This window comes from Pseudomonas sp. LAM2023, from assembly GCF_016620375.1.
Taxonomy (GTDB): Bacteria; Pseudomonadota; Gammaproteobacteria; order Pseudomonadales; family Pseudomonadaceae; genus Aquipseudomonas; species Aquipseudomonas anuradhapurensis.
Map to the genome: position 1 here is coordinate 112077 of NZ_JAENHV010000009.1, position 55598 is coordinate 167674.

At 64.9% G+C, this 55598-nt stretch carries 50 protein-coding genes and 1 pseudogene (2 of these 51 cut by a window edge); 20 read left to right on the forward strand and 31 right to left on the reverse strand.

Features of this window, described 5'->3' with window-relative positions; genetic code table 11:
• Positions 1-270 carry the 5' portion of a RidA family protein gene (locus JKP78_RS00625; protein ID WP_170030230.1) on the reverse strand. It extends 147 nt beyond the left edge of the window, so the window shows 270 of its 417 coding nt (coding positions 1-270); it begins with the start codon at positions 268-270; the stop codon falls past the left edge of the window.
• A complete protein-coding gene (locus tag JKP78_RS00630; RefSeq protein WP_200625839.1) occupies positions 270-1589 on the reverse strand; it encodes a flavin-containing monooxygenase in 1320 nt (439 codons plus the stop codon). The genes JKP78_RS00625 and JKP78_RS00630 overlap by 1 nt, the downstream gene beginning before the upstream one ends.
• Before the next feature lie 303 nt (positions 1590-1892).
• Here JKP78_RS00630 and JKP78_RS00635 point away from each other — a divergent pair, with 303 nt between their 5' ends.
• Together JKP78_RS00635 and argE are read left to right on the forward strand one after the other, a co-directional pair.
• Entirely contained in the window at positions 1893-2570 is a 678-nt protein-coding gene (locus JKP78_RS00635; protein WP_186685651.1) for a DUF1028 domain-containing protein, read from the forward strand.
• A complete protein-coding gene (gene argE, locus JKP78_RS00640; RefSeq protein ID WP_186685654.1) occupies positions 2563-3723 on the forward strand; it encodes an acetylornithine deacetylase in 1161 nt (386 codons plus the stop codon). Before JKP78_RS00635 ends, argE begins: the two co-directional genes overlap by 8 nt.
• Before the next feature lie 40 nt (positions 3724-3763).
• Here the strand turns inward: argE and JKP78_RS00645 are convergent, their stop codons facing one another.
• The 3 genes from JKP78_RS00645 to JKP78_RS00655 all read right to left on the reverse strand — a co-directional run bounded on the left by JKP78_RS00645 (position 3764) and on the right by JKP78_RS00655 (position 8106).
• Positions 3764-5032 (reverse strand): carbohydrate porin, encoded by a 1269-nt coding sequence (locus JKP78_RS00645; RefSeq protein WP_186685655.1) that lies wholly within the window; start codon positions 5030-5032, stop codon positions 3764-3766.
• 111 nt (positions 5033-5143) lie between these two features.
• The gene (locus tag JKP78_RS00650) at positions 5144-7561 is read right to left on the reverse strand and encodes a glucose/quinate/shikimate family membrane-bound PQQ-dependent dehydrogenase (RefSeq protein ID WP_186685656.1); all 2418 of its coding nucleotides are present in this window, start codon (positions 7559-7561) and stop codon (positions 5144-5146) included.
• A gap of 194 nt (positions 7562-7755) precedes the next feature.
• On the reverse strand, positions 7756-8106 hold the full coding sequence (locus tag JKP78_RS00655) for a cupin (RefSeq protein WP_186685657.1): 351 nt from the start codon (positions 8104-8106) through the stop codon (positions 7756-7758).
• Positions 8107-8223: 117 nt separating this feature from the next.
• On the opposite strand from JKP78_RS00655, the gene JKP78_RS00660 reads away from it, so the two are divergent.
• Positions 8224-9129: a LysR family transcriptional regulator gene (locus tag JKP78_RS00660; protein ID WP_200625840.1), complete on the forward strand. Its 906-nt coding sequence runs from the start codon at positions 8224-8226 to the stop codon at positions 9127-9129.
• 105 nt (positions 9130-9234) lie between these two features.
• Entirely contained in the window at positions 9235-10434 is a 1200-nt protein-coding gene (locus tag JKP78_RS00665; protein ID WP_200625841.1) for an MFS transporter, read from the forward strand.
• Positions 10435-10468: 34 nt separating this feature from the next.
• Here the strand turns inward: JKP78_RS00665 and JKP78_RS00670 are convergent, their stop codons facing one another.
• From JKP78_RS00670 to JKP78_RS00705, 9 genes and pseudogenes are all read right to left on the reverse strand, one after another.
• On the reverse strand, positions 10469-11080 hold the full coding sequence (locus JKP78_RS00670; RefSeq protein WP_200625842.1) for a LysE family translocator: 612 nt from the start codon (positions 11078-11080) through the stop codon (positions 10469-10471).
• Positions 11081-11259: 179 nt separating this feature from the next.
• Positions 11260-12111 (reverse strand): CAP domain-containing protein, encoded by an 852-nt coding sequence (locus tag JKP78_RS00675; RefSeq protein WP_186685661.1) that lies wholly within the window; start codon positions 12109-12111, stop codon positions 11260-11262.
• A gap of 195 nt (positions 12112-12306) precedes the next feature.
• Positions 12307-12912 carry a cell wall hydrolase gene (locus tag JKP78_RS00680; protein WP_186685663.1) on the reverse strand — a complete coding sequence of 202 codons (606 nt, stop codon included), beginning with the start codon at positions 12910-12912 and terminating at the stop codon, positions 12307-12309.
• 33 nt (positions 12913-12945) lie between these two features.
• Positions 12946-13863, reverse strand: coding sequence for an AEC family transporter (locus JKP78_RS00685; RefSeq protein WP_186685666.1), 918 nt, complete (start codon positions 13861-13863; stop codon positions 12946-12948).
• Between the two features lie 240 nt (positions 13864-14103).
• Complete coding sequence (locus tag JKP78_RS00690) at positions 14104-14967, reverse strand: LysR family transcriptional regulator (RefSeq protein WP_200625844.1); 864 nt, start codon at positions 14965-14967, stop codon at positions 14104-14106.
• 100 nt (positions 14968-15067) lie between these two features.
• Complete coding sequence (locus tag JKP78_RS00695; protein ID WP_200625845.1) at positions 15068-16084, reverse strand: ABC transporter substrate-binding protein; 1017 nt, start codon at positions 16082-16084, stop codon at positions 15068-15070.
• Between the two features lie 109 nt (positions 16085-16193).
• Entirely contained in the window at positions 16194-16949 is a 756-nt protein-coding gene (locus JKP78_RS25320; RefSeq protein ID WP_414707184.1) for a methyl-accepting chemotaxis protein, read from the reverse strand.
• A 102-nt stretch (positions 16950-17051) separates the two neighbouring features.
• Positions 17052-18338 (reverse strand): annotated as a pseudogene (locus tag JKP78_RS25325) (PDC sensor domain-containing protein); the annotation flags it as partial.
• 66 nt (positions 18339-18404) lie between these two features.
• Entirely contained in the window at positions 18405-18701 is a 297-nt protein-coding gene (locus JKP78_RS00705) for a hypothetical protein (protein WP_186685671.1), read from the reverse strand.
• Here JKP78_RS00705 and JKP78_RS00710 point away from each other — a divergent pair.
• A complete protein-coding gene (locus JKP78_RS00710) occupies positions 18670-19989 on the forward strand; it encodes a Na+/H+ antiporter family protein (protein WP_170030213.1) in 1320 nt (439 codons plus the stop codon). The two genes, JKP78_RS00705 and JKP78_RS00710, sit on opposite strands and share 32 nt — an antisense overlap.
• Positions 19990-19997: 8 nt before the next feature.
• Here the strand turns inward: JKP78_RS00710 and JKP78_RS00715 are convergent, their stop codons facing one another.
• The 3 genes from JKP78_RS00715 to JKP78_RS00725 all read right to left on the reverse strand — a co-directional run bounded on the left by JKP78_RS00715 (position 19998) and on the right by JKP78_RS00725 (position 24766).
• Complete coding sequence (locus JKP78_RS00715; protein ID WP_200625846.1) at positions 19998-21005, reverse strand: FecR family protein; 1008 nt, start codon at positions 21003-21005, stop codon at positions 19998-20000.
• Between the two features lie 235 nt (positions 21006-21240).
• Positions 21241-23010 (reverse strand): acyl-CoA dehydrogenase C-terminal domain-containing protein, encoded by a 1770-nt coding sequence (locus tag JKP78_RS00720; protein ID WP_186685673.1) that lies wholly within the window; start codon positions 23008-23010, stop codon positions 21241-21243.
• Positions 23011-23143: 133 nt separating this feature from the next.
• Positions 23144-24766 carry an acyl-CoA synthetase gene (locus JKP78_RS00725; RefSeq protein ID WP_170030210.1) on the reverse strand — a complete coding sequence of 541 codons (1623 nt, stop codon included), beginning with the start codon at positions 24764-24766 and terminating at the stop codon, positions 23144-23146.
• A gap of 194 nt (positions 24767-24960) precedes the next feature.
• Here JKP78_RS00725 and JKP78_RS00730 point away from each other — a divergent pair, with 194 nt between their 5' ends.
• From JKP78_RS00730 to JKP78_RS00755, 6 genes are all read left to right on the forward strand, one after another.
• Positions 24961-26367, forward strand: a complete 1407-nt coding sequence (locus JKP78_RS00730; RefSeq protein WP_170030209.1) for a sensor histidine kinase — start codon at positions 24961-24963, stop codon at positions 26365-26367.
• Between the two features lie 8 nt (positions 26368-26375).
• A complete protein-coding gene (locus JKP78_RS00735) occupies positions 26376-27008 on the forward strand; it encodes a response regulator transcription factor (RefSeq protein ID WP_325166761.1) in 633 nt (210 codons plus the stop codon).
• Between the two features lie 219 nt (positions 27009-27227).
• Positions 27228-27701 carry a MarR family winged helix-turn-helix transcriptional regulator gene (locus JKP78_RS00740; RefSeq protein ID WP_170030207.1) on the forward strand — a complete coding sequence of 158 codons (474 nt, stop codon included), beginning with the start codon at positions 27228-27230 and terminating at the stop codon, positions 27699-27701.
• Between the two features lie 30 nt (positions 27702-27731).
• Positions 27732-28925: an HlyD family secretion protein gene (locus JKP78_RS00745; protein ID WP_170030206.1), complete on the forward strand. Its 1194-nt coding sequence runs from the start codon at positions 27732-27734 to the stop codon at positions 28923-28925.
• Positions 28922-30457 carry a DHA2 family efflux MFS transporter permease subunit gene (locus JKP78_RS00750; protein WP_186685675.1) on the forward strand — a complete coding sequence of 512 codons (1536 nt, stop codon included), beginning with the start codon at positions 28922-28924 and terminating at the stop codon, positions 30455-30457. Before JKP78_RS00745 ends, JKP78_RS00750 begins: the two co-directional genes overlap by 4 nt.
• 153 nt (positions 30458-30610) lie before the next feature.
• Entirely contained in the window at positions 30611-31357 is a 747-nt protein-coding gene (locus JKP78_RS00755) for an SDR family oxidoreductase (protein WP_186685677.1), read from the forward strand.
• A gap of 7 nt (positions 31358-31364) precedes the next feature.
• Here JKP78_RS00755 and JKP78_RS00760 read toward each other — a convergent pair whose 3' ends face one another.
• The 5 genes from JKP78_RS00760 to JKP78_RS00780 all read right to left on the reverse strand — a co-directional run bounded on the left by JKP78_RS00760 (position 31365) and on the right by JKP78_RS00780 (position 38431).
• Positions 31365-33431, reverse strand: a complete 2067-nt coding sequence (locus tag JKP78_RS00760; RefSeq protein WP_186685679.1) for a PAS domain-containing protein — start codon at positions 33429-33431, stop codon at positions 31365-31367.
• Between the two features lie 62 nt (positions 33432-33493).
• The gene (locus tag JKP78_RS00765) at positions 33494-35149 is read right to left on the reverse strand and encodes a PAS domain-containing sensor histidine kinase (RefSeq protein ID WP_200625848.1); all 1656 of its coding nucleotides are present in this window, start codon (positions 35147-35149) and stop codon (positions 33494-33496) included.
• Between the two features lie 57 nt (positions 35150-35206).
• The gene (gene mapR / locus JKP78_RS00770) at positions 35207-36616 is read right to left on the reverse strand and encodes a GntR family transcriptional regulator MpaR (RefSeq protein WP_186685683.1); all 1410 of its coding nucleotides are present in this window, start codon (positions 36614-36616) and stop codon (positions 35207-35209) included.
• Between the two features lie 50 nt (positions 36617-36666).
• Complete coding sequence (ccoG, locus tag JKP78_RS00775; RefSeq protein WP_186685685.1) at positions 36667-38070, reverse strand: cytochrome c oxidase accessory protein CcoG; 1404 nt, start codon at positions 38068-38070, stop codon at positions 36667-36669.
• A 121-nt stretch (positions 38071-38191) separates the two neighbouring features.
• Entirely contained in the window at positions 38192-38431 is a 240-nt protein-coding gene (locus JKP78_RS00780) for a DUF3203 family protein (RefSeq protein ID WP_186685686.1), read from the reverse strand.
• A 183-nt stretch (positions 38432-38614) separates the two neighbouring features.
• Here JKP78_RS00780 and JKP78_RS00785 point away from each other — a divergent pair, with 183 nt between their 5' ends.
• Positions 38615-39133, forward strand: a complete 519-nt coding sequence (locus tag JKP78_RS00785) for an MgtC/SapB family protein (RefSeq protein ID WP_186685687.1) — start codon at positions 38615-38617, stop codon at positions 39131-39133.
• Positions 39134-39664: 531 nt separating this feature from the next.
• Here JKP78_RS00785 and JKP78_RS00790 read toward each other — a convergent pair.
• The 3 genes from JKP78_RS00790 to JKP78_RS00800 form a co-directional block, all read right to left on the reverse strand.
• Complete coding sequence (locus JKP78_RS00790) at positions 39665-40564, reverse strand: hydroxymethylglutaryl-CoA lyase (RefSeq protein ID WP_170030197.1); 900 nt, start codon at positions 40562-40564, stop codon at positions 39665-39667.
• Positions 40565-40583: 19 nt separating this feature from the next.
• A complete protein-coding gene (locus JKP78_RS00795; protein WP_186685688.1) occupies positions 40584-40982 on the reverse strand; it encodes a MerR family transcriptional regulator in 399 nt (132 codons plus the stop codon).
• A gap of 100 nt (positions 40983-41082) precedes the next feature.
• Positions 41083-41961: a helix-turn-helix domain-containing protein gene (locus JKP78_RS00800; protein ID WP_186685689.1), complete on the reverse strand. Its 879-nt coding sequence runs from the start codon at positions 41959-41961 to the stop codon at positions 41083-41085.
• 172 nt (positions 41962-42133) lie between these two features.
• On the opposite strand from JKP78_RS00800, the gene pobA reads away from it, so the two are divergent.
• The 3 genes from pobA to JKP78_RS00815 all read left to right on the forward strand — a co-directional run bounded on the left by pobA (position 42134) and on the right by JKP78_RS00815 (position 46171).
• On the forward strand, positions 42134-43321 hold the full coding sequence (gene pobA / locus JKP78_RS00805; RefSeq protein ID WP_200625849.1) for a 4-hydroxybenzoate 3-monooxygenase: 1188 nt from the start codon (positions 42134-42136) through the stop codon (positions 43319-43321).
• Between the two features lie 107 nt (positions 43322-43428).
• A complete protein-coding gene (gene ggt, locus JKP78_RS00810; RefSeq protein WP_186685691.1) occupies positions 43429-45219 on the forward strand; it encodes a gamma-glutamyltransferase in 1791 nt (596 codons plus the stop codon).
• Positions 45220-45289: 70 nt separating this feature from the next.
• Entirely contained in the window at positions 45290-46171 is an 882-nt protein-coding gene (locus JKP78_RS00815) for a LysR substrate-binding domain-containing protein (protein ID WP_170030193.1), read from the forward strand.
• A 418-nt stretch (positions 46172-46589) separates the two neighbouring features.
• Here the strand turns inward: JKP78_RS00815 and JKP78_RS00820 are convergent, their stop codons facing one another.
• The 4 genes from JKP78_RS00820 to JKP78_RS00835 form a co-directional block, all read right to left on the reverse strand.
• Positions 46590-47189, reverse strand: coding sequence for an START domain-containing protein (locus JKP78_RS00820; RefSeq protein ID WP_186685692.1), 600 nt, complete (start codon positions 47187-47189; stop codon positions 46590-46592).
• Positions 47190-47277: 88 nt separating this feature from the next.
• On the reverse strand, positions 47278-48114 hold the full coding sequence (locus JKP78_RS00825) for a bifunctional allantoicase/(S)-ureidoglycine aminohydrolase (RefSeq protein ID WP_170030190.1): 837 nt from the start codon (positions 48112-48114) through the stop codon (positions 47278-47280).
• Positions 48115-48250: 136 nt separating this feature from the next.
• Complete coding sequence (locus JKP78_RS00830) at positions 48251-49612, reverse strand: LLM class flavin-dependent oxidoreductase (RefSeq protein ID WP_186685694.1); 1362 nt, start codon at positions 49610-49612, stop codon at positions 48251-48253.
• Positions 49613-49626: 14 nt separating this feature from the next.
• Positions 49627-50607, reverse strand: coding sequence for an aliphatic sulfonate ABC transporter substrate-binding protein (locus tag JKP78_RS00835; RefSeq protein ID WP_186685695.1), 981 nt, complete (start codon positions 50605-50607; stop codon positions 49627-49629).
• Positions 50608-50855: 248 nt separating this feature from the next.
• Here JKP78_RS00835 and JKP78_RS00840 point away from each other — a divergent pair, with 248 nt between their 5' ends.
• On the forward strand, positions 50856-51527 hold the full coding sequence (locus tag JKP78_RS00840) for a TetR/AcrR family transcriptional regulator (RefSeq protein WP_200625850.1): 672 nt from the start codon (positions 50856-50858) through the stop codon (positions 51525-51527).
• A gap of 30 nt (positions 51528-51557) precedes the next feature.
• On the opposite strand, the gene JKP78_RS00845 is transcribed toward JKP78_RS00840, so the two are convergent.
• Positions 51558-52565 (reverse strand): GlxA family transcriptional regulator, encoded by a 1008-nt coding sequence (locus JKP78_RS00845; RefSeq protein ID WP_186686033.1) that lies wholly within the window; start codon positions 52563-52565, stop codon positions 51558-51560.
• Between the two features lie 160 nt (positions 52566-52725).
• On the opposite strand from JKP78_RS00845, the gene JKP78_RS00850 reads away from it, so the two are divergent.
• From JKP78_RS00850 to JKP78_RS00865, 4 genes are all read left to right on the forward strand, one after another.
• Entirely contained in the window at positions 52726-53196 is a 471-nt protein-coding gene (locus tag JKP78_RS00850; protein ID WP_186685697.1) for an FAD/FMN-containing dehydrogenase, read from the forward strand.
• Between the two features lie 105 nt (positions 53197-53301).
• Positions 53302-53514, forward strand: a complete 213-nt coding sequence (locus tag JKP78_RS00855; protein WP_186685698.1) for a PLD nuclease N-terminal domain-containing protein — start codon at positions 53302-53304, stop codon at positions 53512-53514.
• 100 nt (positions 53515-53614) lie between these two features.
• Positions 53615-54025, forward strand: a complete 411-nt coding sequence (locus tag JKP78_RS00860) for a RidA family protein (protein ID WP_186685699.1) — start codon at positions 53615-53617, stop codon at positions 54023-54025.
• A 108-nt stretch (positions 54026-54133) separates the two neighbouring features.
• Positions 54134-55006: a DMT family transporter gene (locus tag JKP78_RS00865; RefSeq protein ID WP_186685701.1), complete on the forward strand. Its 873-nt coding sequence runs from the start codon at positions 54134-54136 to the stop codon at positions 55004-55006.
• On the opposite strand, the gene JKP78_RS00870 is transcribed toward JKP78_RS00865, so the two are convergent.
• Positions 55003-55598, reverse strand: the 3' portion of a protein-coding gene (locus JKP78_RS00870) for a TorF family putative porin (protein ID WP_186685704.1). Its footprint extends 124 nt past the window's final position; 596 of the gene's 720 nt are visible here — the last part of the coding sequence; its start codon lies off the right edge, out of view; its stop codon occupies positions 55003-55005. The two genes, JKP78_RS00865 and JKP78_RS00870, sit on opposite strands and share 4 nt — an antisense overlap.

The following is a 55598-nucleotide window of genomic DNA, read 5'->3' on the forward strand; positions in this document are numbered from 1 at the left end:
CGGGTCGGTGATGTAGGTGGTGGTCTTGACGATGTGCGACAGCTCCGAGCCGGCCTCTTCAAGCAGTTGCTTGACGTTTTTCATCGCCTGCTCGGCCTGCGCCCGTGGGTCCCCCAGGCCAACCAGGTTGCCATCGAAGTCGGTGCCCACCTGCCCGCGCACATAGATGGTATTACCGGCGCGCACCGCCTGGCACAGGTCGTTGTCCAGGGTCTGGTTGGGGTAGGTGGCCTTGGTGTTGAACATGCGAATGCGGGTATGGGTAGGCATCAGTGGGCTCCGAAAGTGCTGACGTTGCTGAGCGGTGGGTGTTGCTGCTCATCCGCGGCGCGTTGCTGGCGGTCGCGGTAGGCGCTATAGGTGCGTTGCGTGGCGATGTGGCCGGCGACGTGCTTGGCGTCGTGCCAAACGCCCCAGATGAACGATGAGCCACGCCGCGACAGCCACGGCAGGCCAAGGAAGTAGATGCCCGGCTCGCGAGCCACACCGCGCTGGTGTTGGGGCTTGCCGTTGGCGTCGAAGGTGTCGACCTGCAGCCAGCTGAAATCCACGCTGTAACCGGTTGCCCAGATGATGCTGGTGACACCGGCCTCGGCCAGGTCCAGTTGCAGCAGCGGGTTGCGCATGCATTCCGGGTCGGCCAGGCGTTGGCGGGCTTCGGGCTCTTCCGGCAGGTCAAGGCCGTTGCGCTGGATGTAGGCATCGGCGGCATCCAGCAGGGCCAGGTAATTTTCGTCGCCGCGGTTGATGTTCTCGACCAAGTTGTCCTGGAAGCGTGCCACACCGTTTTCGAACGACTGGGTCAGGCCGACCAAGGTCATGCCCTGGTGGGCGAGGGCGCGGAAGTCCACGGTATGGCCGCCACGGGCACCGCTGACGGCAATGGTCACATGCTCGCGGCCGGGCTTGGCGACTTCCGCATCCCACTCACCCAGCACACCCAGCCACCAGCAGAAGTCACGGTTGCGGTAGGCGCGTGGCGGGCGGTCGTGGGCACCGACCGACAGGTACACCCGGCGCCCGGCACGCATCAGCTCCTCGGCGATCTGGACACCCGAGGAGCCGGCGCCCACGACCAGCACAGCCCCTGCTGGCAGTTGAGCGGGGTTGTAATAGGCCGCCGAGTGGATCTGGTGCAGGTTGCTGTCTTGCGGCGCGATGGCCGGGATCACCGGTTTCTGGAACGGGCCGGTGGCAGCGACGACGCGGTTGGCGCGGATCACGCCTTCATTGGTTGCGATGGTGAAGCCGGGGCGGTCGCTGTTGCGCACTACCTTGGTCACTTCGATGCCGGTGCGTACCGGCAGGTTGTACTTGCGTACGTACTGCTCGAAGTAGTCGGCCACCTGCTCCTTGCCGGCGAAGGCATCGGCGTCGAGGTCGAATTCCAGCCCCGGGAAGCGGTCGTGCCAGGCCGGGCCGTTGGCCACCAGCGAGTCCCAGCGGCCGCTGCGCCAGGCCTCGGCGATTCGCTTGCGCTCCAGCACCAGGTGCGGCACGCCAAGCTTGCTCAGGTGTTCGCTCATGGCCACGCCGGCCTGGCCGGCGCCGACCACGAGGGTGTCGATTTCGAGATTGTTCAGTGTCATGTCCGAGCCCTTGTTCAGGCGGTTTTTGTCAGGTCGGTTTGGAGGACCGCCGTTACCTGGGGCCAGACTAGGGATGCCGTGGAAACGGCGAAAATAGTATTTAGCTTGGGCTTGCCCATAAAACGGCGAAGGCCCCGTTTTCTGAGGCCCGCAGGGCTGAGTACAGCAGCATTTGCGAGGATTCCGGGGGCTTGTCCTGGCCTTAGTTTTTTCCTCTGCAAGGCCTCGGAAAAAGGTGGTTTCGCCTCCTGGAAGGTTCCACCCAGAATGCCCTGTATCGCACAGCACAACAGGAACCATGACATGACTTTTTCCATCATCGGCCGCTGTCAGGAAACCGGGCAGGTCGGTATCGCCATCAGCTCGTCGAGCATCGCGGTGGGCGCCCGCTGCCCGTGGGTGCGGGCCGGCGTCGGCGCAGTGGCCACGCAGAACATCACCTTGCCGGCGCTCGGGCCGCAGATTCTCGATGCCCTGGAACAGGGCCAGTTGCCGCCCGCCGCGGCGCTGGACAGGGTGCTGAGCGCTAATGGCTGGAGCGAATACCGCCAGGTCACGGTGATCGACAGCCATGGCCAGGTCGCCCTGTTCACCGGCAAGGAGGCCCTGGGCACGCACCATGCCGTGGCCGGTGAGCAATGCGCGGCAGCCGGCAACCTGCTGGCCTCGCCCCAGGTGATCGAGTCGATGGTGCAGGCTTTCGAACAGGCTGCGGGGCATTTGGCCGATCGCTTGCTGGCGGCCATGCAGGCGGCGATGGCCGCTGGTGGCGAGGCCGGGCCGGTGCATTCGGCGGCGTTGAAGATTGCCGGCGAACTGACCTGGCCGCTGGTGGACCTGCGGGTGGATTGGGCCGACGCCGACCCGATCGGCGTGCTCGACGGCCTGTGGCAGGCGTACCGGCCGCAGATGCAGGACTACGTCACCCGTGCGCTCAACCCGACTGCGGCGCCAAGCTACGGGGTACCGGGCGATGAGTGAAGATGCCAGCCGCACGCTGCTGGCCCGGCTGATCGGCTTTGCCACGGTCAGCCGGGACTCCAACCTGGCGCTGATCGGTTTCATCCGCGATTACCTGGCCGGGCTGGGAGTTGAAAGCGAGCTGTTCCATAACCCGGAGGGCACCAAGGCCAACCTGTTCGCTACCATCGGGCCGAGGGACGTTGGCGGCATCGTGCTGTCCGGGCATACCGATGTGGTACCGGTCGACGGCCAGGCCTGGACCGTCGAACCGTTTGCCCTGAGCGAACGCGACGGTCGCCTGTATGGCCGCGGCACGGCCGACATGAAGGGCTTCATCGCCTCGGTCCTGGCGGCTGTGCCGGCGTTGGTCGCGCAGCCGTTGCGCCTGCCGGTGCACCTGGCGTTTTCCTATGACGAGGAAGTTGGCTGCCTGGGTGTGCGCTCGCTGTTGGCTGCACTCGAACAGCGCCCGCACAAGCCTCGGCTGTGCCTGATTGGCGAGCCCACCGAACTCAAGCCGGTACTCGGGCACAAGGGCAAGCTGGCGATGCGTTGCCAGGTGCAGGGTGCGGCCTGTCATTCGGCCTATGCGCCGTACGGGGTGAACGCCATCGAGTATGCGGCGAAGCTGATCGGCAAGCTTGGTGATATCGGTGAGGCCCTGGCCTTGCCGGAACATCACGACGCGCGCTTCGATCCGCCGTTCTCCACGGTGCAGACCGGTGTGATCAAGGGCGGCAGGGCGCTGAACATCGTGCCGGCAGAGTGCGAGTTCGATTTCGAAGTACGCGCATTGCCAGGCTTTGCCGCGCAGGCAGTGGCCGACCAGTTGCAGACCTATGCCGAGGCCGAGCTGCTACCACGCATGCGCAAGGTCAATGCGGCCAGCGCGATACGCCTGCAACCGTTGAGTGCCTACCCGGGGCTGGCGACCCCGGCAGACAGCGAGGCAGCACAGTTGGTGGCGTTGCTGAGCGGCTCGGAGGCGTTCGGTACGGTGGCGTTTGGCACCGAAGGCGGGTTGTTCGACCAGGCGGGGATCCCGACCGTGGTATGCGGCCCCGGGAGCATGGAGCAGGGGCACAAACCGGACGAGTTTGTCAGTGTCGAACAGTTGCAGGGCTGTGATGCCATGCTGTCAAGGCTGGTGGATTACCTCAGGCAGCACTGATGGGCTGGCCGTGAATGGGCCGCGCAGCGGCCCATGCGCCTCAGAAGGTCGCCTTGACCTGCAGGCCAAGCACCAGCGCGTTGTCGATGGCTTTCCCGGAGAATGCCCCTGGCTCGATGATGTACTGCATGTCCGGGCGCAGGTTCAGCCACGGTGTCGCCTGGTAGCCATAGCTCAGCTCGATCAGCTGCTCGGCGCTGTCGATATCGGGGAACGGCTGGCCAGCGTTGTAGGCGGCATCCTCCAGTACGTCGCGGCTACGCGGGTTGGGCACGGCGCGGCCATAACCCAGCGCCACGGTATCCTTCGGGCGCCCCTTGAACGGCTTGTACAGCACCACGCCGGCACCATACCAGCGGGTGAACGGCGAGGCGGCCTTGCTCGATGCCGAGTACTGGGCGAAGGCATGCAGGCTGCGGCCCGGCGAGCGTTGGTCATTCCACAGCGCTTGGTCGACCAGCAAGTAGTGGCCGCCACGGCCCGACACTTGCTCATTGCTGTCGATGCGCTTCACATCGGAGCTGTCGTAGTAGTAGCCCAGTTTGTACTCGCCAGGCAGCTCGGCCTGCAGCTTGTACACCAGCTCGACCGGTACCACGGTGCCGGTGGTGTGCTTGGGGCCCAGGTGCCAGGCTCGGCTGGAGTTGCCGTTGCTCTGCGGGTCGACATTGAACGCGGCCACGCGCAGTTGCCAGGCTGGCGACAGGTCGTATTTCACCCGCACACCCAAGTGCGCATTGGGGTAATTGGTCCAGCCACTGCCGCCGGACATGTTCAGCGGGTGGCCGCAGAAGCCGGCGTTCATGAAATTGCACAGGATGCCGCTGTCCAGGCCGCCCAGGTCGTTGCCCATGGCCATGTAGCCGGCCTTGACGTTCAGCGCCGGGGTGAACAGGGTACGCTCGTAACTCAGTTCGGTCAGCCGGGTGTAGAGGCCACCGTAGTTTTCCTGGATCGGCAGGCGGTTGCCCACCAAGTCTTCCGAGGCGCTGTTGCCGCGGCGATCGTTGACGGTCAGCTGGACTTTGCCGCCGTTGTCCAGGCCATACAGCTTCGACAAGTCGAACTGCACGCCCAGTTTCAGGTTTTGCGAGTAGCGTGCCGAGCGGTGCAGGCCGCCATGGGCGTTGTAGGCGGTTTCGCCACTGTAGTCGCCTGTGAACTTGACGCCGTCTGCTTCCAGCTGATGGCGCAGGCCGCCCCAGTCGCCGGTAAGCGTGCTGCGGGTAGTCAGGTCGGCGTCGGCCAGGGCGGTGGTGCTGGCCAGGGCCAGCAGCAGGGTGGGGGTGATGCGGGTTACGCAGGGCATTACTGAATCTCGGTGTGTGTTCCAGGGGTATTCGCAAGCAAGCCCGCTTCCCACGAGGGCAGCTGGTGACCCTGTGGGAGCGGGCGTGCCCGCGAAGCAGGCGACGCGGTGTTACGGCAGCGCGTAAGCCATCACGTAGTCGCCACGGTCAGTCGACTGGCGCGCGCCGCCAGCAGTGACCACCACGTACTGCTTGCCGGTTTTCGGCGAGACATAGGTCATCGGGCCGCCCTGGCTGCCCACGGGCAGGCGGGCTTTCCAGATCTCGTCGCCGTTGCTGCTGTCGTAGGCACGCAGGTAGAAGTCCTGGGTGCCGGCGATGAACACCAGGCCGCCTTGGGTCGACAGGGTGCCGCCGAGGGTCGGCAGGCCGATCTTGATCGGCAGGTGCATGCGGATGCCGAGCGGGCCGGTGTCTTCGACGGTACCGACCGGCACCTGCCAGGCCACCTGGCGGGTTTTCATGTCGATGGCGGTCAGGGTGCCGAATGGTGGCGCCTGGCACGGAATACCGGCTACCGAGAGGAAGCGGTTCTTGTTCACCGCATACGGGGTGCCCTTGAGTGGTACGGCGCCCATGCCGGTGTTCAGGGCCTCACCGCCGGAGGCCGCACCGCCCTTGTTCTGCGACGGAATCATCTGGATCCACAGGCCCAGGCGCATGTCATTGACGAAGATGAAACCATGCACCGGGTCGGTGGAAATGCTGCCCCAGTTCATGCCGCCCAGCGATCCCGGGAAGCTCAGCGCCAGGTCGGTGCCTGGTGCGGTGTACAGGCCGTCATAACGCATCTTCTTGAAGTCGATACGGCACAGCAGCTGGTCATACGGGGTGGCGCCCCACATGTCGGATTCGGTCAGTGTCTGTGCGCCGATCTGCGGCATGCCCACCGACTTCGGCTGGGTCGGGGAATAGGGTTCGTTGGGAATGTTGCCGGGCTTGACCGGCACTTCGTCGACCTGGGTCAGCGGCTTGCCGGTGGCGCGGTCGAGCACGTAGATCTGCCCGGCCTTGGTGCCGATGACTACCGCCGGTACCGACTGGCCGTCATCCTTGGTGAAGTCGATCAGGCTCGGCTGCATCGGCAGGTCGAAGTCCCACAGGTCGTTGTGCACGGTCTGGAACACCCACTTCTGGTTGCCGGTGGTGGCGTCCAGGGCCAGCACCGAAGCGCCGTAGGTGTGGTCCAGGCGGGTGCGTTCGACGCCGTAGATATCGGTGGACGACGAGCCCATCGGCAGGAATACGGTGTTCATCGCCGGGTCGTAGGACATCGGTGCCCAGCTGTTCGGGGTGCTGCGCACGTACGTCTTGTCGCCCTGTGGCGCGCGTCGGTCTTCCGGGTTGCCCGGGTCGAAGGCCCAGCGCATTTCACCGCTGAACACGTCGAAACCACGGATCACGCCGCCAGGCATGTCGGTCTGCACGTTATCGGCGATACGTCCGCCGACCACCACCGTGGTGCCGGCCATCAGCGGTGCAGAGGACAGCTGGTAGTAGGAGTCCGGTACGTTGCCCAGGCCGGCCATCAGGTTGACCTGGCCGTTGTTGCCGAAGCCCCGGCAGAACTCGCCGGTGTCGGCGTCTACGGCGATCAGGCGGCCATCGATGGTGTTGGTCAGCAGGCGACGCTGGCAGTTGGCACCGGCCGGCACGCTACCGACGGTGACCGGCGTGCTGTTCGGCTGGGTTGGCTGGGTGATCGGCGCGCTGGCGTCGAAATAGGCCATGCCACGGCAGCGTTGCCAGACCTTGGACTGGGCGTTGATCTGGTTCTTCCACAGTTCCTTGCCGGAGTCGGCGTCAAGCGCGATCAGGTTGTTGTGCGGGGTGCAGATGAACACCTTGTTGCCAACCTGCAGCGGGGTGAGCTGGTCCTCGGCACCGTTGCCGTCGCTGATGGCCACGTCACCGGTGTGGTAGGTCCAGGCCACCTGGAGCTTGCTGACGTTGTCGCGATTGATCTGGTCCAGCGCGGCGAAGCGGCTGCCGCCTTCGGTGTTGCCGTAGTGAGCCCAGTCCTTCTGCTGCTTGCCGGCTTCGACCGGGGTCATGCCCGGGCCCTTGCCGGCAGGTGCGACAGTGGGGTGGGCAACGAACATGTTGCCAACGGCGATGACCAGCGCAACGGCCATGACAGCGGCCACGCCATAGGCACCACGGCCGCTGCTGGCGCCGCTGGTACGTGCCAGCAGCGGGTAGACCAGCGCCACCACCAGGCCGATGGCGCCGAACATGAACAGGCGCGAGAACAGCGGCCAGAATACCAGGCCGGCGTCGGCCAGGGCCCAGATCGCGGTACCCACCAGGAACGCCGCGTACAGCCAGGCCCCCGCCGGCTTGCGACATGCGATGAGAACACCGGCAATGGCCATGGCCAGGCCGCCGATCAGGAAGTACCAGGAACCGCCCAGGCCGGCCAGCTTGACGCCGCCCGCCGCCAGGAGGAGGCCAAGCAGGGCGATGATCACGCCCAGGCCGACCAGGATGATGTGTGTGGCGCCGGAAGCGCGCGGTATTGCTTTCATGCCAGGGATCTCAGCAGGTGGAATACGCGCAGTCTAAACGCTTAGCTTGCTAATTAACAAGTTGGTACATAATTTTGTGAGGCTGATTGTCGCAGGGTTGAACTGGCCTGGGTGCTGCTAAAAGCATGGATAAGGTGGCGAACATGACGAGAGAAAAGCTGTACATACAGCACAGACATCGGCAAGTCGTCTGGTTACGTCGGCCACGGACTGCCACTGCCGTAGAAAACCGCAAGCCAGATCGTCGCTGTGCCGGGGGCAGTCCATTCCACGCGATGGCGGTAATGTGGCGGGATGTCCAGGCAATCGCCCGCTGCCAGCAGGCGGGTGTGCTGTTCATGCTCGAAGCGCAGGCCCGCGGCACCGCTGAGCAGGATTACCCATTCGCCTTCGGCCTGGTCGTACCAGAACCCGGGTGGGCTGGCCTGGCCAGTGGAGACGATGCGTTCCACGCGTACGCCCGGGCGGCTGAGCAGCTCGTCGACACGTTCAGCGCTGGTGGCGGCGCAAGGGGGCAGGTCGGTCAGGAGGTTGTGCAATGTCATGGAATGCCTCGCTCGAAGGGGACTGCTTCCACTATGGACGCGATTTCCAATTGCCGCGCTTCTTGACCCGCCCGGTCGTTTGTAAGAACTTTCCGAGATTTGGAAGGCGGGCAGCAAATGGACAAACTCCTGGCGATGAAAATGTTCGTGGCCACCGTCGATGCCCAGGGCTTTTCGGCTGCCGCGCGCAGGCTTGGGCTGGCGACCTCGTCGGTGACGCGCCTGGTCGATGCCCTGGAAGCCGCGTTGGGCGCCACCTTGCTCAACCGCTCGACCCGCCAGGTCAGCCTGACCGAGGCCGGCGCGCGTTATTACGAGCGCGCCCGGGGTATTTTCGAAGCGTTGGACGAGGCCGATGCCAGCGTCGCCGACCGTGGCGAGGAGCCGGTCGGCGTGCTGCGCCTGTGCTTGCCGGTGGAGTTCGGCAGGCGCGTCATCGCCCCGCACCTGGGGCCGTTCCTGGCGCAGCACCCGGCACTGGAACTGGACATCGACCTCAGCGACCGCCTCGATGACCTGCTCGATGGCCGCTACGACCTGTCGATCCGCCTGGGTGACCCTTCGCCCAACGATGAGCTGGTGTGTCGCCAGCTGGGCCGCTTCGAGCGCTGGCTGGTGGCCAGCCCGGCCTACCTGGCCGGGCGTGATGCGCTGCAGCATCCCCGGCAGTTGCTCGAGCACGCCTGCCTGCGCTTTCGCTATGGCCAGAAAGGCCGCCCCTGGCGCCTGACCCGGGCGCAGGAGAGCCTGGAGCTGGAAGTGAGCGGGCCGTTGCGCAGCGCCAATGCCGACCTGCTGCGCGAGACCGCATTGGCCGGCAGCGGCATTGCACTGCTGGCCGACTGGTTGGTGCGCGAGGACGTGGCAGCCGGGCGCCTGCAGCGGCTGTTCCCTGATTGGCGGGCCAGCCCTGGGGCGGCCAACGACAGCATCAATGCCCTGTACCTGCCCAACCACCGTGGCTCCAGGCGGGTGAACGCGTTCATTCACTTTTGCGAAGCGGTACTGGCACAGCGCGCCTAGCGTTGCGCAACACGCAAAAGCCCATTGCGCCAGCGCCGGATTCCCGCTGCCGACGCCGCTGGGTAAGGTGATCGGCATATTCCATCCGTTGCCGAGGAACCTCGCATGAATCCCTCCCTTGCCGCCGCGCAGCCGGCAGCCACCGGCCTGAGCCGAGCCCTGGTCGCACTGCTGGCGTTCTGCTGTGGCGCGATTGTCGCCAACATCTACTATGCCCAGCCCATCGTCGGGCTGATCGCCCCGGACCTTGGGCTGTCCACCGAACATGCCAGCCTGATCGTCTCGCTCACCCAACTGGGCTATGCCTTGGGCCTGTTGCTGCTGGTGCCGCTGGCCGACCTGCTGGAAAATCGCCGGCTGATGGTGTCCACGGCGGTGCTGGCCGGAATCAGCCTGCTGCTGGCAGGCACCAGCAGCAGTGGCCAGGGCCAGCTGTTCCTGGGCTATGCGCTACTGATCGGTTTCAGTTCGGTAGCGGTGCAGATGCTCATTCCGCTGGCGGCGCACCTGGCGCCGGAGCAGCAGCGTGGACGCGTGGTCGGCAACATCATGGGCGGCCTGTTGCTGGGCATCCTGCTGGCCCGGCCGTTGTCGAGCCTGGTGGCCGACCACTTTGGCTGGCGTGCAGTGTTCATCGGCGCCGCCGCGGTCATGCTGGCGATCATCCTGTTGCTGGCGTTGACCTTGCCGCAGCGCCGCCCCGAACACAAGGCCAGCTATGCCGGCTTGATGCTGTCGCTGCTGACGCTGCTGCGCCGTTACCCCTTGCTGCGCCAGCGCTCGCTGTACCAGGCGTTGATGTTCGCGGCGTTCAGCCTGTACTGGACCGCGGTGCCAATGGCCCTGGCCGGTGAACATGGCTTGTCACAGAGCCAGATCGCGGTGTTCGCCCTGGTCGGCGCGGTGGGTGCCGTTGCCGCCCCGCTGGCCGGTCGCCTGGCCGATGCCGGGCATGCCCGGGCTGGCTCGCTGCTGGCGCTGCTGCTGGCGCCGACGGCCCTGCTGCTGGGGCTGACGGCGCCGGGCTACAGCGTGATTGGCCTGGGGCTTACCGGGGTGCTGCTGGATTTCGCCGTGCAGATGAACATGGTGATCGGCCAGCGCGAGGTGTACGCACTGGACCCGGCCAGCCGCGGGCGGCTCAACGCGGTGTACATGACCAGCATCTTCCTTGGTGGAGCGCTGGGCTCGGCGGTCGCCAGCGCAGTGTTCAGCCAGTTCGGCTGGCAGGGTGTGGCGTGGGTAGGGGCTGGGTTACCGGGTGTAGCCTTGGTCATTTTCCTGGCCAAGGCCCGCCGCAACTGAAGAACGACGCGCGCTGCTGCGCAAGTTGCCTGGCTCATCGCCCAAGCGGCAGCGCCACGCCGATCAGGGCGAACAGGCTGCCACAGCAGCGGTTGAAGCCTTTGCCGCCCTTGGCCAGCCAGGGGCGGATGCGAAACGCCAGGCGGGCCAACAGGTATTCGACCAGAAACTCGACGCTGGCAAAGGTCGCCGCCATGACCACGAACTGCGCGAACAGCCCACGCTGCGGGTCGATGAATTGCGGCAGGAACGCACCATAGAACAACAACACCTTGGGGTTGGCCATGGCCGACAGCAGGCCCTGGCGGAACAGGCTGGCATTGCCCAGCCGGGCGCTTTGCCCGGTCAACTCAAGGTGCAAGCCCGGGCTGCGCCACAGCTGGATTCCCAGCCAGATCAGGTAGGCACCCCCCACCCACTTGAGCACGTTCAATACCGAGGCCGAGGTCTGCAGCAACGCGCTGAGGCCGAACATGGCCAGGGCGATCAGGGCGCTGAAGCCGAACACCCCACCGATGATGGTGAACAACGTCCGTCGTGCGCCGTACAAGGCGCCGTGGCTCAGGGCCAGCAGGCTGTTGGGGCCCGGGGTCAGCGACAGGCCGATGCTGGCCAGCAGGTAGATCAGCCAGGTGTCGAGTGCCATGGCGGGATGAGCCTCGTTGAGAAGAAAATAGCGCCAATTGTAGGAGCGGATTTATCCGCGAAGCAGGCGACGTGGAGAATGGCACGGGCTCTGCCGGTATTCGCGACCATGGAGGGATACAACGATGTGAGCTGAGCCCCTCATGCCGAACGGCTGAAACCAGGCTATCTCCGCCTGCCTCATTGCGGGGCCCCGAACACTCCCGTCCAGTAGATGCCCGCATCGCTCTTCGGATCCACCGCGTAGGCAGCCCCCAGTTCGCGGAAGTCCGGGTTCATCAGCGTGGCGCAATGCCCCGGGCTGTCCAGCCAGCCATCGACCACCTTGTGCGCAGTGTCACGCCCTGCAGCGATGTTTTCACCGATCTGCCGGTACAGGTAGCCGGCCAGTTCGGCCCGGTCACCGGGGGTACGGCCATCCTTGTCGATATGGTCGAAGAAGTTCTGGTTGGCCATGGCCCGGGTGTGGTTGGCAGCGACGCCAGCCAGCACGCCGCTCCAGCTCAGCGCGGGGGCTGCGGCAAAGGGCTGGCCACCGCACTGGCGCGGCACTTTGCGCGCGGCATTGATTTCCTGCAGCACTTTCTGCCCCTCGGCCTGCCAGTCGCCCAGGCGGCCACTGAGCAACGGCCGCGCCAGCACGATCCGCCATTCGCGGCCTTCCTGGCTGACGCCGATATCGACGAACTGCGGGTCGAGCACCACCTGGCAGAAGCTCTCTTCGATGGCATGCATGGCGGCGCGTGCATCGCGCGGCCCCGACAGGCTGATGGCCTGCACATTGACCATGGGGTAAGCGGCGCGGGTCATCGCCTGCTGCAAGTCGCGGGTGCCTTCTGGCGACAACGCCAGGCGGGTATCGCTGTTGAGCGGCGGCAGCTCCAGCGACGCTTCGCCACCGCAGGGCTGGGCCTTGCTGCGGTAGGTATTGATCGAATCGATCAGTTGCGCCTCTTCGCCGGTGGCAGCCAGTGCCCCGGTCGAGACGACCAGGGCCAGCGACAAGGCGGCAACGGATGACAGGACGCGCATGTGGATCTCCCTATGACTGGCAGCGTCGTGGTTTGCGCTGCTCATCCTACACAAGCCCGGGGCTTTTGGCCCGGGATCGTGCAAAGCAATGAAAACGCCGGCAATCGTTGCTGGCGGCAAAAGAGGGAGTAGACCTGCCACCGGCGAAAAAGTGCGATCAGGCGTCGCATTACCCGTGACCAGCCTGGGCGAGTGTCAGCGGGCCAGTGCCTGGTTGGGCTTGTAGAAGAGAAAATGCCGGGTCTGAGCTGTCCTGCGATAGGCTTTGGCCCAGTCCGGGCGGACGTTGCGGTCATGAAAGTACAACGCCCCGCCGGTGGTGTCCTTCAATTGCTGGTTGAGCGCCTTGCGCGCGATCTCCTTGGCAATGCCATAACGCTGCGGTTCCTCGACTTGGTCAGGGCGTCCGTCGCACCACCAGGAGAACTGGCAGGCCTTGCTCTCGACACCCTGCTTGACCACGCCGCAGATGGTGTCCGGGAAGCCCTCGCTGCCCAGACGATTGAGCACCACGCTGGCCACGGCAGCCATGTCTTCGGCGTCGGCGCCCTTGGCCTCCCAGTAAACGGTCCGGGCCAGGCAGGTGATGCTGTCATCCAGTGCTGCCTGGCCCGCCGGGTCCACGGCCTGCGCTTCCGCCGGGGTAAGGGTTTCTGCCTTCTTTGGCGGTGGCGCGTCGTTTACCACCTTGTCCTCGAGCCGCGCGGCCTTGTCTTCGGCGATCGCTGCCTTGGCGGGGTCGGCCGCGTCCAGTGGGCCTGAGAGCAGGGCCAGGCCGGTCAGTATCCAGAACAGGCGCATGAGCGGGCTCCGAACCGTGAGGTGGTTCACAGTCTAGTCAAGCGCAAGCATCAGTACCAAGGGCAACGTTGCAGCGGCTGCCACGGTCTGCAACGCGATGATGGCCGCCATCAGCGGTGCGTTGCCGCCCATCTGCCGGGCCATCACATAGGAAGAGGACGCCGTGGGCAGCGCCTGGAACAACACTGCCACCACTGCCGCCTGGCCACCCAGGCCCAGCAAGCGACACAGGCCCCAGGTCGTCAGTGGCATGATCAAGAACTTGAACGCCGATGCGGCCAGCAACGGGCGCAGCTGCTGGCCCAGGCTGGCGCCGCCAAGGGCGGCGCCGACACAGAGCAGGCCCAGCGGCAGGGCCGCCTGGCCCAGCGCCTTGACGGTGGGCTCGATACCCGCCGGCAAGCCCAGCCCACTGGCGCGCAGCAGCAAGCCGCCAGCGCAACCGACGATCAGGGGGTTGGCGAAGATCGCCCGCAATACCGTGGTGGTTGAGCTATGGCGGGCGCTGAAGCGGGCGAACACCAGCACGCAAAGCAGGTTGACCAGGGGCACGATGGCGGCGTTGGCCACCGCGGCCAGGGCGATGCCAGCGCTGCCGTAGATGCCCGCTGCCAGGGTGGCGCCGATGTAGTTGTTGAAGCGGATACCGCCTTGGAACACTGACGTGAAGTCGGCACCATCGTGGTTCATTGCGCCCTGGTACAGTACCAGCAGCACGGCCCCGGCCAAGGTCGAAAGCATCAGCACGCCGACCATGCCGAGCACCGGTACGCCATCGAGGTTGGCGCTGGCCAGGCCGTGCAGAAACAGCGACGGCAACAGCACGTAGTAGCTCAGGCGCTCGGCGCCAGGCCAGAAGCTTTCTGCGAGAAAGCCACGCCGCCGCAGGAACGCGCCCAAGGCAATCAGCAGGATGATCGGTAGCAGGGTGGTCAGCAGCAAGTGGAGCATGGTCAGCGTTCCGTGGTCGGGTATCGGGCAAGATTACGGAGGCTGTTTGATTTATAAAAACGTTGTTTTCTTCATTGACCGTTGAGCAAAAATGCATATTCGCCCAGCCACTGAGTGTGTAAGCGGCCTTGCGTCGCGAAAGGGGTGCGAAGCGCCCCCCAGCGCTTCATCTTCGCCACCACCTTTTTACGGTTCTTTCACGACAAAAGGCCGCCCCTGCACCTGGCGGTCACCCGTAACTTAAGCATCCAACGCAGTCTTCAGCACAGCACTCAAGTGCCGCCGTTGGCTTTTCTGATGCTCCAGCAAGACCACCCGCCGGGTCAGCTGCGGTTCGCCAAACGGCAGGCAGGTCGCTGCTGGCAGGCGGGCAAGGTCTTCATCGGCCATGGGCACGATCGCCACACCCAGGCCCATCACCGCCATGCGCGCCAGGGCTTCCTGGCTATCCAGTTCCATCTGTTCACTCACCTGCAGGTGCTGGCGGCGCAGTTCCTGCTCGATCTGTCGGCCGGCCCAGGCACGCTTGTCGAAGCGCAGGAAGGGCTGGCTGGCCAGCAACTGCGCCACACTGTGCCCGGCCAGCTCGGCGCTGGCGATGGCCCAGAAGCGGTCCTCGAACAAGGGCGTGTAGTCCAGGCTCTGCGGGTAGGGGCTGACCGGTTCGGTGGTAATCGCTGCATCGAGCTCGCCATCTTCCACGCGTCGCGCCAGTTCGGCCGACATGCCCGATGCCACGCTGATGTGCAGCTGTGGGTGGTGCGCCTTGAGCCACACCAGTGCCTTCGGCAAGCGCCGCGCCAGCACCGTGTGGATCGCCCCCAGGCGCAGGCGGCCGCGCAGGCTCGGGCCGCTGGCCAGGGTATCGGCCAGTTCGTCATAGGCAGCCAGGATGGACTCGGCGCGGGCTACCGCCAACTGGCCGGCCTCAGTCAGCGCCACCTGCCTGCGGCTGCGGTCGAACAGTGTCACTTGCAGTTCGTCTTCGAGGATCTTGATGTGCAGGCTCACCGCCGAGGGCGTGAGGCTGAGCAGGTCGGCGGCACGGGCAAAGGTGCCATGCCGGGCGATGGTCACCAAGGTGCGCAGGGCTTTGAGAGACATGCGGGTGGGTCCGGGCTGGTCGGTCGGTGTGGCATTGTCAGGCGCGGCCCTGTTGGCGGCAAGCCAGGACCTTGCTGGCCAAGCCTGCGCCAGCCGCTGCTCAGAGGCTGGCCTCGACCTTGCTGGCGACGTCCGCAGGCAGCCAGGCCTTCCACACTTGGCGGTTATCGCGCAGGAAGGCGAGGGCGGCATCACGGGGTGGGGTACGCTTTTCGCTCATGTCGGCCAGCGCCTTGTTCAACCGATCGATGGGCAACTCGACCTGTTCGAACACGCTCACCAGCTCCGGATAGTGTTGATGAAACGCCTTGGACACCCCGATCGACAATTTCGCCGGCAGCGAACGGCTGCCCTTGGGGTTGGGGTTGCCGGGATCGGTGAGGGTGGCCCAGGCCTGGGCGTCGAACGGCGGTTCTTCCAGGCGTATGAGCTTGTAGCGGCCCATCAATGGGGTCGGGTTCCAGTAATAGAACAGCACGGCTTGGCCGCGGCGGATAGCCGAGCCGATCTCGGCATCCATCGCCGCTCCCGAGCCCGTACGGAAGTTGCTGTACAGCGTGTCCAGGCCATAGGCCTTGAGTTTCTGGCTGTTGACGGTTTCCGACGTCCAGCCGCTGGGGCTGTTCAGAAAGCGCCCTTTGCCGGGCGATTCCGGGTCGCGGAAAACCTGCGGGTAGCGCTTGAGGTCCTCGACACTGCGAAGTTCGGGTGCCATGGGCTTCAGCTTGCGTGCAGCGTCGCCTTCGATCACATAGGCGGGTACCCACCAGCCTTCCTCGGCGTTTTTCACGGTATCGCCCAAGGCATACACCTGGCCGGCCTGCTCGGCCTTGACCCATGCGGGGCTGCGCCCGGCCCATTCCTCGGCGATCACCTGCAGGTCGTTACGGGCCAGCGCCACCTCCATGCTGACTGTGCTGCCGGGCAGGGTGTCGGTGGGGTAGCCATAGCCATGCTCCACGATCAGCCGCAGGATTTCGGTGGTCAGGGCGCCGCTTTCCCAGGCTATGGCGCCAAAGTGGATGGGCTCGCTGCGTTCAGCCGAGGCGGCACTGTCGGTACTGGCCAGGCCTAGGGTGAGCAGCAGGCCGGCCAACAGTGTTGGGATCTTCTTCATCCAGGCCCTCGTCGGTTGCCGTTGAGTGGTGCGGCAAGTGTAGACGACCCGCCCGCGTGCCCGGCAACCACGAGGTGGCAGGGCCGGCGGGCGCCGGCCCTGCCTGCGGTCATACGCGGAACTGATCCATCAGCGCCTGCTGCTGGTTGGCCAGGCTGTTCAGCGACTGGCTGACCCGCGCCGATTCGTTGGCCTGCCCCGACAGCGATTCGGTGACGTCGCGGATGGTCGCCACGTTGCTGTTGATTTCCTCGGCTACGGCGCTCTGTTCCTCGGCGGCCGAGGCAATCTGCAGGTTCATGTCGGTAATCACCGTCACCGCCTGGCCGATGCGTTGCAGCGCAGTGACCGCCTGGCCAACCTGCTCGACACCACCCTGGGCCTGGCGGTGGCTGTTGTCCATCGCCCCGACCACTTCACGGGTACCGTTCTGCAGCGCCTCGATCACCTGGCGGGTTTCTTCCACCGACTCCTGGGTACGCTGGGCCAGGTTGCGCACTTCGTCGGCCACCACGGCAAAACCACGTCCTGCCTCACCGGCGCGGGCGGCCTCGATGGCGGCGTTGAGTGCCAGCAGGTTGGTCTGTTCGGCGATCGAGCGGATCACCTCCAGCACCGAACCGATCTTCTCGCTGTTCTGCGCCAGGCCTTCGACTTCGGCCATGGCTTCGCTCATGTTGGCAGCCAGCGCATCGATGCTGGTGGTTGTACGCTCGATCACCGCCAGGCCCTCGCGGGTCGCCTGGTCGGCGTCGCGGGCGGCCTGGGCGGCCTGCGCGGCGCTGCGGGCAACGTCCTGGGCGGTGGCGCTCATTTCGTGCGAGGCGGTGGCCACCTGGTCGACCTGGCGATACTGCTGCTCCATGCCAGCGCTGGTCTGCGTGGCAATTGCCGAGGACTGGTCGGCGGTGCCGCGAGCGGCCTGCACCGAGCTCTTGACCTCGGCAATGGTCGGCTGCAACTTGTCGAGGAAGCGGTTGAACCAGCCGGCCAATTCGCCCAGTTCGTCACGCTTCTGGTAGGTCAGGCGGCGGGTCAGGTCGCCTTCGCCGCTGGCAATGTCCTTGAGCATGGCCGCCACGCCGAGGATCGGCCGGGTCACGCCGCGAGCCATCAGCCACACCATCAGCAGGCCGGCCACTGCCGCGGCCAGGCCGAGGCCCAGCTCCAGCAGGGTGCCGCTGGTGTTCAGCGCGTCCAGTTCCTGCTTCAGCGCCTCGGCCGGCCCGGTCAGGGCATCTTCCGGCACGTCCAGCAACACGCCCCATGGCTGGGCATCCGGGATCGGGCGGAACGCTGCCAGCACTTTCAGGCGCTGCTGGTCGTGCAGGGTGGTCAACTTGCCATCGGCCAGCGTGCGTACCAGTTCGGCGCCCTTGGCCGTATCGACCTGGTCGAAGCGCTGGGCCAGCTTGCTGGCATCGGCGCTGTAGCCGGCCAGCAGGCCGACCGGGCTGAGGATACCGACCGTGGTGCGCCCTTCGTACAGGCTGCGGCTGGCCTCCTGGCTCAGGGCCTGCAGGCTGTTGAGGTTGATGTCCACGGACAGGGTGGCGATCACCTTGCCGTCTACCCGCAGCGGGAAGACGATGCTGGTCATCAGGACCTGCTGGCCATCGATGTCATAGAAGTACGGTTCCACCACACAGACCTTGCCGGACGTACGCGGGCAGACCCACCAGGTATTGGCCGGCTGGCCGCTGGGGCCGATCTCGGTGTTGGCCATGTCGGTTTCAGGCAGGGCCATGGAGGTCAGCTGGCCGACCCGCGGCTGCGACCAGTACAGGGCGAAACGCCCGGTAGCGTTGCTACCCAGTTCCGCCTTGCCGGCGAACAGGCTGTCCTTGTTGTCCAGCGCGTTGGGTTCGAATACCAGCGACAGGCCGAGCAGGTCCGGGTTGGCCTGCAAGGCGGCGCGTACCTGGCGGGTCATGTCCTCACGCAGGTCGAAGGCATCGAGAAAGCGCTTTTCGGCCTGTTCACGCAGGAACAGCACCTGGCGGGCGAAGCCAGCGCCGTACTGGTAGGCGTCCATGAACTGGCGGCGGATGTTCAAGGCCTGCACCTCGCCTTGCGATTCGATGCGCGACTGTGCCGACTCGGTCAGCATCTGCATGCTGCTGGCCTTGACCAGGTCCGAGCTGTGGTCCATGCGGTACAGCGACAGGCCGACGAGCAGGGTGACGATGCCGGCCAGGCAGAGACCGGCGAGCAGGGTAATTTTCCACTGGATGGAAAGTTGTCGCAAAGGCATGGGATGGGTCCCTTGTAATAGGAGTGTGGCTGACGTCTGTGTCGGCCAGCGCAGGTTTTTCTTTATTCAAACGTTCAATTTAACCTGCAGGCCCGCGTGGCCCTTGTAGGCGCGGCCTGGTGTCGCGAAAGGGCCGCAACGCGGCCCCAGGATTTCAGCATCAGCAGACGAATGGCTGGGGCCGCGCCGCGCCTCAATCGCGACACCAGGCCGCTCCTGCAAAGCATCGCGCCGGGCATTGGTAATCTGCCGCAGCATGGCGCTTTTGACTTCTGTCGCCCACTGCTTCAGAGTGCCGGCTTTTTTTCTGTCGCAACGAGGTAAGCCAACCATGAATGCAGTGATCGCCGCGGTCGGCATCATGCTGATACTCAGCCTGTCCCGCGTGCACGTGGTCATCGCCCTGATCATTGGCGCCCTGGCCGGTGGGCTGGTCGGTGGCCTGGGTATCGAGGGGACGCTCAAGGCCTTCAACGGCGGCCTGGGTGGTGGTGCCACGGTGGCCCTGTCCTATGCACTGCTGGGCGCCTTTGCCGTGGCCATCGCCAAGTCTGGCCTGGCGCATGCCCTGGCCGACCGTGCCCTGGGCATGATCGAGCGCCAGGGCCATGCCAATGGCGGCAAGGTGAAATGGCTGCTGATCGGCCTGATGCTGGTGGTGGCGGTGTCGTCGCAGAACATCCTGCCCATCCACATCGCCTTCATCCCGCTACTGGTGCCGCCGCTGCTGTATGTGCTGACTCGCCTGCGCATCGACCGTCGGTTGATCGCCTGCGTCATCACCTTCGGCCTGATCACCCCGTACATGTTCCTGCCGGTGGGTTTTGGCAACATCTTCCTCAATGAGATCCTGCTGGCCAACGTCGCCCGCGCAGGTGTCGATGTGAGCGGCGTCAATGTCACCCATGCCATGGCCATCCCGGCCGCCGGCATGCTCGCCGGGCTGTTGCTGGCGGTGTTCGTCAGCTACCGCAAGAAGCGTGACTACGACCTGGCGCGCATCGAGCAGGTAGAGCAGGTGAGCGTGCAGTACAACCCGCTGACGCTGCTGGTGGCCGGGCTGGCCATTGCTGCGGCGTTTGTTGTCCAGTTGTGGCTGGACTCGATGATCATCGGTGCCATGGTCGGCTTCCTGATCTTCTCGCTGTCGGGCATCGTGCGCTGGAAGGACACTGACGACCTGTTCACCGAAGGCATGAAGATGATGGCCATGATCGGCTTCATCATGATTGCCGCCTCGGGCTTTGCCGACGTGATGAAAGCCACCGGCGAGGTGAAGAGCCTGGTGGAAGCGTCGGCGCAGTGGATCAACCACAGCAAAGCTGTCGGTGCGGTGCTGATGTTGCTGGTGGGCTTGCTGGTGACCATGGGCATCGGCTCGTCCTTCTCCACGGTACCGATCCTGGCGGCGATCTTCGTGCCGCTGTGCGTGCAACTGGGCTTCGACCCGCTGGCCACGGTGTGCATCGTGGGTACCGCCGGCGCCCTGGGCGACGCGGGTTCGCCGGCCTCGGACTCGACCCTGGGGCCGACCTCGGGGCTTAACGTGGATGGCCAGCATCACCACATCTGGGACACCGTGGTACCCACTTTCATCCACTACAACCTGCCGCTGCTGGCGTTCGGCTGGCTGGCGGCGATGACCCTGTAGGGCAGGCGTCAGCCCTTGCCGGGTGGCGGCGAGATGCGGTTGAGCACAGTGCTGCCATCCTTGCTGCGGGTCAGGTAGACCGGCAGCACCTTGGGCAGGTTGTTGACCAGGCGCCCCACCTCACGGGTGTTGTAGATGCCGCTGATACGAATGCGGCCGGTGCTGGCGTCGGCCAGCAGCAACGGCGCGTCGAGGTAGCGGTTGATCATCGGCAGCGCCTGCTCCAGGCTCAGGTTGTCGAGCACCAGCTTGCCGTCACGCCAGGCCAGGCTGTTGCCGTAATCGTCGCTCTGTGCCAGCTGCGGCTCGAAGTCGCCCTGGCGATAGCTGGCCTGCATCCCCGGGCCGAGGCGGTAGCCGCCGTCGCTGCCGTCGCTGGAGACCAGTACCGAGCCCTCCACCAACGTCACCTTGACCCGGTCCTGGTACTTCCACACGTTGAACTGGGTGCCGGTGACACGTGTCTGGCCACGGCCGGCATGCACGATGAAGGGGTGGTTGCTGTCGTGGCGCACCTTGAAGAACGCCTCGCCACGCTTGAGCGTGACCTGGCGCTGGTCCTTGTAGTTCAGGTAGGTGAGCTCGGTGTTGAGGTTGAGCTGCACCGTGCTGCCGTCGTTCAGTTCCACGGTCTGCATGCGCTCGCCGGCGGCGAAGTGCTGGTAGTGGTTGGGCAGCCAGCCTTGTTCCCAGCCCAGCCAGCCGGCCAGCGGCAGCACTGCCAGGGCGATGGCGGCAGCAGAGGCGAATGGCCGCCAGCCACGCGGGCGCGCCGGGTGCTGAACGGGCGCGTTGAAATCGATGACGGTGGCGTTGCGTGGCAGCAGGTCGGCGGTGTGCCAGATCTCCAGCATTGCCTGGTATTCCTCGGCATGCTGCGGGTCGGCCGCCAGCCAGCGGCTGAACGCCTCGCGCTCGGCCAGCGTGCAATCCTCGGCATGCAGGCGCATGCACCAGTGCGCGGCGGCGTCGGTGATGGCATCGTCTGGGCTGGGGTTGCGGCGGTCGTGGTTCATTGCGGCTCCGGGTTTTGCGCATTCTACCCTTGGCGCAGGGCTCCGGAGAACCGCGGTAATGGCGAGTGATTCTCTGTTGTGCCGGTTTTTCGTCGGATTGGCAACGGTTTTCCAGCGTTTGAGAACCCTTCGCGGCAGGAACCCGTTCCACCTGGTCGCCACCGCCGGCAAGCCGGGCTCCTACAGGGCCTGCCTGTGGGAGCCGGCTTGCCGACGCTGAGGGCGGGCGGGGCGATCAGAATTGTCCGGCGGTCATCCCATAAAGGCTGGCGCTCCCTGCACGAATACTCGCGTCCAGGCCCAAGCCACGCGGCAGGACGCGCTGGAAGTAGAACTCCGCACAGGCCAGCTTGGCCGCATGAAACGCATCGTCCTCGTCACGCTTGGCCAACGCCACCGCGGCCATCCGCGCCCACATGTAGGCATACGCGGTCAGCCCGAACAGCTGCAGGTATTCCACCGCCACGGCACTGACCAGGTTGGGCTCCTCGCCAGCGCGCGAGCGCAGCCAGGCGCTGGTCGCTTCCAGGCGTGCCAGGCTCGCTTGCAGGGCTTCGCGGTGCAGCGGCGCGTCGAGGCTGAAGGCACGTACCTCGGCAGCAAAGCTGGCCAGTGCCTGGCCGCCGTCGGCCAGCACCTTGCGCCCGAGCAGGTCGAGGGCCTGGATGCCGTTGGTACCTTCATAGATCTGGGCGATGCGCACGTCGCGCACGCGCTGCTCCTGGCCCCATTCACGGATGTAGCCATGGCCACCATACACCTGTTGGCCGAGCACACAGCTTTCCAGGCCGTTGTCGGTGAAGAATGCCTTGGCCACCGGCGTCAGCAGTGCCACCAGGCGCTGGGCGTGCTCGCGTTCGCCGGCGTCGTCGGCGTAGCGCGCCAGGTCCAGCTGTTGGCCAACGTAGGCGGCGAACGCCCGGCCACCCTCGGTGAGGGTGCGCATGGTCAGCAGCATGCGCCGCACATCAGCATGCTGGATGATCGGGTCGGCCACCTTGTCCTTGGCTTGCGGGCCGCTGGCTGCGCGGCTTTGCAGGCGTTCATTGGCATAGCGGGCGGCGCTCTGGTAGGACGCTTCGGCACAGCCGATGCCCTGCAGGCCGATGGATAGGCGCTCGTAGTTCATCATGGTGAACATCGCGGCCAGGCCCTTGTTCGGCTCACCCACCAGATAGCCGACCGCACCGTCGAAGTTCATCACGCAGGTGGCCGAGGCCTTGATGCCCATCTTGTGTTCGATCGACCCGCAATGCGCGGGGTTGCGCCTACCCAGGCTGCCATCGGCCTCGACCAGGTACTTGGGCACCAGGAACAGCGAGATGCCTTTGGCACCGGCCGGCGCATCAGGCAGCTTGGCCAGTACCAGGTGGATGATGTTCTCGGTCAGGTCCTGCTCGCCGCCGGTGATGAAGATCTTGCTGCCACTGATGCGATAGCTGCCGTCGGCCTGGGGCTCGGCGCGGCTGCGGATCAGCCCCAGGTCGGTGCCGGCATGAGGCTCGGTGAGGCACATGGTGCCGGCCCAGCGGCCTGCGTAGAGGGGTGGCAGGTAGGTGGCCTTGAGTGCTTCGCTGGCGTGGGCATCGATCGCCAGGCAACTGCCGGCGCTCAACGCCGAATACAGGCTGAAACTGCAGTCGGCGGCATAGAGCATTTCCTCGAACAGCACGCCGAGCATTTTCGGCATGCCCATGCCGCCATGCTCGGGGTTGCCACCCAGGCCGACCCAGCCACCTTCGCGGTAGGTGTGCCAGGCCTCGCGGAAGCCATCGGGGGTGGTGACGGTGCCGGCCGCGAAATGCACGCCCTGCTCGTCGCCGTTGCGGCTGAGCGGGGCGATCAGCTGGCCGGTGACCTTGGCTGCTTCCTCGAGGATGGCATCGGCGGTTTCGGCGTCGATGCGCTCGGCCAGGGCGGGCAGGCGGGCCCACAAGGCGGGGGCGTTGAACACATCATGCAGGACGAAGCGCATGTCGCGCAGGGGGGCGGTGTAGGTGGTCATCGTGTGCTCTTGGAAGATTGAGGTTGTCTGTGCGGGCCCAACCACCGGCCAGCTGCCACAGGCATTGCACAAGGCTCGAGGCTTGTATCAACCCTGTGGCAACTGGCTTGCCGGCGATGAGGCAGCTGCGGCTTCAGAGGGCCTTGGCCCGGTCGCGCAGCACGTACTTCTGGATCTTGCCGGTGGAGGTCTTCGGCAATTCGCCGAACACCACGGTCTTCGGCACCTTGAACCCGGCCAGGTGCTCGCGGCACCAGCCGGTGATGTCGGCCTCGCGGGTATCTTCGCGGCCCGGCTTGAGGGCAACGAAGGCGCACGGGGTTTCCCCCCATTTTTCATCCGGGCGCGCCACTACTGCGGCTTCCAGCACGGCCGGGTGCTTGTACAGGGCGTCTTCCACCTCGATGGTAGAGATGTTTTCGCCGCCGGAAATGATGATGTCCTTGAGCCGGTCCTTGATCTCGACATAGCCGTCGGCATGCCACACGGCCAGGTCACCGGTGTGGAACCAGCCGCCACGGAAGGCTTCGGCGGTCGCTTCGGGGTTCTTCAGGTAACCCTTCATCACGGTGTTGCCACGCATGAAGATCTCGCCCAGGGTGTTGCCGTCGCGCGGTACCGGCTCGAGGGTCTGCGGGTCGGCGACCATCAAGCCGTCGAGGGTCGGGTAGCGCACGCCCTGGCGCGACTTGATCCGCGCGCGTTCTTCCAGCGCCAGTTGGTCCCATTCGTCATGCCAGGCACACACGGTCACCGGGCCGTAGACTTCGGTCAGGCCGTAGGTGTGGGTCACCTGGATGCCCATTTCCTCCACGGCGCCGATCACCTTGGCGGGTGGTGCGGCGCCGGCGACCATGGCCTGCACCGGGTGGTCGATGGCCGCCTTGGCCGCCTCGGGCATGTTGACCAGGGCGTTGAGCACGATCGGCGCGCCACACAAGTGGCTGACCTGGTGTTCGCGGATCAGGTTGAGGATCTTCTGCGGGTCGACCCGGCGCAGGAAAACGTGGGTACCGGCCAGCGCGGTGATGGTCCACGGGTAGCACCAGCCGTTGCAGTGGAACATCGGCAGGGTCCACAGGTACACCGGGCGGTGGCCCATGGCCCAGGTCATCTGGTTGCCCAGGGCATTCAGGTAGGCGCCACGGTGGTGATAGACCACGCCCTTGGGGTTGCCGGTGGTGCCGGAGGTGTAGTTGAGCGAGATCGCCTGCCACTCGTCATCGGGCCATTCCCAGGCAAATTCCGGGTCGCCTTCGGCGAGGAAGGCCTCGTAGTCGAGCTCGCTGAGCGCGCGGCCTTCGCCATACTCGGGGTCATCCACATCCACCACCAGGGGCGGGTGTTCGAGCAGGGCCAGGGCAGCCTCGATGACCGTGTGGAACTCGCGGTCGGTAATCAGCACCTTGGCCTCGCCATGCTGCAGCATGAAGGCGATGGCCTCGGCATCCAGGCGCACATTCAGCGTGTTGAGCACAGCGCCGGTCATGGGCACACCGAAGTGGGCCTCGAGCATGGCCGGAATGTTCGGCAACATCACCGCCACGGTATCGCCGCGGCCGATACCCCGGCCGGCCAGGGCGCTGGCCAGGCGTCGGCAGCGCTGGTAGGTTTCCTGCCAGTTGCGGCGGATGGCACCGTGGACCACCGCAGGATAATTGCCGTAAACGGCAGCGGTGCGTTCGATGAAACTCAGCGGGGTGAGGGCGACATGGTTGACGGCAGCGGGCATCAGGCCCTGGGCATAGATCGACATGCGGTAATCCTGTAGGGGAGGCAGGCGCAGCCAGTGCGCTTGGCCCCCGGTGGCTGATTGTTAGCTCTGATCAGGGTGCAGGGTGACGGACGGTGGGCCGTTACCCTTGTCGCTGTTTTACGCGAGTCGCTATGGTATTAGGAATATCGACTATAGCAATATAGTAAAACTACTATAACAACGAGCCGCTCATTTTGGACAAGACCGCCTACCCCTTGCTTGCCAAGGACCCTCAGCCCAGCCTGATGCTCTGCGCCGATGCCACGCCGCTGGCGCTCAACCCGGCGTTACAGGCGTGGCTTGATGAGGGTCCCGCACTGGCCAGCTGGCTGCCAGCCAACTGTGCCTCCCTGGTGCGCGCCTGCCTGCGCCAGCACCGGGCGATTGCCGACGTCGAGGTACAGGTTGGCGAGCGCATCGTGCTGTGGAACTTCATCCCCGACGATCAGGGCCAGCAAGTGCTGGCGCGTTGCCGCGACGCCAGTGACGAGCGCCACGGTGCGCGCGAGGCCAGCCGCGCCCGGCGCCTGTACCGGTTGATCATCGAGAACACCACCGACCTGATCTCCAGGCACAGCCCTGATGGCCGTTTTCTCGATGCCTCGCCGGCGGCCTTCCGCCTGCTCGGGCTGTGGCCCGAGCAATTGCGTGGCAGGCCGGTGCATACCCTGCTGCACCCGCGCGAACGTCGCCAGGTGCTGCGCCAGGCCGCCGCTGCCCTCGACCAGGACGGCTACCACACCATGACCTGCCGGGTGCGCCAGGCCGCAGGCGGTTACCGCTGGTTCGAGATCGCCAGCCGGGCCATCCGCGAAACCTATACCGGCGCAGTGGTCGAGGTGGTCAGCGTGTCCCGCGACATTACCTTGCGTATCGAGGCCCAGGAGAGCCTGGCGCACAGTGCCCGCTTGGCCACCCTGGGCGAGCTGGCGTCGGGTATCGCCCACGAGATCAACCAGCCATTGGCCGCGGTGGTCAACTATGCCAATGCCAGCCAGCGTTACCTGCAGGCTGTGGCACACGACCCGCAGGCGCGCGAGCGGGTTGGGCAGGGCCTGCAGCGCATCAGCGAGCAGGCCACCCATGCTGCCGAGGTGATCCGCCGCCTGCGCGCCTTCCTGCGCAAAGGGCCGCGCCGCCTGCAGGCACTGGACGTGGCCGAGGTGGCCGGTGAAGCCATGCGCCTGTGTGCCTGGGAAGCTGCGCGCGACCAGGTGCTGGTCGAATTGCGCATGAGCGCGCAACTGCCCTCGGTGTACGCCGACCGGGTACTGCTGGAGCAAGTGCTGCTGAACCTGCTGCGCAATGCCATTGATGCCAACCGCGAGCAGCACGGCGAGCGGCCGTCGCGTATCCTGCTGAGCGCTGCGCGCGATGGCGACGGCGTGCTGGTAGAAGTGGCCGACCAGGGGCCGGGCGTGGCCCCCGAGCGGCTGGATGAAATCTTTACCCCTTTCACCACCAGCAAGGCCGACGGCCTGGGCCTGGGTTTGAGCATGAGCCGCAGCCTGATCGAAGGCTTTGGCGGCAGCCTGTGGGCGCGGGCCGGTGACAAGGGTGGTCTGGTGTTGTGCTGCCGCCTGGCGGTCAGCAGGGGATGAGGGGAGGCGTGGTGCAAGCGAAAGTGTATGTGGTCGATGACGACCAGGGCATGCGGGATTCGACGGTGTGGTTGCTGCAGTCGGTAGGTTTGCAGGCACTGCCGTTTGCCAGCGGGCAAGCGTTTCTTGATGCCTGCGTTGATGACGGGCCGGCCTGTGTGCTGCTGGATGTGCGCATGCCGGGGTTGGGTGGGTTGGCGGTGCAGCAGGCGATCCGCGAGCGCGGCCTGGCGCTGCCGGTGATCTTCGTCAGTGGCCATGCCGATGTGCCGATCGTGGTGCGGGCGTTCAAGGCTGGCGCCTGCGATTTCATCGAAAAACCGTATAACGATCAGTTGCTGCTCGACAGCGTACAGGCTGCGCTGGACCAGGCCGGGCGGGCGCGTCAGGACGATCAGGCGCTGGCTCAGGTGCAGGCGCGGGTCGATGCCCTGACGCCGCGCGAGCGCGACGTGTTCGTGCCGTTGGCGCAGGGCTCGAGCAACCGTGAGATTGCCGAACGGCTGGGGGTCAGCGTGAAAACCGTGGACTTGTACCGCGGCCGGGTGATGAAGCGCTTGCAGGCGCAAAGCCTGGCCGAGCTGGTCGGTATTGCCATTGCCTGCGGGGCGGTGCAGGCATTGGGCCTGCGAGCCTTGTAGGAGCGGCCTTGCGTCGCGATGGGCCGCGCAGCGGCCCTGGATCTGTGTTGCGGCACAAACTGTTGGGGGCCACTTTGTGCCCCATCGCCACGCAAGGCCGCTCCTGCACAGGCCGCGAATCGGGCGAAATCATGAAATATTTCATAGCTTGCTAATCAAAGCTTTGACATTCACTGCCTAAGCAGTAATATTTTTACACACTTACCCGAGCAGTCGCTGATGGCCCATTTCACCCCAGACAACTTCCAGACCTGCGCCATCGGCATGCTGCTTGGCCGTGCGGCAATCCTCAAGGACCGCATCCTCGACTGGCACCTCGAATCCGAAGGCGTCACCGCCGCACAGTTCAAGGTGCTGATCATCGTCACTCAGTACCAGGTGGATACCCCGGCCGAATTGTGCCGCTACCTGGGCCTGGACAGCGGTTCGATGACGCGCATGCTCGACCGCCTCGAGCAGAAGGAGCTGATCGTGCGCACCCGTTGCGCCGACGACCGTCGCCAGGTGCGCCTGGCCTTGACTGCCGACGGCCAGCGCCTGGCCGACCGGCTGCCGGAAATCGGCGCCGCCGCCATGAACGAGTTGTGCGGCGCGCTCGACGGCGAAGAGCTCAAAGCCCTGGAAGGCCTGTTGGCCAAGGTGTTGCTCGCTGCCGGCGACCCGTTGACGATCCGCCGCTTCGGTGATCGTTGAACCCTGTCACGAATTATCCAAGGTACTGTCATGGCCACTTCCGCAGACACCCCGTCTCCCTCCGCAACGCCCGAGCCCTCGCGCAAGCGCAAGGCCTGGCTGCTTGGCCTGTTGTTACTGGTGATCCTGGCTGCCGCAGGCGCCTGGGCCTGGTACAGCCTGGTCGGGCGTTGGCACGAAAGCACCGACGATGCCTACGTCAACGGCAACGTGGTGGAAATCACCCCTTTGGTCAGCGGCACGGTCACCAGTATCGGCGCCGATGACGGCGACCTGGTGCATGCTGGCCAGGTGCTGCTGCAGTTCGATCCGGCCGACAGCGAAGTGGCCTTGCAGTCCGCCGAAGCCAGGCTGGCGCGCAGCGTGCGCCAGGTGCGCGGCCTGTACAGCAACGTCGACTCGCTCAAGGCCCAGCTGGAAACCCGCCTGGCCGAACTGCGCAAGGCCCAGCAGGACTTCAACCGGCGCAAGGTGCTGGCCGACAGCGGCGCCATTGCCGCAGAAGAGCTGTCCCACGCCCGCGACGACTTGAGCGTGGCCCAGGCCGCCGTCAACAGCGCGCGCCAGCAGCTCAGCACCAGCAGCGCGCTGGTCGATGACACCGTGGTGTCCTCGCACCCCGAGGTGATGGCTGCCGCCGCCGACTTGCGTCAGGCGTACCTCGACCATGCCCGTACAACCCTGGTGGCACCGGTGACCGGCTACGTTGCCAAGCGTACCGTGCAGCTGGGCCAGCGCCTGCAGCCCGGTACCGCGACCATGGCGGTGATCCCACTGGACCAGGTGTGGATCGATGCCAACTTCAAGGAAACCCAACTGCGCGACATGCGCATTGGCCAGCCGGTGCAGATCAGCGCCGACCTGTATGGCAGCGAGGTCAAGTACAGCGGCACGGTCGACAGCCTTGGCGCCGGCACCGGCAGCGCCTTTGCCTTGTTGCCGGCGCAGAACGCCACCGGTAACTGGATCAAGATCGTTCAGCGGGTGCCGGTACGCATTCATCTCAGCCCCGACCAGCTCAAGCAACACCCGCTGCGTATCGGCCTGTCCACCGTGGTCGAGGTCGATCTGCACGACCAGAGCGGCCCGGCACTGGCCCAGCAGCCACCCCAGCAGGCCAGCTATACCACCCAGGTCTATGACCGTCAGCTGGTCGAAGCCGACAACCTGATCGCCCGGCTGATCCACGAGAACAGCGCAACCGGCAAGACGGCGCAGCGATGAGCAATACTGCTGCGGCCCAGTTCACCCCGCCAAGCCTGCTGCTGACCACCATCGGCTTGTCGCTGGCGACGTTCATGCAGGTGCTCGACACCACCATTGCCAACGTGGCCCTGCCGACCATTTCCGGCAACCTGGGGGTCAGCTACGAGCAGGGTACCTGGGTCATTACCTCGTTCGCGGTGAGCAACGCCATTGCCTTGCCGCTCACTGGCTGGCTCAGCCGGCGGTTTGGCGAAGTGAAGCTGTTCATCTGGGCCACACTGCTGTTCGTGCTGGCCTCGTTCCTGTGCGGGATTGCCCAGTCGATGCCGGAGCTGGTTGGCTTTCGCGTGCTGCAGGGGGTGGTGGCCGGGCCCTTGTACCCGATGACCCAGACATTGCTGATTGCGGTGTACCCACCGGCCAAGCGCGGGATGGCCCTGGCGTTGCTGGCGATGGTGACCGTGGTGGCGCCGATTGCCGGGCCGATCCTCGGCGGCTGGATCACCGACAGCTACAGCTGGCCGTGGATTTTCTTCATCAACGTACCCATCGGCCTGTTCGCCGCCGCCGTGGTGCGCCAGCAGATGCGCAGCCGGCCGGTGGTCACCAGCCGCCAGCCGATGGACTACATCGGCCTGCTGACGCTGATCATTGGCGTCGGTGCCTTGCAGGTGGTGCTCGACAAAGGCAACGACCTGGACTGGTTCGAATCGTCGTTCATCGTCACCGGCAGCCTGATTTCGCTGGTGTTCCTGACGGTGTTCGTGATCTGGGAGCTGACCGACCGTCACCCGGTGGTGAACCTGCGCCTGTTTGTGCACCGCAACTTCCGGGTTGGCACCCTCGTGCTGGTCGGCGGTTATGCGGGGTTCTTCGGCATCAACCTGATCCTGCCGCAGTGGTTGCAGACGCAGATGGGCTATACCGCCACCTGGGCGGGCCTGGCGGTGGCGCCGATCGGCCTGCTGCCGGTGATCATGTCGCCGTTCGTGGGCAAGTACGCACACCGTTTCGACCTGCGTGTGCTGGCGGGCCTGGCATTTCTGGCGATCGGCGCCAGCTGCTACATGCGTGCCGGCTTCACCAATGAGGTGGACTTCCAGCACGTGGCGTTGGTGCAGCTGTTCATGGGCATTGGCGTGGCATTGTTCTTCATGCCGACCTTGAGCATCCTGCTATCCGACCTGCCGCCGCAGCAGATTGCCGATGGCTCCGGGCTGGCAACCTTCCTGCGTACCTTGGGCGGGAGTTTTGCGGCGTCGTTGACCACCTGGATCTGGATTCGTCGGGCGGACCAGCACCATGCCTACCTGAGTGAACACATCAGCCAGTTCGACCCGGCGACGCGGCATACCCTCGAGCAGTTGGGCGGGGCCAGCCCGCAAAGCTATGCGCAGCTGGAGCAGATGCTGAACGGCCAGGCCTACATGATGTCGACGGTGGATTACTTCACCCTGATGACTTGGGTATTTGCCGGGTTGATCCTGCTGGTGTGGTTTGCCAAGCCGCCCTTTACCGCCAAGGCGGGGCCGGCTTCCGCGGGGCATTGAAGCGTCCGGGTGCCTGGCTTGGGGTGTTGGGTGGGGCGCAATCGAGCGCCAGCCAACCGCTCGAGACAGGCACCTGCCAGGCCCCGCGTTCTATTCCCATACCGTCCCTTTTCCCCTATTGTCGATCGTCCCTTCCCAACGATCAACATATCCATGCAGAACGTCATCGTCATTACCGGTGCCAGCCGTGGCATCGGCGCCGCCACAGCGCTGCTGGCCGCCCGCCAGGGCTACCGCATCTGCATCAATTACCACGCTGACGATCAGGCTGCGGCTGACATCCTCGGCCAGGTCCGCGCCCTGGGCGCCGAGGCCATTGCCGTGCGGGCCGACGCCAGCGTCGAAGACGAGGTCATACAGCTGTTCCTGCGTGTCGACCAGGAACTCGGCCCGGTCACCGCGCTGGTCAACAATGCTGGCACCATCGGCCAGCAGAGCCGGGTCGAGGACATGTCCGAATTCCGCCTGCTCAAGGTCATGAAAACCAACATCGTCGGCCCCATGCTCTGCGCCAAGCACGCCTTGCTGCGCATGGCGCGCCGACACGGCGGCCAGGGTGGGGCCATCGTCAACGTGTCATCGGTGGCTGCACGCCTGGGCTCACCCAGTGAATACGTGGACTACGCCGCCTCCAAGGGCGCGCTCGATACCTTTACCATCGGCCTGGCCAAGGAAGTGGCAGGCGAGGGCGTGCGGGTCAATGGCGTTCGGCCAGGCTATATCCATACCGGGTTCCACGCGCTTTCCGGCGACCCCGAGCGGGTCAGCAAACTTGAGCCCGGCTTGCCCATGGGCCGCGGCGGGCGCCCCGAGGAAGTCGCCGAGGCCATCCTCTGGTTGCTCTCGGACAAGGCGTCGTACGCTACCGGTAGTTTCGTCGACCTGGGCGGCGGGCGCTGAGCCGCCGTCAACCGTCCAGCAGTGTGCGTATCCGTTCGGCCAGTACCTGCAGCTCGAACGGCTTGGTCAGCACCAGCGTGCCTTGTAGCAGCTGGCCGTCTCTGAGCGCCGCGCTTTCATCGTAGCCGGTGATGAACAGTACCTTGAGGTCGGGGTAGCGCTCGCGGCAACGTTCCGCCACCTGGCGACCATTCAGCCCTCCCGGCAGGCCGATATCGCTCAGCAACAGGTCTGGCCGCGCGCCGGTTTGCAGGTGGGCGAGGGCGGCCGGGCCGTTCTCGAAAGCATCGACCTGGTAGCCCAGCTCTTGCAGCACTTCGCAGACCACCACGCGCAAGGCGATCTGGTCTTCGATCAGCAGGATGCGTTGCGCCGCCGTGCTGGGTTTTTCCGGCGCCGTGCGCTGCGGCGTGGGCGCCGGTACTTCAGCTGGCTCATGGTGGCGGGGCAACAGCAGCTCGATGCGGGTCCCTTCGCCAAGCGTCGACAACAGCCGCAATTGCCCGCCCGACTGGCGCACGAAACCGTAGGTCATCGACAAGCCCAGGCCAGTGCCCTGGCCCATCGGCTTGGTGGTGAAGAACGGGTCCACTGCACGCTGGGCCACCTCTGCCGACATGCCCTTGCCGTTGTCGCTGATGCTCAGCCGCACGTATTCACCGGCGGGCAGTTCCAGGGCGCGGGCGTGCTCGTCGTCCAGCAGCAGGTTGTCGCCATGGATATCGATCACGCCACCGTCAGGCATGGCATCGCGGGCATTGATGCAGACGTTGAGCAGGGCGCTTTCCAGTTGCGGCGGGTCGATGAACGTCGGCCACAGCTGGCAGGGGAAGCAGCTGGTCAGGTTGATGGACGGGCCGATGGTGCGGCGCAGCAGGTCTTCCAGGCCAGCCACCAGCGTGGCCACCTGGGTGGAGCGGGGTTGCAGGGTTTGCTGGCGGGAAAACGCCAGCAGCCGGTGCACCAGCGCAGAAGCCCGTTGCGCCGAGCCACTGGACAATGCCAGCAACGGCTCCAGGCTGTCGAACCGCGCCTGCTCCAGGTGCTGGCGCATCAGTTCCTGGGCACCCAGGATGCCGCCCAGCAGGTTGTTGAAGTCGTGGGCGATGCCACCGCTGAGCTGGCCTACTGCTTCCATTTTCTGCGCCTGGCGCAGGGCCTCCTCGGCCTTGGCCAGCCGCGCTTGCTCCTGCACCCGCTGGCTGATGTCATAGGCGAACAGATAGGCGCCCTGGATCTCGCCTTCATGGTCGCGCAGGGCGTTGAAGCGCAGCTCGTAATGGCGCTGCGCGGGGGCCTGGCCAAAAGCGCCGGTCTCGATGAACTGCTCGCCCTGCAGTGCGCGTTGCCACAGGGGCAGGATCGGCGTCTGCTCGGGCTGGCCGTCATCGATCAGCCCGGGCATGTAGTCGCCGATCTCCGGCGTTTGCCCGTACAGCAACTGGAAATCGTGCCTGGCCTGCCGATTGACCGCCAGCCAGCGCATGTCCTTGTCGATCACATGCACGTTGACCACGCTGTGATCGACCAGCTCGGCAAACAGCCTGCGCTCTGCCAGCGCAGTGCTTACCCGCTGCTCGAGCTCTTCGTTCAGGCGCTGCACGGCTTGCTCTGCCCGGCGCCGTTCGGTGACGTCCTTGAACAGCACGGCCACCTGGCGTTTCTCGGCGGGCTCCACGCGGAACGTGGTGATGGACAACACCCGCCCGGTAGCCACCAGTTCCTGCTCGAAATGCAAGGGTTCGCCGGTGCGCAGCACGGCGCCATAGCGCGCTGCCCAGTCATCGGCCTCATCAGGCACCATTTCGCGCAGCTTCTGCCCGACCACATTGGCAATGCCAGCATGCTTGGTATAGGCCGCGTTGGCCAGCACATGCACGTAGTCACTGAGCGGGCCGTGCGGGCCGTCGAAGAACTCGATGATGCAGAAGCCTTCGTCCATGGTGTCGAACAACCAGCGGTAGAAGTCCTGGCCGTGGTCCTGCAGGCTCGAAAGCCGTGCTTCCAACAACGCGTTCTGCCGTTGCAGGTCTTCGACTTGTTGACGCAGGGTGAGCAGGTCGCGATGAGGCATGTCGCTATCCGACAAAAGGTAACGCCCTGACTTTAGCGTGTTAACCTGCCGCCGAATAGCGTTCAGCGCGGCTGCGCGTGGGTGCCCAGAAGCTGGCCAAGCCGTTCGCCAAGGGTCTGCAGCGTGAACGGCTTGGCCAACAGGGCGGTGCGCTGGCCAAGCCCGGCCTCGGGTAGCGCATCGGTCATTTCGTAACCGGTAATCAGCAATACCGGGGCGTCTTTCACAAGTTTCTGATAAATCTCTGCCAGCTGGTAGCCGTCGGTTCCTCCGGGCAGGCCGATATCCGCGACCAGCAAGTCCGGCGGTGGGGGCTGGCGCAGCGCCTCGACGGCCTGGCGGCCATCTTCCAGGGCCTGCACCTCATGGCCCAGCTCGGTCAGCACTTCTACCAGCACCAGGCGCAGCGCCGGCTGGTCCTCTACCAGCATGATGCGCTGCCCGCGTGGACCTGCGGGTTCGCCATGGGCTGCGCCAGCCAGCGGGCTATCAGCAACACCCGGGTGTTGGTGCCGGGGAAAGTACAGATGAACGCAGGTGCCCCGCCCGGCGATGCTGTCGATCAGCAACTGCCCACCGGACTGGCGAGCAAAGCCATAGGCCATCGACAAGCCCAGGCCGGTGCCCTGGCCCAGTGGCTTGGTGGTGAAGAACGGTTCGACGGCGCGCTGCAGTACCGAACTGGGCATGCCCAGGCCGTTGTCATCGACAGCAATGTGCAGGTAGTGGCCTGGTGGCAGGTCCAGGCGCTTGGCCTCGGCCGCTGCGAGATTGACGCTTGCACAGCTGATGCGCAGGTTACCGCCGCTTGGCATGGCGTCACGGGCGTTGATACACAGGTTGAGCAAGACGCTTTCCAGCTGCTGCGGGTCGATACGGATCGGCCATTGTCCGGCCAGCGTCTGGTCCTGGAACGCGATGTGCGGGCCGGTCGAGCTGCGGATCAGGTCGTGCATGTCGGCAACCAGCTGGTGCACATCGACGGCTTGCGGCACGAGGGCCTGCTGGCGTGAAAAAGCCAGCAGGTGCTGCACCAGGGCGGTGGCGCGCAAGACGTTGTTGCGGCTGAGTTCGAGCATGCGCGCGGTGTCAGCGAGGCGCTGCTGGCCCAGGCGTTGCCCGGCGAGTTCCAGCGAGCCCAGCAAGCTGCCCAGCAGATTGTTGAAGTCGTGTGCGATGCCCCCGGTCAACTGGCCGACGGCTTCCATTTTCTGCGCCTGGCGCAGTGCTTCCTCAGCCTGGCGCAGGCGCTGCTGATTGGCCATGCGCTCGGTGATGTCATAAGCGAACATGTAGCCACCCTGGATCCGCTGCTCAGCGTCGCGCCACGGGTGGTAGCGGATTTCGTAATGGCGCGGGGCGTCAGGCGGCCCGAGGGTAATGGTATCGATGAACGCTTCACCGGCCAGCACGCGTGGCCACACCGGTGCCAGGCGGCCCATGAGGTCGGGTTGGTTAAGCAGAAACTGCGGCACGTAGTCGCCAATCTGCGGCACAAAGCCACGATAACGCTCGAAGGTTTCCCGGGCCGTCCGGTTGATCGCCACCAGGCGCAACTTGCGGTCGGCGGCGAACACGTTGGCTCGGCTGTTATCGAGCAGTTCGCCCAGCAAGCGGTTGTGGGCCAGGGCGCCGTCGTCGCGCTCGGCCAGGCGTGCTTCCAGCTCGGCGACACGCGCCTGCAGTTGCGCCAACGACGTGAGCGAATCTGGTTGCATGACGAAGTCCCGGTGTACGGATCGGGCAACTATGGTCGCCTGCCGGGCCATCAACCATCAGAACGAGCGAATGATCCGCCCCAGGGTCTCCATGGCCCGCTCGGCGTCGTCATGCCAGGGGCTGCCGTAGTTCAGGCGGATGCAGTTGCCGAAACGCCGGGTGGGCGAGAAGATCGGCCCTGGAGCGATGCTGATGCCTTGGGCCAGGGCCATGTGAAACAGCTTCAGCGCATCCATCCGTTCGGGCAGCTCCAGCCACAGGAAGTAACCGCCGGAGGGCTGGCTGACCCGCGTCTGCGCCGGGAAATGCCGCGCGATGGCCGCCAGCATGTTGGCCTGCTGGCCTTCCAGGGCGTAGCGCAGCTTGCGCAGGTGGCGGTCGTAGCCGCCGTGCTGCAGGTAGTCGGCAATGGCTGCCTGGGCCGGCATCGATGCACACAGCGAGGTCATCAGCTTCAGGCGCTCGATTTTTTGCGCGAAGCGCCCGGCGGCGACCCAACCGATACGGTAGCCCGGTGCCAGGCTCTTGGCGAACGAACCACAATGCATCACCAGGCCCTGGGTATCGAAAGCCTTGGCCGGTTTGGGGGCCTGCTGGGCGTAGTACAGCTCGGCATACACATCGTCTTCGATCAAGGGCACCTGATGCCGGGTCAGCAGCGCCACCAGCGCCTGCTTTTTCGCTTCCGGCATGCTGGCGCCCACTGGGTTCTGGAAATTGGTCATGCACCATACGGCTTTGACCGGGTGTTTTTCCAGGGTTTGCGCAAGCACGCCAAGGTCGATGCCTTCGCGCGGATGCACGGGTATTTCTACCGCCTTGAGCTTGAGCCGCTCCAGCACCTGCAGGCAGGCGTAGAACGCCGGTGCCTCGATGGCCACCAGGTCGCCAGGCTGGGTGACCGCTTGCAGGCACAGGTTCAATGCTTCCAGCGCGCCGTTGGTGATCAGCAGTTCCTCCATCGGCAACATCAGCCCGCCGACCATGTAGCGCAAGGCAATCTGCCGGCGCAACTGCGGGTTGCCCGGCGACAGGTCGGTGACCACCATGCGCGGGTCCATGCTGCGGCCGGCGCTGGCCAGCGAACGCGACAGACGCTGCAGCGGGAACAGCTCTGGGCTGGGGAAGGCCGAACCGAACGGCACGGTGTTGGGGTCCTTGATCGAGTCGAGGATCGAGAACACCAGCGCGCTGACGTCGACGGTGGTGGACTCGCTGACCGGCTGCAAGCCCTGCGGCTCGCTGAACTGGCGTGGGGCGTAGGCGTTGACGAAGTAACCTGAACGCGGCCGCGCGCGGATCAGGCCGCGCCGCTCCAGCAGGTAGTAGGCCTGGAACACGGTGGACGGGCTGACCCCGTGGGTCTGGCTGGCATAGCGCACCGAGGGCACGCGCTGGCCGGGGCCCAGCACCCCGGAGCGAATCAGTTCGGCAATGTCATCGGCAAAGCGTTCGTAGCGTTTCATTCTGGCCTTCTGTCGAAGCCTGGCAGGCAAGGTGGGGTCAGTGTAAGGGATCAACGGTTCAGCGGTGCGACGAAGCGGCTGTGGGCCACACTGCGGATGGCCGGATCGTCGCGCTCGCTGATTTCGAAGCTCAGCGTCTGCGAGCTGCTGGCCGGGCGCTCGGTCAACAGCGCCACCGACACTGGCAGTTCGCTCATTTCGCCGGCCGCGAGGGTGAATGCGGTCTTGCCCTGCAAGCGCAAGCCATCGGCATCCAGCAGGCGCAACGCGTAGTGCTGCGGGCGGGCGGTCTTGTTGATGACCTTGAGCAGATAGATGTTCTCAATCTGGCCGAGGGCATTCTCGCGGAACAGGCTGCGGTCCTTGATCACGTCCAGCGATACCATTGGCCGCAGGTGCAAGGCCAGCACCAGTGCCGCAATCATCACCCCCAGGGCGGCGGCATAGCCCAGCAGGCGCGGGCGCCACCAATGGGTGGTGCCACCTTGCAGGCTGTGTTCGGACTTGTAGCCGATCAGGCCACGGGCGTAGCCCATCTTGTCCATGACTGCGTCACAGGCGTCGATGCAGGCGGCACAACCGATGCAAGCCATCTGCAAACCGTCACGGATATCGATGCCGGTGGGGCATACCTGCACGCACAAGGTGCAATCGATGCAATCACCCAGGCCCTGCGCGCGGGCATCGCTGCCTTTCTTGCGCGCGCCACGGGCCTCGCCACGCCGCGGGTCATAGGCGACCGCCAGGGTGTCCTTGTCGAACATCACGCTCTGGAAGCGGGCATAGGGGCACATGTGCAGGCACACCGCTTCGCGCAGCAGGCCGGCGTTGAGGTAGGTGGCGGCGGTGAAGAACAGTACCCAGAACAGCGCCACACCGCCCAGTTGCAAGGTGAACAGCTCTGCGGCCAGTGGGCGGATCGGGGTGAAATAGCCGACGAAGGTCAGGCCGGTGAGCAGGCCGATGGCCAACCACAGGCTGTGCTTCAGCGCGCGGCGGCCCAGTTTGTTCAGGCTCCAGGGGGCGGCGGCCAGCTTGATGCGCTGGTTGCGGTCACCCTCGGTGACCTTTTCGCACCACATGAACAACCAGGTCCAGGTGCTTTGCGGGCAGCTGTAGCCGCACCACACGCGGCCAGCGTACACCGTGATGGCGAACAGGCCGAAGGCACAGATGATCAGCAGCGCCGACAACAGGATGAAGTCCTGCGGCCAGAAGGTGGCGGCAAAGATGTGGAACTTGCTGTTGCCCAGGTCCCAGAGCACGGCCTGGCGACCGTCCCAGTCCAGCCAGGCAGTGCCGAAGAACAGCAGGAACAGGGCGCCGGCGAAGCCGATGCGCAGGTTGCGGTACCGCCCGGAGAAGCTGCGGGTATGGATGCCGGTGTCGGTATGTCGTGGCTGGGCGCTGGCTGGGGCAGTGGCGATCTCTGTGCAAAGGATTCTATCGGTCATGGCTCGGTGCTCATCAGGCCTCGATCAGGCGTGAACACTATGGCCCTGAGCCTGTTATCAGCACAGGCTCAGATTTTACGATAAAAACCGGATCAGATTGCCCGGCTTGCCTCGCCAGGCCCTAGATTACCGAGCCTGGCGCGCTGGACTTCAGATGCCTGCGGCTATCCACCGCACCGGCTACGGTCAGCGCATCGGCCTCAGCCTCGGTGATCGGCACGCGCTGGCCGGCGAGCAGGGCTACCGACATGCGCAGCTGTTCATCGGTGATGATCTCGATGGCCGGGCCTTCGCCTTCGATGCGCAGATCCGCGCCGATGAGGGTGCAGCGGCGGGTGGTTGGGTCGATTTCAACGGGCATGGGGTGGTCCTCCATCAGCGGTTAAGGGGTGGACCACGGAATCGGGCCGGTTGCTGCATCGGCAGGTTCAGCGGCACTTTGCCCTGGCTATGCTGGTCAATCGTTGCAGATGCCAGGCCCGGCCTCTTCGCAGGTGAACCCGTGGGCCTGGTAACACCAAGTTCAGGCATGGGAACGACCGCGATGGACCTCATCTGGCAAGCAATCCAGGCCGAATTCGCCGATATCACCGACGCCCGGGAAGTCACGCAGATACTCGTGCGCCTGCTGATGGCCGCCTTGCTCGGTGCGGTGCTGGGCTTCGAGCGTGAACACAAGGGCAAGTCGGCTGGCGTGCGCACGCATATGCTGGTGTCGCTGGGAGCGGCACTGTTCGTGCTGGCGCCGAGCATGGCCGGTGCCGAGGAAGATGCCTTGAGCAGGGTGATCCAGGGTATCGTCGCCGGTATCGGCTTTCTCGGTGCAGGTACCATCTTGAAAGGTAACGGCCAGGACCCCAGCCATGTCAAAGGCCTGACGACGGCCGCCGGGTTATGGATGACTGCCGCCATCGGTACGGCCGCCGGCATGGGCCGCGAAGCCACGGCGCTGATCAGCACGGTGCTGGCCCTGCTGGTGCTGGGCACGATGCCGTTGCTGGTAGAGAAGCTTGAAGGACAGGATGAGAAAAAGCAGGAAGAGGAAGAGGGCAGGAAGCACTGAGGGGAGCCGAAGCTCCCCTCAAAGCGTTGTTGCCTGCTCTTTTTTTATTATTGGGACCGGCCTGTTGTTGTTTTTGTCAGCCTGTCCGGGTGTTGCGGGCGACCCCCATTCGGGGTCAAGAGCAAACGTATTTTTTTGAGCGCTGACCTGCTTTCATCATCGCTGATCCGAACCTGGCTGCCGCTACCTTGAGGTAGTTTTATTGTTCTGTGCCAGACCGCGGGGCGTACCCCTGAAAAGCGTGTCGACTCCAAAAAAATCTGCTTGCTACGCCTCTGCCGTGTTGTTCTTGTTATGTCAGAGCCGTTACCTGTTGTTTTTATTGGGTGTCACGTTTTTTTTGTTGTTGTGCCAGAGATATAGCAGGCTGCGTGCCAACTTTTTAAATTCCTTTAAAAACAAGCACCTAGTGATTTTCATCGGAATCGCCTGGCCTGAGATTTTGCCGATTTGTTTCCCTGTTACCCGATTTTTTGCTGTGAAACGTGGCGGCGGTAACACTTCACCCACATCGATGTGACACCCGTATGACTATCGTGCGCTGCATGCGCGTGCGACCCGCGACCCGTTGTCGCGGCCCAGCACAGCGCTGATGCGCTGGCCGGCAGCGATCAGCCGCTGCAGGTCGATGCCGGTTTCGATGCCCAGCCCCTGCAGCAGGTACACCACATCTTCGCTGGCGACATTGCCAGTCGCGCCCTTGGCGTAAGGGCAACCGCCCAGCCCGGCGACCGAGCTGTCGAACACGCTGATGCCTTCGAGCAGGCTGGCATACACATTGGCCAAGGCCTGGCCGTAGGTGTCGTGGAAGTGCCCGGCCAGCCGCTCGCGCGGTACTTGTGCCGACACTGTGTCGAACAGGCGTCGGGTATCACCTGCGGTGCCGGTGCCGATGGTATCGCCCAGCGAGACCTCGTAGCAGCCCATGTCGTACAGGGCGCGAGCCACCGGCGCGACCTGGCCGGCATCGACCTTGCCTTCATAGGGGCAGCCAAGTACGCAAGAAACATAGCCCCGCACACGCACGCCGTGGTGACGGGCGGCTTCCATGATCGGCTCGAAGCGCTTGAGGCTGTCGCTGATCGAGCAATTGATGTTGCGCTGCGAGAAGGCTTCCGAAGCCGCGGCGAATACCGCCACTTCCTTTACCCCGGCAGCCAGGGCATCTTCGAAACCGCGCAGGTTGGGCGCCAGCGCGGCATAGGTGACACCCGGGCGTTGCTGGATGCCGGCGAACACTTCTGCGGAACCGGCCATCTGCGGCACCCATTTGGGCGAGACGAAACTGCCCACTTCGATGTAGGCCAGGCCCGCCTCGGTAAGGTCATCCACCAGGCGTACCTTGTCGGCGACGCTGATGGGCTGGGCTTCGTTCTGCAGGCCGTCGCGAGGGCCGACTTCGACCAGGCGAACGTGTTTGGGCAAGGACATGGCGGGTTTCCTGTGGCTTTCAGCGGTTGTCTTTGTTGTTCAGGGTGGCGGCCAGGGCCTGCTCGCAGCGCTCCTGGGCGGTATCCAGTTCCAGTTGCATCTGGTGGATGTCGAGCATCTGCTGTTCCAGCTGGGCGCGGCGCTCGGCGATTTTCGCCAGCATGCTGTTGAGCTGCTTGAGGTTGCCGCTGGACGGGTCGTACAGCTCGATCAGCTCACGGCATTCGGCCAGGGAAAAGCCGATGCGCTTGCCGCGCAGGATGAGCTTCAGGCTGACCTTGTCGCGCGCCGAATAGATACGTTCCAAGCCGCGGCGTTCAGGGCTCAGCAGGCCCTGTTCTTCATAGAAGCGGATGGCGCGGGTGGTGATGTCCAGCTCGCGGGACAGGTCGGAAATGCTGTAGGTGTGGGTGCTCATGCTGGGGCTCGGCGTGGTGTATGCGGCTATCCTGACCGCAGGTTGACGTAAACGTCAAGCAGGGGTGGGTATGTTTATCGCCTGTACCGGCGATAGCCAATCAGCCCAGCTGCACCGCCCGCCGATAGCCATTGGGTGTCTGCCCACTCAAGCGCTTGAACCAGCGGGCAAAGTACGTCGGGTCGGTGAACCCCAGGGTATCCGACAACTGCCCGATACTCATCCGTGTGTAGGCCAGATTGCGCCGCGCCTCCAGCAGCAACCGCTGGTGCACCACCTGCAGTGCCGTTTGCCCACTCAGTGCGCGGCACAGCTGGTTCAGTTGCAGGCTGGGAATATTCAGCCGGGCGGCAAAGTCCTCCACCGACAGGTGCTCGCGATAGTGCGCCTCGACCAAACGCAGATACTGCCCCAGCAAGTGCCGGTCACGCTCATCCCGGTTGCGCGGCGTCTGCCCCGACTGCTGGCGACGGCTGATCCACACCATCAGCGCTGTTACCAGGGCCTCGAGCAGCGCCGCGCGGGCCGGCGCGTTGCCCTGGTATTCCTGCTGCAGGGTGTCGATCAGGCTGCGCAGGCGCGCACGGTCCTGGCCCAGCGGGTAACACGCCGCTTTCGCCAGCACGGCCAGGGGTGCTTCCAGGCGCTGTTCCAGGTTCGCCACCAGCGCCGTACCGAAGGTCAGTACATAACCCTGAATGTCGGCACTGAAGCGAAAGCCATGCACGGTCAGCGGTGGCACCACCTGGATCGCCGCTTCGCCGATGGTATTGCGTACCCCCTCGATTTCCACCTCGGCCCTGCCGCGCTGCACGTACAGCAGCTGGAACAGCTCCGCGTGCTGGTGCGGTTTGATTTCCCAGTGATGCAAACGGCTACGCGCCGGGATCGACTCGCAGTGCAGCAGGTCGGTGCCGGGCCAGGCCTGGTTTTCACCGTACAACTTGAACAAGGGGACGCCGGGGAGGGTGGATTTCATGTGTGCACGCCTGTCCGTTAATCGAACGTTTTTTGTAAAAGTGCAGGTTATGCATGGAATAGCACACTTCAATGGCTGTTTTTGCCAGTAAAAATGCAAGGGCAAACCCTAACAGCAGATGCTGCCCCGCTGCCAGTCCAGGGCCGGCATCGTCCGCACAGAGATAACAACAATGAAAACTCAGGTCGCAATTATTGGTGCAGGTCCGTCTGGCCTGCTGCTGGGCCAACTGCTGCACAAGGCCGGTATCGATACCGTCATCGTCGAACGCCAGACGCCCGAATACGTGCTTGGCCGCATCCGTGCCGGGGTGCTGGAGCAAAGCACGGTCGACCTGCTGCGTGAAGCCGGTGTGGCCGAGCGCATGGACCGCGAAGGCCTGGTCCATGAAGGCGTCGAGCTGCTGGTCGGTGGGCGCCGCCAGCGCCTGGACCTCAAGGCCCTGACCGGCGGCAAGACGGTGATGGTGTACGGCCAGACCGAAGTCACCCGAGACCTGATGCAGGCACGCCAGGCCAGTGGCGCGCCGATCATCTACTCGGCGGCCAACGTCCAGCCGCATGAACTCCAGGGAGAGCGGCCGTACCTGACGTACGAGAAGGATGGCCAGGTGCACCGCGTGAACTGCGACTACATCGCTGGCTGTGACGGTTTCCACGGCGTCTCGCGGCAAAGCATCCCTGACGGTGTGCTGAAGCAGTACGAGCGGGTCTACCCGTTTGGCTGGCTGGGCCTGCTGGCCGATACCCCGCCGGTCAATCACGAGCTGATCTACGCGCACCACGCGCGCGGTTTCGTCCTGTGCAGCCAGCGCTCGCAGACCCGCAGCCGCTATTACCTGCAAGTGCCGCTGGGCGAGCAGGTGGAAGCCTGGTCCGACGAGCGCTTCTGGAATGAGCTCAAAGCGCGCCTGCCCGAAGACGTGGCGGCGCGCCTGGTGACTGGTCCGGCCCTGGAGAAGAGCATCGCGCCGCTGCGCAGCCTGGTGGTCGAGCCGATGCAGTACGGTCGTCTGTTCCTGGTCGGCGACGCCGCGCACATCGTCCCGCCGACCGGGGCCAAGGGCCTGAACCTGGCGGCCTCGGACGTCAACTACCTGTACCGCATCCTGCTCAAGGTGTATCGCGAGGGGCGTACCGACTTGCTGCAGCAATATTCGCCGCTGGCCCTGCGCCGCGTGTGGAAGGGCGAACGCTTCAGCTGGTTCATGACCCAGCTGCTGCATGATTTCGGCAGCCACAAGGACGCCTGGGACCAGAAGATGCAAGAGGCCGACCGCGAGTACTTCCTGAGTTCGCCGGCGGGGTTGATGAACATTGCCGAGAACTATGTGGGCCTGCCGTTCGAGGAAGTGGCCTGAGGCCCGTGCCTGGCTGCCGGCAGGCTGGAAAAACCACCAGCACTTGCAGACCGGTCCGCGGATGACCGACAGTGCCTCGCTGAACAGGTAATCGCAGGAAGCAAACGATGACATTCTTCACGCCCCTGACGGGCGCCCTGTGGCTGCTGGTTGCCAGTGGTTGGGCCTGTGCCGACACGGTGTTGCCCGCACCACCGGAACTGGCCTCTGGCTACCGAACGGGCCTGCAGCCGGTGCACGCCAGCCGGCACATGGTCGCAGCCGCCAACCCGCTGGCCAGCGAGGCGGGGCGAGCAATGCTGCGTGCCGGTGGTAGCGCCATCGACGCGGCCATCGCCATGCAGATGGTGCTGACCCTGGTCGAGCCGCAATCCAGTGGCATTGGTGGCGGGGCGTTCATCTTGTACTGGGACGGCCACCGCGTGCAGGCCTACGATGGCCGCGAGGCCGCCCCGGCGGCGGTGTCGGAAAATCTGTTCCTGCAAGCCGACGGCTCACCGATGCCTTTCAGGGCTGCGCAGATCGGCGGGCGTTCGGTGGGGGTGCCAGGGGTCCTGCGGGCGTTGCAACTGGCCCATGCGCAACACGGCAAGCTGCCCTGGCGTGAGTTGTTCACCCCGGCGATCAGGTTGGCGCGCAACGGTTTCCCGGTTTCCGAACGCCTTCATGCCCTGGTGGCGAGCGACCCGTTCATTGCTCAGTCAGCGGCCATGGCCCGCTATTTCCTGGATGAGCATGGCAAGCCGCTGGCGGTCGGCACGACCTTGCGCAACCCCGAACTGGCGGACACCTTCGAGCAGATTGCCGCGCATGGCGCCGAGGCGTTCTACACCGGCGCAATCGCCGAAGCCATGGTGGCCAGGGTGCGCAGCCATGCCAACCGCGGCTACCTGTCGTTGCAGGACCTGCAGCAGTACCAGGCCAAGGTGCGCGAGCCGGTCTGCGGCCCCTACAAGGCCTGGCGCATCTGCGGCATGCCGCCGCCTTCGTCGGGTGGGGTAGCGGTGCTGCAGACCCTGGGCATTCTCGAAGCGCTGCAGCGGGCTTCGCCGTCACGCGACCTTGCCGCCATGCGGCCGTTGCCCAGCTCATCCGCAGCCGGGCTGGAGGCGCCGCCGTTGGCCGTGCACCTGGTTGCCGAGGCCGAGCGCCTGGCCTATGCCGACCGTGCCCAGTACCTGGCCGACAGCGATTATGTGCCGGTCCCGGTCAAGGCGTTGACCGACCCCGCCTACCTGGCCGCCCGCGCCGCACAGGTCGGCGAATACAGCATGAAGCGCGCCCGCCCTGGCCAGCCGCAGGGCGCCGACCTGGCCATGGCCCCCGACCGCTCGCCACTGCGCATTTCCACCTCGCACCTCAGCGCGGTGGATGACCACGGCCAGGCGCTGGCCATGACCACTTCCGTGGAAGCGGCGTTCGGTGCGCACCTGATGGTCAAGGGCTTTCTGCTCAACAATCACCTGACCGACTTCTCGTTCATTGCACAGGAGCAGGGCAAGCCTGTGGCCAATCGGGTACAGCCGGGCAAGCGGCCGCTGTCGTCCATGGCGCCGACCCTGGTGTTCTCGCGGGCCTCCGGCGAACTGGTGGCCAGCCTCGGCTCGCCCGGCGGCTCGCAGATCATCGGTTACGTCAACAAGGCGCTGATCGGCCTGCTGGATTGGCAGCTTGATCCGCAGCAGGCCGCTAGCCTGCCAAACTTCGGCAGCCGCAATGCCGACACCGAAGTGGAGGCGGGGCTGGCCAGCCCGGCGCTGATCCGCCAGTTGGCAACCTGGGGCCATGCGGTAACGCCGATGACCATGACCAGTGGCATGCAGATCATCCAGCGCAGCGGCGAGGGCTGGTCGGGCGGTGCCGATCCACGGCGTGAGGGCGTGGCACTGGGTGACTAGCGGTGCGCGTTGCGGCATAGGGAGGGGCGTGATAGAAAACAGCCTTGCCATTCAGAAGTTGAATACCGGGATGTCTACTGGCGTGAAATCGAATAGGGCCCTGTTCGACCTCGACCTGCTGCGTGCAATCGTGGTGGTGGCCGATTGTGGCAGTTTCACCACGGCTGCGGCCCGCCTGCACTCGACCCAATCGACCATCAGCCAGAAAGTGCGGCGCCTTGAGGACATGGTCGGGCATCGCCTGCTGGTGCGTGGCAATCGTGATGTGTTGCCGACCGACGCCGGGCAGACCTTGCTCGGCTATGCCCGGCACATGCTGGCCCTGAACGACCAGATGCTCGAAGCCCTGGCCGGGGCGATGGTCGGGGTGACCGTACGCCTGGGGGTGCCCGAGGACTTCGTCGGCGGGCGCACCACCAATGCGCTGTCGGCATTCAGCAGGCGCAACCCGCAGGTAAAGCTGGAAGTGACCAGCGGCCTGTGCCGCGACCTCAGCCAGGCCTACGACAACGGTGAACTCGACCTGGTGCTGCTCAAGCAGCGGCGCAACGCCCGCGAGGGCGTGGCTTGCTGGCCGGAGCGCCTGCAATGGATCGACAGCGCGCGCACGCCGGCCTTCGAGCTGGACCCGATCCCGCTGGTGACCTTCCCGCCACGGGGCCTGTACCGCGACGATATGATCAACGCCATCGAGGGCATCGGCCGCCGCTGGCGCATCAGCTTCACCAGCTCGAGCCTCAGTGGTATCCAGGCTGCGGTGGCCGACGGCATGGGCATCAGCCTGCTGCCACCGCGGGCGGCGACCGGCGAGCACCGGGTGCTGGGGGCAGGCCAGGGACTGCCGGAGGTCGACAGCTACGAAATCGTCATCGTCCACCGGCCGACCGCGGATGTCATGGTCAAGGCCCTGGCCGAAGTGATGACGCAATTGTTGGCGGGTGGCGGCATCTGAGCGCTGCAACTGCGGTAGCGGGTTCGGTGACGCGTCGATTGCCTTGGAGCGATGACTGCTGCCTCGATCCTTCCCGCAAGGCAGGAGCGGGTTTCTGAATGATTCGCGGGGAATCTGGCTAAAGTCATCCAGGCTTGGCAAAACATAGGATCTGCTGCGCAACCCCTTTGATCTCATTCCGGAGACCCTGTGAAAAAGATCGCACTGGCCGCCGCAGGCCTGGTTCAAGTAGCTCACGGCAACGAGCGTGAAGATGCGGATACTGCCATCAGCGAAACGACTGCAGCGTGTACCGAACAGCCTGAAGCCCGTCGTCGGAGCGTCCGGAGCATTGGCGTGCCAAGCACACCCTGCCCTGAAGGTACCTACCTGACTGAAACCGGCCATTGCAACCCGTCCTTCGAGTTTGACTGAAGCCTCAAGGCTGACGCTCGGCTACGGCCCTCAGGGTTCTGAGGGTGACCACCGGCGCATCGACCACGAACCGATTGGCCAGCCAAGCCGGCACATCCCCTGCAGGGTCGGCTTGCAGCTGGTAGATCACCTCGGTTTCCCGCTTGCCGAGCGGTCTCATGATCCATTCGCCGGACAGGTGCTGCACGCGGATCAGCCCGGGCGCTTCCGGCAAGCGGCCCGGCTCGGCGCTCAGGTGTCGTACCAGGGTGCCATCGTCGAGCCGCTCGGTGGTCACCTTCAGCACGATGTCCCGTGGCATCGTCGGCCACGGCAGGTTAGTGGTCAGGTAGACCCAGGTATCGGCACCGTTTACCTCCAGCAGGCGCATCTGGGCACAGGCATACAGCCATTTGCAGGCGACCCGCAGGTTCTCCTGCAGGTCGGTGAGCGTGCGCAGGCTGGCTTTCATGGTGCTGACACCGCGAAATTGCTGGTACGGCGAACCGGCGACACCACTCAGGTACACGCGAATGCCTTCGCGATCATAGGCCAGGTTCCAGTCATCGGCGGCCGGGGCGCGGGACCAGAGCAGCAGGGCGGCAAGCAGCAGGCAGCGGTTCATGACAAGTACCGCGCGGGGACGAGGCTCCAGTATGCGCGGCCAAAAGAAAGCCCGCCAGATTGGCGGGCTTGTGGGCATCAGCCAGGGCTTAGCGCTTGGGGTTCAAGGTCAGGTGCACGTGGCGGTTCACGTCCTTGTACAGCAGGTAGCTGAACTTGCCTGGGCCACCGGCGTAACAGGCTTGCGGGCAGAAGGCGCGCAGCCACATGAAGTCGCCGGCTTCCACTTCGACCCAGTCCTGGTTCAGGCGGTACACCGCCTTTCCTTCGAGCACGTACAGGCCGTGCTCCATCACGTGGGTTTCAGCAAACGGAATCACACCGCCCGGCTGGAATGTGACGATGTTCACATGCATGTCATGGCGCATGTCGGCCATGTCGACGAAGCGGGTGGTGACCCAGCGGCCTTCGGTGCCTGGCATTTCGATGACGGTGGCGTTGTCACGGTGGGTCACGAAGGATTCCGGAACGTCCAGGCCTTCGACTTTCTGGTAATGCTTGCGCAGCCAGTGGAAGGTGACGTTGGCCTTGCTGTTGTTGCGCAGGCTCCACTCGGCGCCGGGTGCCAGGAAGGCGTAGCCGCCCGGTACCAGGGTGTGGTGCTTGCCTTCGACGGTGATGTCCAGTTCGCCTTCGACGATGAACACCACCGCTTCGGCGTTCGGGTCCAGCTCGGGGCGCTCGCTGCCGCCTTCCGGGGCGACTTCGACGATGTACTGCGAGAAGGTCTCGGCAAAGCCGGTCAGCGGGCGGGCGATGACCCACATGCGCATCTTGTCCCAGAACGGCAGGTGGCTGGTGACGATGTCGCGCATCACACCCTTGGGGATGACGGCATAGGCTTCGGTGAACATGGCACGGTCAGTCAGCAGCTCGGTCTGAGCCGGGTGCCCACCGTGGGGGGCGAAGTAGGAATGGTTCGACATGGACGATCTCGACTTGTTGTTCTCTCCCCATGCCGTGAACCGCACCGGCCGGTGCGGCGCAGGGGATGTGGCGACAGAATAGGGGCGAGAGCGTTCCATCCACAAATTAAATGTTGGAATACCCGGTATTTGCCAGCTAAATGCTGACCTGGCGACCTGCGTGCGCTTCCGGCAAACGGTCACCGTGGCCGAACAGCTTGTGCCGCAAGCTGCCCTCGGCATAGCTCAGCGGGTAGCGGCCACGCCGTTGCAGCTCGGGTACCAGCAGCTCCACCACCTGGGCGAGGTCGTCCGGTTGCACGGCGTAGGTCAGGTTGAAACCATCGATGCCGGTCTCCTCCAACCAGCTTTCCAACTGGTCGGCGACTTCGCTGGGAGCTCCGACCAGCACCGGGCCCCGGCCACCCAGGCCGACGAATTCGGCGGCCTCGCGCACGGTCCAGCGGCGGTTCGGGTCGGCCGCGGTAAAGGCGGCCAGGGCTGCGCGGCCGGCATCGTTCTCGACATATTCGATCGGCGCGTCGGGATCGAGGCCAGCAAAGTCGATGCCGGTCCAGCCCGACAGCAGCGCCAGGGCGGCGTCCAGGTCCACATGACGGCGGTACTCGGCGAAGCGTGCTTCGGCTTGTTCTTGGGTGGGGGCGACAATCACCAGGGCCTGGGCGTAGATCAGCACGGCGTCACGGTCGCGCCCGGCGGCCTCGCAGGCCTGGCGAATGCCGTCGGCGTAGCGGCACAGCACCGTGGGCGTCGGCCCGCTGATGAACACGCACTCGGCGTGGCGCGCCGCGAACTGCTGGCCGCGCGGCGAAGCGCCGGCCTGGAACAGCACTGGCGTGCGCTGGGGCGACGGCTGGCACAGGTGCATGCCGGGTACCTGAAAGTGCTCGCCGGCATGCCTGATAGGGTGCACCCGGGATGGCTCGATATACCGCCCGCTGTCACGCTCCAGCAGCACCGCGTCTTCGTCCCAGCTTTTTTCCCACAGCTTGTACAGCACCTGCAGGTATTCCTCGGCCAGGTCGTAGCGCTGGTCGTGGCCCAGTTGCTGCGCCAGGCCCAGGTTCCTTGCAGCGCTGTCGAGGTAGCCGGTGACGATGTTCCAGCCGACGCGGCCATTGCTCAGGTGGTCGAGCGTGGACATGCGCCGGGCGAACGGGTAGGGGTGTTCGTAGGTGAGCGAGAAGGTGACGCCAAAGCCCAGGTGTTCGGTAACCCCGGCCATGGCCGGCACCAGCAGCAGCGGGTCGTTGACCGGCACCTGCACGCCGCCGCGCAGGGCGGCTTCGGGGCCGCCCTGGTAGACGTCGTAGATGCCCAGCACATCGGCGATGAACAGGGCGTCGAACAGGCCGCGTTCGAGCAGGCGGGCCAGGTCGGTCCAGTAACCCAGGCGGTTGAAGTTCACACTGGTGTTGCGCGGGTGGCGCCACAGGCCGGGCGACTGGTGGCTGGCGGCGTTCATGCTGAAGGCATTGAAGCGGATCGGGCGGGGCATGCTGTGGGCTCCGTTCAAGGCAGCACGGAAGCCGGGTAGACCGCATCGGCCACCTGCAGCCTGCGCGGAATCAGGCCCAGGCCCTGGAAGGTATCGGCCAGCTTCTGCTGCTCGGCCACGATCTGCGGGGTGATCGCCACGGCGTTGTAGTTGCGGCGCTCGCTGGCCACTTGCAGCACGTCGGCGCTGATCCCCAGTTGGGGGGCCAGCAGCGCGGCGACTTCATCAGGCTTGGCATTGGCCCACTGGCTGACCTTGCCCAGTTCGCTGAAGAAGGTTTTCAGCAGGTCACGGTGCTGGTCGGCGAAGCTGGCGGTGGACAGGTAGAAGGTGCGGTTGTTGGACAGGCCGCTGCCGTCGCGCAGGTTTTTCAGGCCTGGCTGGCTTTCTGCCGCAGCCAGGAACGGGTCCCACAGGGTCACGGCCTGGACGCTGCCTGATTGCAGGGCGGCCACGGCATCGGCGGCGTTGTTGACGTAGGCTGGAGTGATGTCACGGTAGCTGAGGCCGGCCTGCTCCAGCGCAACCGCCAGCAGGTATTGGGCATTCCAGCCGCGACCCGTGGCGACGCGCTTGCCCTTGAGGTCCTGGACACTGGCCAGGTGATCCTGCTCGCGCACCACCAGGCCGATGCCACGTGGGTAGGGCTGCTCGGCAGCCAGGTACACCACCGGCTTGCCTGCGGCCTGGGCGAATACCGAGGGGGCATCGGCGGCATGGCCAAGGTCGATGGCGCCCGTGCTCAGCGCTTCGAGCAGTTGCGGGCCAGCGGCGAACTCATGCCAGCTGACGGTTACGCCTTGTGGTGCCAGAGCCTTCTCCAGGGCGCCGCTGCCCTTGAGGATGTTGATACTGTTGAACTTCTGGTAGCCAATGCGCAGTGTCCTGGCCTCGTCGGCCAAGGCTTGCGACCAAGGCAGCAGGGCGCTGGCGGCACTGGCCAGCAGACCGCCGAGCAGCAGGCGGCGTAGGGGGGAGAAAGCACGGTTGGGCATGGGCATTGCTCCTTGAGTCGGTAGGGAAACGGTGCGTCCAGACTAAGGAGCTGGCGTTGGGCTTTCAATTTTTATATTCCATTTCGTTAGAATGTTTAGTCATTTACATATCATTTTGTTTTATGTGAAATGTGCCCGACGCGTCAGCGGCCCGGAAAGCGTCTGGCCGCCATACCAACGGCGCGCTTCCCTGTATGGCCCTGCTCACGGATAATCCGGGCAATCCAATGAACAGCCTGTGAGTGGGTATGAGTGATTCCGTAGTCAGCCTCGGCCAGCCTGAAATCGAAGGGGGGCGCAAGACGCGCAAGAACAACCCCGAGAAAACGCGTGAGGACATCCTTCAGGCCGCCATCCACGAGTTCGTCCAGCAAGGGCTGGCCGGTGCTCGTGTTGACGCCATCGCCGAGCGCACCGCCACCTCCAAGCGCATGATCTACTACTACTTCGGCAGCAAGGAGCAGCTGTACTGCGAGTGCCTGGTCAAGTTGTACGGGGATATCCGCAAGACCGAGCAGAGCCTGGACCTGGAGTCGCTGCCGGCCGAGCAGGCGATCCGCCGGCTGGTGGAGTTCACTTTCGATCACCACGACCACAACGTCGACTTCGTGCGGATCATCTGTACCGAGAACATCCACTATGGCGAGTACGTGAAGCAGTCGCCGGCGATCCGCGAAATGAGCAGCCTGGTGCTCGAGGCCCTGGGCAATACCCTGCGCCGGGGTGTCGAGGAAGGTGTGTTCCGCGCCGGCATCGAGGTCATCGACCTGCACATGCTGATGAGTTCGTTCTGCTTCTACCGGGTATCGAATCGCCATACCTTTGGCGAGATCTTCCAGATCGACCTCGCCGCTGACGAGGTCAAGCAGCGCCACAAAGCCATGATCTGTGATGCAGTGCTGCGCTATATCCGCGCCTGATCGGTATTTTCTGGATGCCTGGGCGGGCCGTCATTCGCCCAGTCGCTGCTCACGCGATGGTGGGTAGCCGAAGTACGCCGCATAGCACTTGCTGAAGTGTGATACCGAGACGAAACCGCAGGCCACTGCAACCTCCATCACCGACAGGTCGGAGTACTGCAGCAGGCGGCGGCTCTTGGTGATGCGCAACTCCATGTAGTAGCGCCGCGGCGAGGTACCCAGCTGGGCCTGGAACAGGCGGTCGATCTGCCGGCGCGAGCGCCCACTGTAGACGGCCAGCTGGTCGAGGCTGAGGGTTTCCTCGAGGTTGTTCTCCATCAGCTCGACGATGGTGCGCAGGTGCAGGCTCATGGATTTCTTCGCCCCTGGGCCAACCTGGCGGTAGCGCGCGCCGGAGAACGACAGGATCTCTTCCACGCCCTCGGCCAAGCCGTCGCCATACAGCCGGCGCACAAGGCCCAGCATCAGCTCCATGGCGCCATTGGGGCTGGCGGCACTGAGGCGGTCGCGATCGAGGGTGAAGCTGGCCGGGGTGATGCGGGTTTGTGGGCTGCGTTCACACAGGCTGGCGCGCTGTTCGGGGTGGATGCTGCAGCCATAATCGTCCAGCACCCCGGCGCGGCCAAGGAACCAGGCACCGTTCCACAGGCCGCCCAAGGCCATGCCGTGAGCAGCGCAGTCACCCAGCAGGCGGTCCAGCTCGGGGTATTTCAGCGGCGTGCGCAAGCCGCCGCAGATAATCAACAGGTCCAGTTCCTTCAACGCCTCGGCAGACATTTCGCTGGCCACCAGCTCCAGCCCCAGGTCGCTGAGCACACGGTCGCCGTCCAGTGACAGCGGGGTGAAGCGGAAACTGTCGGCACGCAGCAGGTTGGCCGTGACCAGCACGTCCATGGCCACGGTGAAGCTGGCCATCGAAAAGTGTTCGAGCAGTACGAAATCGACCCGGTAAGGGGCCTGGGCACTTGCGCTGTTGGACTTCAGCCGCAGCATGTTGCTGGTACTGGTCTTCTTGCTGAACTGGCGTGGCGTGGGCACTCTGGACTCCGCTTCCGGGCTGGCCTGGAGAGTGTGGCGGGTGGCCGTTGGAAAGACAATCTCGTGGGTGGCGCTGGCATATTCGAGGTCGTGTTCAGGCAAGCTGTCTGGCTGGGTCGGTTACCGTTATGCTGATGCTCCCGCCACTGAGGATGCCTTGATGAAATACGCCGCTGCCGTGTTGCTTTGCCTGATGCCACTGCTGGCCAATGCCCTGGAACCGGGCGAAAAGCTCGCACCGTGGACGTTGCTCGACCAATACGACCAGGCCTACAGCCTCGATGTCGGCACGCATATCCTGCTGGTAACCCGCGACATGGACGGAGCCAAGCTGGTCAAGGCGGCGTTGGCCGACCAGCCCAAGGGTTACCTGGAAGCGCGCGATGCGGTATTCGTCGCCGATATCCAGCGCATGCCGGCGCTGATCAGCAAGCTGTTCGCCATTCCCGCCATGCGTGACTACCACTACCGCGTGCTGCTTGACCGTGATGGGCGGGTAGCCAGCCGTTATCCCGGGCAGGACGGCCAGGTGCAGTGGCTGCAGCTGGAGCAGGGCAAGCTGGTGAGCCAGCAGGCGTTTGCCGATGCGGCGGCGTTGAAGGCGGCGCTGGAAAATGCACCCCGCCACTGAAGCCGGCCGGGGGCGGCCTTGTTGTCGGTGAGCCTGGACAAATAAATCTGAACCCCGGGCGTCCTCCGAAACCCAAATGCATTACATGCCATTGGGAGGATGCTCATGGAAATTGGAACGATCTGGTTCATCGTCGCCATGCTGGTGATCGTGCTGGAAATCTGGGCCATCTGGCACATCATCGGCAGTGACCGGCGCGCCGAGCGCAAGATGCTGTGGGTAGTGTTCGTGGTCTACGCGCCATTCCCCGGCCTGCTGTTCTGGGCCTGGCGCGGGCCGCGGGCGGTGAAGGGCAGGGCGGTACTGGAGGAAAAATAAGCTGATCGGCATCAGGCGCGGGGGCGCCTGATCGCCCTTGACCTCGAGTTAACTCGAGGTCCGATACTGCGTCACGCTTTCAACCAATCGAGGACTGACCGTGACCCATTCAACCGCGTTCCAGCTGAGCAATCCCGAAGGCCTGTACGACCCCAGCGACAATGCCTATTCCCATGTCGCCGAGGTCCGGGCCGGCACCCGTCTGCTGTTCATCGCCGGCCAGGGCGGGGAAGGCCGCGACGGGCAGCTGTCGCCGCTGTTCGCCGAGCAGGCACGCCAGGCGCTGGCCAACCTGGAAGTGGCCCTGGCCTCAAAAGGAGCCAACTTGGCCCAGGTGTTCAAATTGACGCTGTTGATCGTCGACCACTCCGAAACGCGCCTGCGGGAGTGGGTCGCCGAGGCTGACAAGGCTTGGGGCCCGCACTTGAAACCGACCTGCACGTTGATACCGGTAGCGCGGCTTGCGCTGGACGGCATGCTGGTGGAGATTGAGGCGGTGGCAGCGCTGTAGCGCCGACGATGCGCTGGTGGCGGCAACGGAACAGGCTGTTGTATATCGGTGCTGGTCAGATCAGCATGGCCGCTATAACAACAATTCCTTCTCAGAGGTGACCACACCATGAGTACCGGCACCACCACGCTCTACCACCGCAAGGCCCGGCCCTGGCTGTGGCCTGCACTGTTCAGCCTGGTGGCCTTTGCTGCCAACTCGGTGTTCTGTCGCCTGGCGCTGAAGGATGGCGCCATCGACCCGGCATCCTTCACGGTGGTGCGCCTGGCCAGTGGCGCACTGTTTTTGCTGGTCCTGATCCGCCTGCGCAAGCCGGTGTTGGCCATGGGCGGCAGCTGGCGGGGTGGCCTGGCCTTGTTCCTCTATGCGTTCCTGTTTTCTGCCGCGTACCTGCAACTGGGCGCCGGTGCCGGTGCGTTGCTGTTGTTCGGTGCAGTGCAGATCACCATGTTCGGTTTCGCCTGGTACTCCGGTGAACGGATTACCGCGCGGATGTTGCTGGGCATGCTGATTGCCTTTGCCGGGCTTTTGCTGCTGCTGTTGCCCGGCAGCGCAGCGCCACCCTTGGCCAGTGCCTTGCTGATGGCGGCGTCCGGCGTGTCCTGGGGGGTGTATTCGCTACTCGGCAAAGGCTCGCCCAGGCCGCTGGCGGACACTGCTGGCAATTTCGCCCGGAGCTTGCCGTGCCTGGTACTGCTGGCACCGATGCTGTTACTGGGCGCCGAGCTGCAGGTGACCCCATTGGGCGTGTTGTTTGCCCTGGGCTCCGGCGTCCTGGCATCAGGTGCCGGCTATGCCGTGTGGTACAGCGTGGTCAGGCAGATCAGTGCACAACAGGCGGCAACCTTGCAGCTAAGCGTACCGGTGATCGCCGCACTGGGTGGGGTTGCCCTGATCGGTGAAACGTTGTCGTTGCGCTTGCTGCTGGCGTGCGTCGTTGTGCTCGGCGGCATAGCCCTGGCCCTGGTGCGAAAACGCTAGAAGAACCTGCGCTGCGCCTTCAGCGTGACCATGCTGTCGCAATAGCTGTTGCTGCCGGAATACGCATCGCAAGCGCCACCACTGAGGTTGGAGTCGCTGTAGATCAGGTCCAGGTCAATGCCAAGCCAGGGCCGGGACAACGCCAGCGACCAATCGGAAAAGCCGTTCACCTGGCTACCATCGCCAAGGGTGAAGGGCTGGCCCAGGCGGTGATGAGCGAGCTTGGCGGTGAGCTCGACGCCGAACAGCGGCAATTGGCCGAAATCGGCGAACAGCGTGCCGGTGCGATGGTCAGGGCTGTCGCGCAGCGCGCCACCGAAACGGCTGCCCAGTACCGACACCCCACCGTACAGGGCATAACTGTCGGAGCCGGCGATGTTTGGCTGGCTATACTGGATCAACCCCACCTCGTAGCCCAGGCTGCTGTCGAAGCGCTGCTTGTAGCCGAGGTAACTGTCCAGGCGCAGGGTGGAATCAGGTGACACGCCCATGCTTGGGGCGTATTGGCCGAGGTACCAGCCACTGGGGTGGTTGAAGTCGAGACCACCGTGGAACGCACCGATCGCCGTGGGCGAGATCAGCCCTTGGGCCA

Excerpts from the sequence above, each read along its gene's own strand:
- JKP78_RS00685 (WP_186685666.1), bottom strand. The coding sequence starts at position 13,863 with ATGCTCCACTTGCTGCTGACCACCCTGCTACCGATCATCCTGCTGATT.
- JKP78_RS00825 (WP_170030190.1), bottom strand. The coding sequence starts at position 48,114 with ATGTCGAACCATTCCTACTTCGCCCCCCACGGTGGGCACCCGGCTCAG.
- JKP78_RS00830 (WP_186685694.1), bottom strand. The coding sequence starts at position 49,612 with ATGCCCCGCCCGATCCGCTTCAATGCCTTCAGCATGAACGCCGCCAGC.
- ggt (WP_186685691.1), top strand. The coding sequence starts at position 43,429 with ATGACATTCTTCACGCCCCTGACGGGCGCCCTGTGGCTGCTGGTTGCC.
- ccoG (WP_186685685.1), bottom strand. The coding sequence starts at position 38,070 with ATGACCGATAGAATCCTTTGCACAGAGATCGCCACTGCCCCAGCCAGC.
- JKP78_RS00800 (WP_186685689.1), bottom strand. The coding sequence starts at position 41,961 with ATGAAATCCACCCTCCCCGGCGTCCCCTTGTTCAAGTTGTACGGTGAA.
- JKP78_RS00865 (WP_186685701.1), top strand. The coding sequence starts at position 54,134 with ATGAGTACCGGCACCACCACGCTCTACCACCGCAAGGCCCGGCCCTGG.
- JKP78_RS00715 (WP_200625846.1), bottom strand. The coding sequence starts at position 21,005 with ATGAACCACGACCGCCGCAACCCCAGCCCAGACGATGCCATCACCGAC.
- JKP78_RS00760 (WP_186685679.1), bottom strand. The coding sequence starts at position 33,431 with ATGCCTCATCGCGACCTGCTCACCCTGCGTCAACAAGTCGAAGACCTG.
- JKP78_RS00725 (WP_170030210.1), bottom strand. The coding sequence starts at position 24,766 with ATGTCGATCTATGCCCAGGGCCTGATGCCCGCTGCCGTCAACCATGTC.
- JKP78_RS00855 (WP_186685698.1), top strand. The coding sequence starts at position 53,302 with ATGGAAATTGGAACGATCTGGTTCATCGTCGCCATGCTGGTGATCGTG.
- JKP78_RS00660 (WP_200625840.1), top strand. The coding sequence starts at position 8,224 with ATGGACAAACTCCTGGCGATGAAAATGTTCGTGGCCACCGTCGATGCC.
- JKP78_RS00675 (WP_186685661.1), bottom strand. The coding sequence starts at position 12,111 with ATGCGCGTCCTGTCATCCGTTGCCGCCTTGTCGCTGGCCCTGGTCGTC.
- JKP78_RS00790 (WP_170030197.1), bottom strand. The coding sequence starts at position 40,564 with ATGTCCTTGCCCAAACACGTTCGCCTGGTCGAAGTCGGCCCTCGCGAC.
- JKP78_RS00750 (WP_186685675.1), top strand. The coding sequence starts at position 28,922 with ATGAGCAATACTGCTGCGGCCCAGTTCACCCCGCCAAGCCTGCTGCTG.
- JKP78_RS00835 (WP_186685695.1), bottom strand. The coding sequence starts at position 50,607 with ATGCCCAACCGTGCTTTCTCCCCCCTACGCCGCCTGCTGCTCGGCGGT.
- JKP78_RS00695 (WP_200625845.1), bottom strand. The coding sequence starts at position 16,084 with ATGAAGAAGATCCCAACACTGTTGGCCGGCCTGCTGCTCACCCTAGGC.
- JKP78_RS00745 (WP_170030206.1), top strand. The coding sequence starts at position 27,732 with ATGGCCACTTCCGCAGACACCCCGTCTCCCTCCGCAACGCCCGAGCCC.
- JKP78_RS00650 (WP_186685656.1), bottom strand. The coding sequence starts at position 7,561 with ATGAAAGCAATACCGCGCGCTTCCGGCGCCACACACATCATCCTGGTC.
- JKP78_RS00630 (WP_200625839.1), bottom strand. The coding sequence starts at position 1,589 with ATGACACTGAACAATCTCGAAATCGACACCCTCGTGGTCGGCGCCGGC.
- JKP78_RS00705 (WP_186685671.1), bottom strand. The coding sequence starts at position 18,701 with ATGATGCCGACCGCGGCGATCACTGCATTCATGGTTGGCTTACCTCGT.
- argE (WP_186685654.1), top strand. The coding sequence starts at position 2,563 with ATGAGTGAAGATGCCAGCCGCACGCTGCTGGCCCGGCTGATCGGCTTT.
- JKP78_RS00820 (WP_186685692.1), bottom strand. The coding sequence starts at position 47,189 with ATGAACCGCTGCCTGCTGCTTGCCGCCCTGCTGCTCTGGTCCCGCGCC.
- JKP78_RS00815 (WP_170030193.1), top strand. The coding sequence starts at position 45,290 with ATGTCTACTGGCGTGAAATCGAATAGGGCCCTGTTCGACCTCGACCTG.
- JKP78_RS00635 (WP_186685651.1), top strand. The coding sequence starts at position 1,893 with ATGACTTTTTCCATCATCGGCCGCTGTCAGGAAACCGGGCAGGTCGGT.
- pobA (WP_200625849.1), top strand. The coding sequence starts at position 42,134 with ATGAAAACTCAGGTCGCAATTATTGGTGCAGGTCCGTCTGGCCTGCTG.
- mapR (WP_186685683.1), bottom strand. The coding sequence starts at position 36,616 with ATGAAACGCTACGAACGCTTTGCCGATGACATTGCCGAACTGATTCGC.
- JKP78_RS00680 (WP_186685663.1), bottom strand. The coding sequence starts at position 12,912 with ATGCGCCTGTTCTGGATACTGACCGGCCTGGCCCTGCTCTCAGGCCCA.
- JKP78_RS00720 (WP_186685673.1), bottom strand. The coding sequence starts at position 23,010 with ATGACCACCTACACCGCCCCCCTGCGCGACATGCGCTTCGTCCTGCAT.
- JKP78_RS00655 (WP_186685657.1), bottom strand. The coding sequence starts at position 8,106 with ATGACATTGCACAACCTCCTGACCGACCTGCCCCCTTGCGCCGCCACC.
- JKP78_RS00765 (WP_200625848.1), bottom strand. The coding sequence starts at position 35,149 with ATGCAACCAGATTCGCTCACGTCGTTGGCGCAACTGCAGGCGCGTGTC.
- JKP78_RS00710 (WP_170030213.1), top strand. The coding sequence starts at position 18,670 with ATGAATGCAGTGATCGCCGCGGTCGGCATCATGCTGATACTCAGCCTG.
- JKP78_RS00670 (WP_200625842.1), bottom strand. The coding sequence starts at position 11,080 with ATGGCACTCGACACCTGGCTGATCTACCTGCTGGCCAGCATCGGCCTG.
- JKP78_RS00840 (WP_200625850.1), top strand. The coding sequence starts at position 50,856 with ATGAGTGATTCCGTAGTCAGCCTCGGCCAGCCTGAAATCGAAGGGGGG.
- JKP78_RS00665 (WP_200625841.1), top strand. The coding sequence starts at position 9,235 with ATGAATCCCTCCCTTGCCGCCGCGCAGCCGGCAGCCACCGGCCTGAGC.
- JKP78_RS25320 (WP_414707184.1), bottom strand. The coding sequence starts at position 16,949 with ATGGAGCAGCAGTATCGCCAGGTCGACCAGGTGGCCACCGCCTCGCAC.
- JKP78_RS00740 (WP_170030207.1), top strand. The coding sequence starts at position 27,228 with ATGGCCCATTTCACCCCAGACAACTTCCAGACCTGCGCCATCGGCATG.
- JKP78_RS00850 (WP_186685697.1), top strand. The coding sequence starts at position 52,726 with ATGAAATACGCCGCTGCCGTGTTGCTTTGCCTGATGCCACTGCTGGCC.
- JKP78_RS00755 (WP_186685677.1), top strand. The coding sequence starts at position 30,611 with ATGCAGAACGTCATCGTCATTACCGGTGCCAGCCGTGGCATCGGCGCC.
- JKP78_RS00795 (WP_186685688.1), bottom strand. The coding sequence starts at position 40,982 with ATGAGCACCCACACCTACAGCATTTCCGACCTGTCCCGCGAGCTGGAC.
- JKP78_RS00785 (WP_186685687.1), top strand. The coding sequence starts at position 38,615 with ATGGACCTCATCTGGCAAGCAATCCAGGCCGAATTCGCCGATATCACC.
- JKP78_RS00690 (WP_200625844.1), bottom strand. The coding sequence starts at position 14,967 with ATGTCTCTCAAAGCCCTGCGCACCTTGGTGACCATCGCCCGGCATGGC.
- JKP78_RS00780 (WP_186685686.1), bottom strand. The coding sequence starts at position 38,431 with ATGCCCGTTGAAATCGACCCAACCACCCGCCGCTGCACCCTCATCGGC.
- JKP78_RS00645 (WP_186685655.1), bottom strand. The coding sequence starts at position 5,032 with ATGCCCTGCGTAACCCGCATCACCCCCACCCTGCTGCTGGCCCTGGCC.